Here is a 57,671-nt window from a genome sequence, read left to right on the forward strand (position 1 = left end):
ATGGTTCTGCTGATAAGACCTGGGAAATGATTGATGAATTACATAAGAAAAATCCTCTGTTTCAGGGAGTTAAGCTCTCCCGAAACAGAGGCCATCAGAATGCACTTCTTGCAGGTCTTATGACTGTAAGAAGCGTTTGTGATGTTGCAATATCCATGGATGCTGACCTTCAGGACGACATAGGTGCGATAGACGAGATGCTGCAAAAATACAAGGAAGGTGCTGAGATTGTATTTGGTGTAAGAAGCAGCAGAGAGACAGACACTGCCTTTAAAAGAGGTACAGCACAGAGCTATTACAAGCTCATGAACAACATGGGAGCTGACATCGTGTATAATCACGCTGATTTCAGACTTATGAGTAGCACAGCTCTTGAGATGCTCTCAGAGTTCACTGAGGTCAATCTGTTCCTCAGAGGAATTGTTCCGATGATAGGCTTAAAAACAGATATAGTTTTTTATGAGAGATCAGAGCGCTTTGCGGGTGAGAGTAAGTATCCTCTTATGAAGATGTTATCCTTTGCATTTGAGGGGATCACGTCACTTAGCGTTAAGCCCATTCGGGTAATATCAGGTCTTGGAGTTACGATCTTTTCAGTGAGTATAATCATTTTAATCTATTCTTTGGTTCGTCATTTTACCAATAATACGATTCCCGGATGGACCACAACGGTTCTTTCCATATGGGCTATCGGAGGTCTTACGATGATCTCCCTTGGTGTAATAGGCGAATATATCGGTAAGATTTATCTTGAGACCAAGAACAGACCAAGATACATAATAAGTGAGTATCTTGGAGATAAGGATGATAAAGTAAATCTTGTTGATGTGAAGATATGCAGGACAACAGAATCCGATAAATAAAAATGTTTATGATCGAGCTTGCTCGAATAAAATATATAAATTGAGGTATTAAAATGTCAGAAGAAAAGAAAAAGAAAACACCCGCCGATTTTAAAAAGGAGAGCGAGGCAGCTTTTAAGGTAGACCTTGCAAAGGGCTCTAAGGTAAAGAAGGTTATCGGCGTAGTCAGCGGAAAGGGCGGAGTTGGTAAGAGTCTTGTAACAGGACTTTCAGCCTGCGCTATGAATAGAAAGGGCTACAGCACAGCTGTACTTGATGCAGATATAACGGGTCCTTCAATTCCGAGAATGTTCGGTGCTGAGCAGATTAAATATGCAGACGATAATGGTAATATGATTCCTTCAGAATCTGAAAATGGAATCAAGATGGTTTCCATCAATCTCTTAATGGATAACGATACTGATCCTGTTATCTGGAGAGGACCTGTTATCGCAGGTGTTGTTAAGCAGTTCTGGGGAGAGGCCTGCTGGGGCGATGTGGACTACATGTTTGTAGATATGCCTCCCGGAACAGGTGATGTTCCGCTTACAGTTTTCCAGTCACTTCCTGTTGATGGGATTATCGTTGTATCAACACCACAGGAGCTTGTTTCCATGATCGTTGAAAAGGCTGTTAATATGGCTAAGATGATGAACGTTCCTGTAATCGGTCTTGTTGAGAACATGAGCTATATGAATTGTCCTCACTGCAATAAGCCTATTTATGTATTTGGTGAGAGCAAGATTGATTCCTATGCTTCAGCTAACGGACTTGATGTTCTTGCAAGAATTCCGCTTGATCCTGAGTTTGCTGCAAAATGCGACGCAGGTAAGATAGAAGAATATGAGCCTGACTTCATGGATAGCCTTGTATATGCACTTGAGCAATTATAATATTTTCTAATTCGCTCAGGGTGTATATAATAAATATATACGTATATTATGGCATGAAAATAATATTCTTTCGGGGGATACGGTTATGAAGTGGAGACCGGGTAAAAAACAATTCAGTATAATGGTATCTGTTATCCTATGCAGTCTTGCCATCATGCTGATCTACTATGTTATCTTTAATTGGAATTCACTTGAAAAAGGTATAAACAGATTCTTAGGTATCCTTACTCCAATCATTATTGGATGTGTAATCGGTTATATTCTTACGCCCGTATTGAATTTCATCGAAAAACAATGGATTTATCCCTTATATAAGCTTGGCGGAGTAAATCTTAAAGAAAGCCAGTATTTTCAAAAAAGGAAAAAGGTGAGAAAGCTAAGTGTAGCTCTCACCATGATCCTTTTCTTTGCAGTTCTTTACGCGATGCTGATGATCCTTATTCCTCAGCTGATCAGAAGCATAAGGGACATTATTCGTAATTTCCCTTTTTATGCTACCAATCTTCAGAGGTTCATGGACAAATATCTGGATGATAATCCTTCGATCAGAAGGGTTATGGATACATTGCTTCAACAGTATTCAGACACCATAAACAATATGTTTAAGGATAATGTTGTTCCTAATCTTTCGACTATGATAACGACGATCTCGAAGAGTATGATGAGCATTATCCAGGTATTCCTGTATCTTATAGTCGGCGTAGTAGTTGCTGCTTATGTTCTGAATTCAAAGGAAACTTTTATCGGACAGGGCAAAAAGATTTGCTATGCATACTTAAAAAGAGAGTTTGCCAATGAGGTCATAGGTGCATTCAGGTATGCTCATTACACCTTTACCGGATTTGTAATGGGAAAACTGGTGGATTCCATTATTGTTGGTATCATCTGCTTTATTGTTCTTAAAATATTGAAAATACCATATCCGATAGTTCTGGCCTTTGGTGTTGGTATTACCAACATAATCCCGTTTTTTGGTCCGTACCTGGGCGGAGGCTTTGGACTTATACTTCTGATAATGATCAATCCCTTTAAGGCACTGGTATTCCTGATAGTTATCGTAATCCTTCAGCAGATAGACGGTAACATTATAGGACCGGTTATACTCGGTAATTCCACGGGTCTGTCCAGCTTCTGGGTTATTTTTGCGATCATGTTCTTTGGCGGCATCTGGGGACCTATCGGATGGCTTATAGGTGTGCCGGTATTTGCATGTCTGTATACTCTGGCAAGGCATATTACTATGAACAGACTTCGCGATAAGAGACTGCCGAGGGATACTTCAACCTATATTGATGCTGCATATATGGACGATAGTGGTATAGTTACCCTTGAAAATGCGGATAACAGCAGGTACTACGTCCACAACGATACATCTACATGGCGCAGGATCTTTAAATTTTACAGAAGCAAAAAGAAGATAATCGAGAATGTTCTTCCCAATATGGGTTCTGATAATGAAGAGACTGTGAAAAAGGAAGAGGGCAAAAAGCATTCGGAAGGCGCACAGGAGAAGACTTTGGAGCAGGTCGGAACGCAGGGACTTGATGACTATGATAAATAAGGACATTAATTTTGTAATGTATACCCTGCGGATTTAATGCTTAAATTAGCGCCTTGACACTTGATTTTATGTAATTATAATAATCTTTAAAAAGTTGGCACTTTAACGTGCTAAATCATATCGGCTTGGGCGTTACTTTATATACCTGAACTGATCAGAAAATTAGGAGGAGCATAATTATTATGAGTAAGAAAAATTTAGACTGGTCAAGTATTGGATTTAATTATCACGTAACGGATTATCGTTATGTGTCCAACTACAAGGATGGAAAATGGGATGACGGCGCCATTACAACCGATTCTAAGATTGTATTAAGTGAAGACGCAGGCGTTCTTCATTATGCACAGGAAGTATTCGAAGGCCTTAAGGCTTATGAGACAGAGGATGGACACATTGTGTGCTTCAGACCTGACCTCAACGCAGACAGAATGGAGCAGTCAGCAGGACGTCTTGAGATGCCTGCTTTCCCTGCTGATAGATTTATCAAGGCTGTTGACGAAGTTGTAAAGGCTAATGTGGACTGGGTTCCTCCTTTCGGAAGCGGAGCAACCTTATACATCAGACCTGTAATGTTTGCTACAGGTAACGTTATCGGAGTTAAGCCTGCTGATGAGTATCAGTTCAGAATCTTCGTAACTCCCGTAGGACCTTACTTCAAGGGTGGCGCTAAGCCCATCGTTGTAAAGGTAAGTGATTTTGACAGAGCAGCACCGAACGGAACAGGTAATATCAAGGCCGGCCTTAACTACGCAATGAGCCTTCATGCAATTGTAACAGCTCACGAAGAGGGCTTTGCCGAGAACGTATATCTCGATGCTCAGAGCAGAACATACATCGAGGAGACAGGCGGAGCAAATATTATATTTGTAGATGCTGACGGCAACCTTGTAGTTCCCAAGTCATTTACAGATTCAATCCTTCCTTCAATAACAAGAAGATCTATCGTTCAGGTTGCAAAGGATTACCTTGGACTTAGCGTAGAAGAGAGACCTGTAAGACTTGATGAAGTACAGAACTTTAAGGAGATGGGTCTTTGCGGAACAGCTGCAGTTATCAGCCCTGTTGGTAAGATCAATGATCACGGCAAAGAAATCTGCTTCGAGTCCGGTATGGATGAGATGGGACCTGTACTTAAGAAACTCTATGACACTCTCACAGGAATCCAGATGGGTGAGATTGAAGCTCCTGAAGGATGGGTACACGTTATCAAATAAAATCTTATATTTTGAATTTCTGCCCCGGCTTTATGTCGGGGCTTATTATATAAAAAGGAACTGCCAGCAGAATGGAAGAAAAGGCCAGGAATAAAAGATCAGTCATACTTCTTATTATAATAATCATCTTTTCGCTCACTTTATCGGTAGCAATCAATATGCTTTCGCCTAAGGGGAAGATAGCTGTTATCACTGTGAATGGAGAAACAGTAAAAGAGCTTCCACTCTCAGAGGATGCTGAATTTGTCGCTACCGGCTACGAGGGCGGCGAGAATAAAGTTATTGTTAAGGACGGCACCTGTTATGTCAGCTATGCGGACTGTCCTGATAAGCTTTGCGTAAAACAGGGTAAAATAATAAAGGAAGGCGAATCCGTAATCTGCCTTCCCCACAGGGTTGTTGTCACAATAATGGGAGCTGATAAGAGTAATGAATTGGATTCGATAGCTAAATAGAAGCAAAATAATTGAGAAACATATAAAAAAAATATAAAAATACTACAATTGTTATCGGAATAGTGTAAAATGTTTTTATAAGTGATTTTTTATTTAAAAATTTAAAAATTCTAACATACTAATTATGAGGAGGGTATGCGAATGTTAAACATCACTAAAGACTTGAAGGACAAAAATCTGGTAGTTGGTCTCGAAGGAAGACTTGATACAACAACAGCTCCCACACTTGAGGAAGAGCTTAAGTCTTCACTTGCTGGAGTAGAGACTCTTGAGTTTGATCTCGCTAAACTCGAGTACATTTCCAGTGCAGGTCTTCGCGTGCTTCTGTCATCTCAAAAGACAATGAATAAGCAGGGCAAGATGGTTGTTAAGAATGTTTCCGAGGAGGTTAATGAGATCTTCGAGGTAACAGGCTTTTCAGATATTCTTACAATCGAATAATACCGTTTATATAATAGCAGGATAACTATGTTTATCCTGCTATTTATGCTTTTTTTCTTAATGAGGGTATATGGATAAGTATAATATCAGGAAAATCTCCGCGCTTTTATTAGCAATAGTGATTTTTCTTGGCCTATTTTGTCCGCTTAAGATTACGTCCTTTGCTGAGAGCAGCACAAAGCTTGCTGAGACAGCGAGGCCTTCTGTTAATGGAAGACTCCATGTGGATGGGGGCAAACTAGTAGATGAGAGCGGAAAACCTGTGCAACTCAGAGGTATTAGTACGCACGGTCTTACCTGGTATCCGGACTTTATAGACGAGAAATTATTCAAGCAGCTCTCCGATGAATGGAACAGCAGCTTTATTAGGCTTGCAATGTATTCACATGTATATTGCAGCAAGGATAAAGATATCAGCATGGAATACATGAGAAAAGGTATACAGGCTGCGATAGCTGCTGATATGTATGTTCTTGTGGACTGGCATGTGCTTGAAGAACAAAATCCTAATGTAAACAAAAAAGAGGCTCTGGATTTCTTTGAGAAAATATCTTCAGAATTCTCTGATTCACCCAATCTTATTTACGAAATATGTAATGAACCTAATGGCGATACAAGTTGGGATGATATTGTTACCTATTGTAATGACGTTATACCTGTAATAAGAAAAAACGTTCCTGATTCTGTCATTGTTGTGGGAACACCTGAATATGACAGAAGACTTTTGCCTGCAATAAACAGACCGCTTCAGTTTGACAATGTAATGTATTCATTACATTTTTATGCTGCATCTCATAAGGATGATCTTATGGATGAGCTGAAAACAGCGGTAAATGAGAATGCACCTGTTTTTATAAGCGAATGCGGAATAAGTGAACATACAGGTGATGGAGACATCGATTTTGCCTGGGCAAGAAAATGGTTCAATTATCTGGATGAGCATAAGATAAGCTATACAGTCTGGAGTTTTTCAAACAAGGATGAAACTTCTGCATTTTTCAACATAAAGTATGATCCTGTAAAATATGGGCTGGATGATAAGTATCTTACCGAATATGGTAAATGGGTTAAGGAGCTTATAAAGGGCACTCCTCCAGATGATATTTATGCTCCCGCGGATGTGCTAAAAAAAACAGACATTCAAAAGCTTGAGTCCTATGTGACCAATTCACTTGGAAAACGCGGCTTTACAACTGTATATAAATATCCTGAATTTGCAGCATTGTGTGCGCTTATCATATTGGTATTTTTTACAATTCGCTTTATTTATATACAACTTACGAAAAACAGACATGCGACCTATTATGATCTGTTTACGAAAAAAGAGCTTAGGGATAATTCAAGAAAGAGCGGCGTAGCTTACTTTGTTGCAAAAGCAATAATTATCATAAGCTCATACCTGACATTGGTTTATCTGTGCTGGAGAATTTTTTATTCAGTACCGATCGAATTTGGTTTTATAGCTGTTGTGGGAAATATATTTCTTCTTTTGGTTGAAATACTAGGCTTCCTTGAATCAATTGTATTTTATGAGAGCCTTCTTGGCATGAAGAGACATCCTCTTCCAAAGATAAAGGATGAGGAATTTCCTGATGTTGATATTTTTATTGCTACATATAATGAACCCTGTGAACTTCTTAAGAAAACAATCAATGGATGTGTACATTTAAGCTATCCTGATAAGAATAAAGTTCATGTTTATGTATGCGATGATAACAGGCGCTCAGAAATGCGAAAGCTTGCAGAAGATATGGGCGTTGGTTACTTTGACAGACCTGATAATAAGGGTGCAAAGGCAGGAAACCTCAATAATGCACTTATACAGACCTCGTCTCCCTATGTTGTCACCCTTGATGCGGACATGATAGTAAAGAGCGATTTTCTGTTAAAGACCATACCGTACTTTGTGGAGGCAGAAAAGAAAAGCTTATTGCTGGAGGATGGAAAAAAGGTTCGCCTTGGTGTTCTTCAGACTCCGCAGTGCTTCTATGATCCGGATGTATTCCAGCATGCATTGTATTCTGAAAGAAGAGCTCCCAATGAGCAGGATTTCTTCTATAGAACCATTGAGGTTGCCAAGACCTCCACAAACAGTGTTATATATGGTGGTTCAAATACGATACTCAGCAGAAAGGCTCTTGAAGATATCGGAGGCTTCTATACAGAATCCATTACAGAGGATTTTGCAACCGGACTGCTTATAGAGTCAAAGGGATATGTCAGTCTGGCTATTTCCGAACCTCTTGCAAGTGGACAGACGCCTCATACCTTTAAAGAGCATATACAGCAAAGAACACGCTGGGGAAGAGGTGTTATCGTAACTGCCAGAAAACTGAAGTTCTGGAGAATGAAGGGATTATCACTCAGACAGAAGATCAGCTATTGGAGCTGCGTAGTCTACTGGCTTTCACCCTTAAAGAACTTTATTTATATGCTTTCACCGATCCTGTTTGCAACCTTTGCAGTTCCGGTTCTAAAGTGTAACTGGATGGATCTTATAGTTTACTGGCTTCCGATGTTTGCTTTGCAGGATATAACTCTTAGAGTTTTAAGTCAGAACGCCATGTCTATAAAATGGAGCGGAATATATGAGACAAGTGTCATGCCTCATCTTTTCATTCCGATTTTAAAAGAGACATTTGGAATTACTCTTTCGACCTTTAAGGTTACGGATAAATCGAAAAAGGTTGCAAAGAGAAAAACCGATCTAAGGACCATGGCACCGTTTATCATTCTCTCGATATGCTCGGTAATTGGTATCACGAGAGTATTGATGATGCTTAACTGGATGAATTTCCTTGGACTGTCGGTACTATTGTTCTGGATGATAAGGAATTTTTACTATCTTATTATGTCGATGTTCCTTGTTGATGGAAGAGATTCCGATAACGAGGTTGTACATGTAATTGATGCAGAGCCTGTCGAGGTTGAAATTGCACACGGAGAGGGTAAAGGCTCAAAGTACTACGGCGTTACAACAAGGCTCACTGAGCATAGTGTTTCTATTTTCCTGGATGATGGGGTTAAGCTTGAATCAGGAGCTTCAGTTAAATTAAGCATAGACACTGAGAAATACAGTGCAAAGCTTGATGGTGCGGTAACCAATATTATTGAATCCAAGAACGGTGGTATTTATTCGCATACCATTGAAATTTTAGACTTTGGCGATTCCGAGATGGAATATCTTGAAATACTTTATGACCGCGTACCATCGCTTCCACAGTCACTTTCAAGAGACTTCGGAATAATCACCCACCTGTGGCAGAATATAGCCTACAGAGTTGCAAGGACAACAAGACACTGATGACCTTTTAGTATATGGAGAAGAGGTAATTATGAAAGAGGTAAATATTCAAAAGCAATCAGACGGTTTACTTATTGAACTTATAGGTAGAATTGATTCAAACAATGCGCCTCAGGTAGAGGAAAGCATGAAGGAAGCATTTGATTCTCCCGATGAAGTGGTTATTGATGCTCAGAATCTGGAATATATTTCCAGTGCCGGACTCCGTGTTCTCCTTCATTTAAGAAAAACTAAGAAGAATCTGAGAATAATAAATGTGAGCTCAGAGGTATATGAGATATTTGATATGACAGGCTTTAATCAGATGATGACTGTTGAGAAGGCTTACAAGGTTGTCAGCGTTGAAGGCTGTGAAGTTATAGGTAAGGGTGCCAATGGCATTCTGTACAGAATTGATAGCGATAATGTTGTTAAGGTTTATAAAAATGCGGATGCCCTTAATGATATTCAGCATGAACGCGAGGTTGCAAGGCTTGCACTTGTCCTTGGAATACCTACTGCAATATCCTATGATGTCGTAAAGGTTGGAGACAGCTACGGATCAGTATTTGAGCTCTTAAATGCAACATCCTTTTCAAAGATTCTGGCAACAGAGCCTGATAAGTTTGACTGGTGCGTAAATGAGTTTGCAGGTCTTCTTAAGAAAATTCATGAGACTGAGGTTCCTGAAGGGAAGCTTCCCAGCATTAAGGAAACGGCTCTTAAATGGGCTGAATTCGATAAGGATTATTTACCTGTTGAATCTTATGAAAAGCTTAAGTCACTTATCGAAAAGGTGCCTGAATCCAATCATATGATCCATGGTGATTATCATACCAACAATATTGAGCTTCAGGACGGTGAGGTTCTCCTCATCGATATGGATACTCTGGCAGTTGGACATCCTATTTTCGAGCTTGCATCCATTTACAATGCATTTATTGGTTTCTATGAAGTCAATAAAGAAGGATGTAAGGATTTTCTTAAGATCAGCAGTGATGAAGCTATTAAGTTCTTTAACAAGGCAATGTCTGTTTATCTTGGCACGGAAGATGAGGACAGAATAAAAGAGGTTGTAGATAAAGCCAGAATTGTAGGCTATACAAGAATTATCAGAAGAAATATCAGACGCGGTGCACTTGAAAATGAAACCGGTAAGCAGGAAATAGAGCTTTGGACAAAGGAGCTCATAGAACTCCTTGACAGAATTGATACGTTGGAATTCTAAGCTTTTCAAAATATTCGAAACTATTAGTTTGAAGCACCAAAAAGGATGGGGGTTATGAAAGAACTAAAGATTGATGCAATAGTTGAAAACCTTCCCAAGGTTTTGGAATTTATTGACAGCGAGCTTGAAAATGACGGCTGTGATATGAAAAATCAGATGAAGATTGATATGGCTGTTGAAGAGCTGTTTGTCAATATCGCTCATTATGCATATAGGGACAAGGTTGGAGATGCTGTGATCCGTTATGAAATTGAAGGAAACAGCGCGGCAATTACCCTTATAGATAGCGGAAGACATTATGATCCTCTTGCCAAGGATGATCCTGATGTTACACTTTCAGCTGAAGAGAGGCAGATTGGCGGTCTTGGTATTTATATGGTTAAGAACAGCATGGATGATGTTCGCTATGAATACAAGGACAATAAAAATATTACTACGATAGTAAAATCTATTAACTGACCGGATGGACCTATAGAATGGAGTTTATAACTAAGAAACAGAAGAACAGGGCGTATATAGTCTCTGTAGTTTACTTTTTGATGGTTTTTGTTTGTGCCCAGATGATCTTTATAAGAGGCATAAATAATCTTAAACCAATTTATGTTTTTAATATTAGTGGGGATATTTTTGGAATGTTGATGGGGGCAGTACTTTTTATATGCTGTCTCATTGACGTCCAGAAAACAGGATCAAACCTTAAGTGGTTACTATACTTGCTTAATGCGGCATACATAGCACTTTTTACAGATGCAATAGCATGGCTGGTAGATGGAGTTCCAAAGCTTGCGCTTATAAATTACGTGGACAATTTTTTCTATTATTTATGTGCACCCTTGGAACTATTCTGTTTTTGGAAATATACAGAATCATACTTAGAAACTGACAGAAGAATAGTAAAGCTTATTGATAAATTTCAGGTTGCAGGCCTTTTTATATCTTTATTCATGAGGATTAGCAACATATTTACAGGAATTTACTATTACGTGTCACCAGATGGGTTATACCATAGAAGTCCTTTATATCTGATCTCTATGATATATGTTTTCTCATCAACGGTAGCCACGCTTTTGGTAGTTGTGTGGGAGAGGAAAAATCTTCAAAGATATCAGATTATAACTTTTTTTATGTATGCAATTGCACCCTTAATAGTATCAATATTGACTATAAGAGTGTATGGGCTTTCTATCATAAGCGGTGTACTGATGCTGGTAATACTGCTAATGTATTGCATGCTCAATGTCCTTCAGGGAAGGGATAAGGCTATTGCTGACAGGGATCTTATGCTTGCTTCTTCTATTCAGGAGCATGTGCTTCCAAGAATTTTCCCGCCTTTTCCTGACAGAAATGAATTTGATTTATATGCTTCAATGACTCCTGCCAAGGAGGTCGGCGGAGACTTTTATGATTTCTTTATGATAGATGATAACCATCTGGCTGTTGTAATAGCTGATGTTTCGGGTAAAGGTGTACCGGCAGCGCTGTTTATGATGGTATCAAGAACGATCATTAAGAATCAGGGATTGTATTCAAGAAAAATGAATCCCTGTACTATTTTGCAGAAGGTAAATAACCAGCTATGTGAGGGAAATGAGCTTGAGCTGTTTGTAACTGCATGGCTTGGAATTATTGATATATCTACAGGAATAATGGATTACGCTAATGCGGGACATGAATATCCCTGCATCAGAACCGGTGGAGGGAATTTCACTTTATTAAAGGAAAAGCATTCACCGCCTCTTGCAACAATGGAAGGACTTTCCTTCAGAGGAGGCCAGCTAAAGCTTCAGCCCGGTGATGCTTTGTACATCTATACAGATGGAGTTACCGAGGCTACCAATTCCAAGAATCTGCTCTTTGGTAACGACAGAATGCTAAGCGCACTTAATGAGGATCCGGATGCAGATCCTATTACTCTTGATAAACATGTAAGGAATCGTATCACGGAATTCGTTAAGGATGCACCACAGTTTGATGATATCACAATGCTATGCCTTAAGTACTATGGGGCTGATGCGGGCGCTGAGGTGGTATAACTTATAAAAAAATAATTTTGAGTGAGGTGGAGTTTATGGAAAAAATGTACAAGGAAATTGAGAAGGAGCCTATTTGCAGATCAAAGAGAATTATCATAACCTGCAAGGACAATAATCTTGAGGCTGATTTTGGTAAGGCCAGAGATAATCTTCAGGAATGCCAGCTTCTTCCTAAGGATAACCTTCATATGGAGCTCCTTTTTGAAGAGACTGCCTTAATGCTTGAGCAGATCACAAAGGATTTCTCGGCAATGCTTTGGTTTGAAAAGTTTGAGCATTACTGCTGCCTTAAGCTCACAGCAAAAACCGACATGTCCTTTGAAAAGAAGGAAGAGCTTCTTGGTATGGCTACAGATGGTAAAAATGCCATGGCTAAGGGTTTTATGGCAAAGATTGCTGATATCATTGAGACCGGACTTCTTGACTTTGACTATGTTGGAAGACTTCAGCAGGAATATGGTGGAGTAAGTGTTGGATTTGGAAGTATGGGTATTTATGATGGCATGGGCGGAATTGCAGATCTTGGATCTGCCTGGTCATTATCTGACTATAAGCTTTCACTTTCCGATGCCATTGAGGAAGATGAGCAGGATGACGCTACTCAGGAAGCCTGGGATGAGCTGGAGAAATCAATCGTTGCCAATATTGCAACTGATGTAATCGTAGGAACAAAGAGTAACACAATAGAGATGACAATTATTAAAGAACTAAAAAATGAATAAGACCCTAAATATCAAACAAATTTCTACTCTTGGACTTTTACTTGCTTATGCAATGATATTGTCTTATATTGAATCTCTTTTTCCATTTTTGGGCGGAGTCCCGGGCATGAAGCTCGGTCTCCCCAATATGGTTATAGTGCTTCTTCTCTATAGCTTTGGATGGGAATCAGGGATAGTAATAAATATACTTAGGATTATTCTTACAGGATTATTGTTTGGAACCATGTTTGGAATAATGTTTTCTGCGGCAGGCGCTGTGGTGAGCTTTCTTGTAATGATCCTGGTAAAGAAAACGAATATTTTTGATATCAGAGGAGTAAGTATCTGCGGTGGCATAGCCCATAATGTGGCACAGCTTCTGATTGCCGCATTTGTTGTTAAGACCTCAGGCATAGTTTTTTATCTGCCGCTTCTGATGATATCGGGAGCTTTGACCGGCTTTTTAAATGGAATCATAGCCGGGATAATGCTCAGATATGTTAAATATTTGTAGCTGCTTTAACGCCTTTGCGGAGGTATTTTAGTGAACAAGAAAAAGCAGGCAGCTGGCGTAATTATCATCGTACTTATAGCTCTTATAATCGTTAACAGTCTTAATCTGGTGCTTGTATTTAAGACAACAGCTGATGAAACCATCAATGCAGGAAAATATCAGCTTGAAAGTATCGGCGCTGAGCTTGAAAACGGTATTAATAACGCCAAAAATTTAACAGCAGAATATTCTTATAAAGCACAAGCCATTTCTTCTGATCATGAGGCTCTTGAGTCTTTTATTTACGAGGCTAAAGAAGAGGTTAAGATCAAAACAGATGGCGTGGGCTTTAATGTTTATGCGGCCGGAACTGATTGGGAAATCATTCCGGAGCTTGATGATGAAAATTACTCCGCAACTGACCGCTCATGGTATACAGGTGCGGTTAGAAATAGCGGAAATGTTTATATTACAGCTCCCTACATAGATGCTGTGTCCGGTAATATATGTTATTCCGTATCTAAAGCTATTGATAATAATGGTTCAGTCTTGGCGATTGACTATACTCTTGCAAAAATTCAGGAAGAGATTCAAAAGATTTCTATAACTGATAACAACCTCTCTGTTATTGTGACAGAGGAAGGTGTTATTGCGGGCTGCAGCGATGATCGCTATGTAGGAACTTTTCTTGCAGATTCATATCCGGACTACGTTGGAATATTTAACGTTGCCAAGGGCTCCACTGAAACAGTTTCCATTAAGATAAGAAAGGGACTGGTAAATGATAATCTGTTTGCCACAGGAACCAACTCCGGATGGTATCTTATTGTTTGTATAAATGACTGGGAGCTCTATCGCAATTCTTATGTCTGGCTCGTTGGAGCCATGATTCTTAATGTCATTTTGTTTTCAGTAGTATTTGCGCTTTATTTCATCAGTAAGTCAAATGAGATCAAGGCACAGGAAGCACTTGAGGAAAAAGAAGATTTCCTTAAGACTGTTTCCGGCAATCTGAAAACTCCCCTTAATCAGATCTTAAATAATGCGGATTCAACAGTCTTTGATGAGGACATGAACTACGAGGCAAGGTTTAAGACCATACAGGAGGCCTCGATTCAGCTATCTGAATATATTCATCAGATCATCAGTTACTCAAATTATGTTAAAGGTGAAAACCAGAAGCATGCCAGACTGAATGTAAAAAAGTATGCAAGGGTAAGCTCCAGGTTCAGGAATATTATCATTATTCTCATGTGCATTACTATGCTTATAAGTGTTTTCTCGATCAGCTGGATGACATCCAGATGGTGCAGAGCCAGAATGCAGGAAGCGGTGGGCGAATATGAGAGCCAGGTATCCGAGTGGACTGTATCTCAAAAGAGCATACTTGATATGTTCTGTAATGACATTGCAACGAATCCAGGCATTTTGAATGATTATAATGAGACCATTACGTATCTTGACCGCGTTACAGCCTGCTATGATCAGATTTCAGCTACTTACATTGCAAATAAGGAATTTTCACCTACGGTTTTCATGAATAATGGCTGGAAGCCTGGAACTGATTTTAGAATTGAAGACAGACAGTGGTATATGGATACCATAAATTCTGAGTCCGGCTTTAATATTTCAAGTCCGTATATTGATGCTCAGACAGGTCTTTACTGTATAACTTTTTCGCAGGAGGTATTTGATAAGAATACAGGAGATTTCCTGGGCGTATTTGGTATAGATTTTTATATTGATAAGCTTGTGGAAATCCTTGGAAATTCATATTCTAATGAGAGCTATGCGTTCCTTACCGATGCCAGAGGAGTAATAATCAATCACCCCTATGGCACCTATCAGATGACAAAGGACAGATCCACCAATATAGCATCACTTCCCTATAAGGATGCTTATAAGAATCAGGAAACAGTAGATATTATCAAGGATTACGACAGCGTCTATAAAGTAATTATCGCTGAAAAGAGTAGTGTTTCAGATTTTACTGTTTTTGTTGTGTTTAACTTCCTTGCAATTTATGGTAGGACAATCCTTTATGGATCGATAGCATTCTTTGTATCACTTATCTGCGTGATTATTATTTACAGGCTCCTTGGAGGCCTTATCACATGGCAGGATGAGATGAATACAAAGCTGCAGGAATCTGCTGATGCGGCAATTGCAGCAGGTAAGGCTAAGAGTGATTTCCTTGCTATGATGTCCCATGAGATCAGAACGCCTATAAATGCGATCATCGGTATGAATGAGATGATCATAAGAGAGTGCTCTTCCGATGATATTAAGGGATATGCTGCGAATATTCAGAGTGCCTCAAAGACGCTGCTTACTCTTATTAACAGTATCCTTGACTTCTCTAAGATTGAAGAAGGTAAGCTTGAAATTGTTAATGTTAATTATGAGACGAAATCCCTTCTTGCAGATGTCATTAACATGATAAATGCAAGGATTAAGAAGACTAATCTGGAGTTTAAGCTGGATATTGATCCCAAGCTTCCTATGGGAATGTACGGCGATGATTTCAGAATAAAGCAGGTAATCCTTAATCTTTTGACAAACGCTGTTAAATATACAGAAAAGGGTAGCGTTACTTTATCCATCGTCGGAACGGAAATAGGAAAAGAACATATCATGCTTGATGTAAAGATTTCTGATACGGGTATTGGTATCCGTGACGCAGATATCGATAAGCTCAATATGTCCTTCCAGAGATTCGATCAAAGAAGAAATAAAAATATCGAAGGTACAGGACTTGGAATAGCTATTGTTACAAGTCTTCTTGAGATGATGGGAAGTAACCTCAAGGTAAAGAGTGTTTATGGTGAAGGTTCAGAGTTTTCATTTGAATTAAAGCAGAAGGTAATTGACTGGAGACATATAGGTGAGTTTGATATCAACAATATCATCATGGAAGCTGAGCAGGATGAGGATAAATATCTTGTTGCTGAATACGCTGAAATTCTCGTTGTTGATGATAACGATATGAACCTTGCGGTAATGAAGAGTCTTCTTAAGAGAAACAGGATTAAGCCTGATTTTGCATCGAGTGGTCAGGAGTGTATTGATAAGGTAAGTACCAAGCACTATGACATTATCATGCTCGATCACATGATGCCTGAGATGGATGGTATTGAGACACTTATCAAGATAAGAGAAAAGAAGCTCTTAAGAAAGGATACCACTGTAATTGCTCTTACGGCTAACGCTGTTCTGGGAGCAAAGGAAGAGTATATTGCAGCAGGCTTTGATGACTATCTCTCCAAGCCTGTTGATCCCAAGAGTCTTGAAAAACTCCTTTCCAAGTATCTGCCTTCCTTCAAGGTTTCTTATGTTCAAAATGAAGAAGAGGAAGCTAAGGAAGAGAAGAAGGCTGTTAAGGGGCCTGATCTTGATGAGGATATCATTGAGTTTGTACCTACAGGTGAAGTGGGCGCAATAGTGGCTGAAGATAATGATGCAATTGATGACCTCAGAGACCTTGAATATCTGAAGGTTGACGAAGCAGTGGGCCTTTGCGGAACAGAGGATGCTTATATAACAATTCTGCAGATGTTTATCAGAAGTGCTGATGCCAAGGAAAAGCGCATCAGGGAGCTCTATGAAGCTAAGGATATAAAGAACTATATTATTGAGATGCATGCGCTTAAGAGTTCAGCCAGACTTATTGGTGCTGATGAATTTAGCGAGCTTGCAAGAGAGCTTGAATTTGCAGGAAAAGATAACAAAATTGAGACAATTGACGAAAAAACTGGAGCAATTTTCGAATGGTATGATAGAATTAAAGATGATATAAGTTATATTTTAGAGTAAAACTTATATGGAGGAAGATTGACAATGGCTGGGTGGGTTTTTGTTGTTGACGATGACATGACCAATCTTCTTGCTGCGGGGAATATTTTAAGCAAGAACAATATACGTGTTACCGCTATAAAATCAGGTAAAAAGCTTCTTGAGCATCTGAAAAATAATAAGCCGGATCTTATACTTCTCGATATTCTCATGCCCGAAATGGACGGTTTTGAAGCGTATGAAAAGCTTAGAGCACAGGAGAAGGAAAGCGGGGAGGATGAGATTCCTGTCATTTTTCTTACTGCAGACGAGGATAAGGAGGCAGAGAACAAGGCTCTGAACCTCGGAGCAGTCGATTTTATTCATAAACCCTTAAATGAGGATGTCCTTTTAAAGAGAATTCTCAATGTTCTTGAAAATCGCTCACGAATCCGCGAGCTTATTAATGATGCTACCATTGATGGGCTGACAGGATTTTTGAATAAATCAGCTGTTAATGAGAAGCTTAAGGAAAAGTGCCTGAATGAAAAGGGTGCTTTGGTTATTCTTGATATTGATAACTTCAAAAAGGTAAATGATCTGTACGGTCACGATAAAGGTGATGAGGTACTTAAAGCCTTTGCTGATATTATTACAAAGAGTACCCGTGAAAGGGATGTTATCGGCAGAATCGGCGGTGATGAGTTTATTATCTTCCTTAAGAATTTTAAGGGCGAGACAGGTATAAGCTCTCTGAATGAACGTGTTAATGCTGAGCTTAAGGAACGCATGAAGGAGATGGTGGGCGACCTTATTCCATTTAATGTTGGTGTTTCCATAGGCGTTTCCTTCATTCCTGACGATGGAAGAGATTACGATATCCTTTTCAGAAAGGCTGATACTGCGCTTTATCAGGTTAAGCAGCATGGTAAGCATGGCTATAACATCTTTTCTGATAACATGGATCAGATCATTACTTATGATGTTGCCTCCAAGGATGAGATTGACAGAATAAGTAATGTCCTTAAAGAAAATGAGACCTATAACAGTGCTATGTGGGTTGGCCAGGATGCCTTCAGTCATATTTACAGATATATGATGAGGTATATCAAGAGCTATCACAGTACTGCATATAAAGTTCTTTTTAATGCCACACCTGCATCTGATGATATTAGTGAGGTTGAATTTACTGAGTATATGAAAAAGCTCGGAACCTTCCTTACAAATTCTCTTAGAAAAAGTGATGTCATGATGCAGAACGGTATAAATCAGTTTTTCTTATTCCTCCCGGACATTGATGAAAAGCATATCGACAATGTTATTGGAAGAATTATAACCTCCTGGAAGCAGCTTGATTTTTCATCCAAGATCAATGTGACATACGAGTTTGAGCTTATTACTGTCGAGGATAAGGGCAGTGCTCGTAGACGTTCGGGAGATTTCTCCGGAAATTAAAAAAATGAATTGGAGCTCTTTAAATGATTGCTTTTGTAAACGGAATACTTGAAGAAAAAAGAGATCTGCTGGCAGTTATCGATGTTGGAGGTATTGGCTATAATGTCAATATCTCTGCTTATACTGCGGACAGATTGCCTTCTAAGGGTGAAGCTGTTAAGCTTCATACATATATGAGTGTGCGTGAGGATGCCATGAATCTCTATGGCTTTCTTACAAGGGATGAGCTTGAGTTTTTCAAGCTCCTTATCAGCGTAAGCGGAATAGGGCCTAAGGGCGGCCAGGCGATTTTATCGGTAATGACGCCCGATGATCTGAGATTCGCCATTATTTCAGGCGATTCAAAGGCTATAAGTAAAGCTCCCGGCGTCGGTAAAAAGACTGCTGAGAGGCTTGTTCTTGAGCTTAAGGATAAGATATCCAATGATGATATTCTTGCAGGTAAGGCCGGCGGCTCAGTTGAGGGACTTACTGTACCGGGTGGTGATGAAACTCCTTCTAATGAGGCAGTAGAGGCACTTGTAAGTCTTGGCTATGGTCTCACAGAAGCATCAAAGGCAGTAAGAACTGTAATTGCTTCGGGAAATGCCGATGCTGAGGACACAGAGGCGATACTTAAACTCGCTTTAAAGGAATTAATCTGATATTGAGTTGGTGATTGTATGGAAAAAAGATCGATAAAAACTTCCGCTGACAGAGGGAATGGTGCAGTCAGCGCTGGCTTTTTGGATGAGGATAGAAAAATAGAGGGGTCACTAAGACCCAAGAAATTAAAGGATTATATTGGGCAGTCCAAGATAAAGGACAACCTGAATATATCTATAGAGGCTGCAAAGAAGAGAGGTCAGAGCCTTGACCATATCTTATTGTATGGCCCGCCCGGACTTGGTAAGACTACCCTGGCAGAGATCATTGCAGCTGAGATGGGCGTTCACTGCAAGGTTACAAGCGGACCTGCAATTGAAAAGCCCGGTGATATCGCAGCTATTCTAAATAATCTTAAAGAAGGGGATGTTCTTTTCATCGATGAGATACATCGCCTTAACAGACAGGTCGAAGAGGTTTTGTATCCTGCAATGGAGGATTACAAGATTGACATTATGATCGGCAAGGGACCGACTGCCAGATCAATAAGACTTGACCTTCCGCACTTTACACTTATAGGTGCTACAACAAGAGCAGGTATGCTTTCAGCACCCCTTCGTGACAGATTCGGAATGCTTTACAAAATGGAATTTTATGAGACCGAGGAGCTGATGCAGATCATTATGCAGTCAGCGAAGGTTCTTGGAGTTGAAGCAGAGGACCTTGGCGCAAAGGAGATGGCAAGAAGAAGCCGCGGAACGCCGAGAATCGCCAACAGAATCCTTAAGAGAGTAAGGGATTATGCACAGGTAAGATATGACGGTGTTATAACCGAGGAGGTTGCAAGAACAGCCCTTGACCTTATGGATGTTGACAAGCTTGGACTTGATCATAACGACAGGACGCTTCTTCTTACTCTTATTGAGAAATTCGGAGGAGGACCTGCAGGACTTGATACCCTGGCTGCTTCAATAGGCGAGGATCCAGGTACCATCGAAGATGTTTATGAGCCATATCTTTTGAAAAACGGACTGATCAACAGAACTCCCCGGGGAAGAGTTGTGACAGACCTTGCATATACACATCTTGGGTTACAGCCAATGACAAATACATGATATTGTGGTAATATTATCTCTATAAAATAACATTCAATACTATTGAAATCTCACTCTTTGAAAGTATAAAATATAAAAAATAACTTTCGAGTTTGAGGTGGGGAGGAAAAATTTATGGCATCTAAGACAGATACTGAGGTAATCATTGGAGGTAAAGTCTTTACTTTAAGTGGTTATGAGAGTGAGGAATATCTTCAGAAGGTTGCTTCTTACATAAATAATAAGATAGCTGATTACAACAAAATGGACGGTTTTAAGAGACAGCCTCTTGATACTCAGAACGTACTTCTTCAGCTGAATATTGCAGATGATTACTTTAAGGCTAAAAAACAGGTTGAGATGCTTGAAGGACAGCTTAGTGATAAGGAGAAGGAGCTCTATGATATAAAGCATGAGCTCATTGCTACTCAGATTAAGCTTGAGAATACAGAGAAAAATGTGAAGAACCTTCAGTCAGATATCACTGAGGATTCAAGAAAAATAATCCAGATGGAAACAGAGCTTAAAACTCTTAAAAAGTGATAATGAGGCTGCCGCAGGGCAGCCTTTTTAGCTAGAGGTGTTATATAATGATTAAGAAAGTTGAACTTCTTGCGCCGGCAGGTAATTACGAGACAATGCTCGGTGCCTTTAATGCAGGAGCAGACGCCGTTTATTTGGGCGGACAGGGCTTTGGAGCCAGGGCATTTGCCGACAATTTTACAAATGAAGAAGTTATAAAGGCTATAAGGTATGCTCATCTTCATGGCAAGAAGATTTATCTTACTGTTAATACACTTTTGAAGGAAAATGAGATACCTGCGTTTAAGGAATTCTTTGCACCCTTTGCCTATGCGGGCCTTGACGGAGCTATTATTCAGGATTTCGGAATCTTCAAAATGATAAGAGAAGCCTATCCCTGGGTTGAGCTTCATGTCAGCACGCAGATGACAATTACGGGTGAAAAGGGAGCAAAGCTTTTAATGGATCTTGGGGCATCAAGAGTGGTTCCTGCAAGGGAGCTCTCACTGTCTGAGATCAGAAGTATCCATGAAAACTGCAGGTTCGATGATGGGAAGAGTATTGAGATAGAGGCATTTATTCACGGAGCTATGTGTTACTGCTACTCCGGAGCATGCCTGTTTTCAAGTATGGTCGGTGAGAGAAGCGGAAACAGAGGCCGCTGCGCTCAGCCCTGCAGACTTCCCTATAAGACAGCTAACAAGGGTGAATGCTATCCTTTGAGTTTAAAGGATATGTGCATGGTAGACAGGATACCTGAGCTTATCGAGGCTGGAATCGATTCCTTTAAGATTGAAGGAAGAATGAAAAAGCCTGAGTATGCTGCAGGTGTTACAAGCGTTTACCGCAAATATATTGATAAATATTATGAGCTCTCTGAAAAGGATCCTGATTTTAAAGAGGGCAGCATAAGACTCACAGCTTCAGATAAGGACAGGAAGATTTTGTCCTCATTATATCTTCGTTCCGAGATTGGCGAGGGATATTATTTCAGGCACAACAGTCCTGATATGATAACCCTTGATAATCCTGCATATAATGGATCCGATGATAAGGTTCTTGAGAATGTAAGGAATCGCTTTATCACTGGTGAAAAGAAAATTGATGTGGAACTGTCCTGCAGATTAAGAGTTGATGAGCCTGCTGAGCTATCGATTAAGACAATAGGAAACGCAAAAGGTAACGAAGTGTCTGCCTCTGTTAAGGGAGATGTGGTTCAGGAAGCTCTTAAGAGATCCATGACAAAGGAGGATATTGAAAAGCAGTTATCAAAGTTTGGAAATACTGCGTTTATGCTTACTTCGTTGTCTGTAGATATGGATACAAAGGGGATTTTTATGCCCAATAAGGCACTTAACGAGCTTAGAAGAAGTGCCTGCACAGCTCTTGAAAATGAGATAATAAAGAGTCTTGGCTATAAAATTCCTGAAGAAACTGCAAATAGTGAGTCGTTTGGATTAGATGATGATGCAAAGGCTCCTACAAAGGAAGCGCCGCATAAGTCTGGTAAAGAGTCATGCATTGCCGTATCAGTAATGAACCAGTCCCAGCTACAGGCTACTGCCGATTTCTTTAGTAAGGGCAAAGCTTTTGGAAGAATATATGTTGATAGCAGAATTGTTCTTTTAGAAAATAGACTTCCGGAAATTTCGGGCTGTGATTACTATATTTCACTTCCTTATGTTTTGAGAAATGAAGACTTCTTTAATGGACATAAAGAGGTGGAGGATATTCTTAAAAAGGCTGATGAACTTAAGGTTAAAGGCGTTCTTGTAAGAAGCACAGAGGAGCTAAAGCTTGTAAAGGATGCAGGATACAAGGGAGAAGTAGTTCTTGATTACGGCCTTTATATCTGGAATCATGAGGCATTTTCACTGTACAAGGAGGCTGTGGGAGAACTCGATTTAAAGGGCTTTAATCTGCCCCTTGAGCTTAACTCGTATGAGATGTCTGATTTACTTAAAGCGTCTTATATGAATGATCCTGATAGTGCTCCGGAGCCTGCAGGTATCCAGGTATATGGCAGAGTTCCCATGATGCTCACTGCGAACTGCTTAAAGAATACATTGGATAAGTGTTCGGGAAAACGTGGAACATTGTGCGATTATGAGAATACAGGAATAACTGACAGAACAGGAAGAAGACTCCCTGTTTCTTATGACTGCATGCATTGCAATAATATTATATGGAACAGTGTTCCTGTGTCACTTTTTAAAAAGACCAAAAAGCTTAAGAGCATGGCAGATAAATATAACCTGATTTACAGGATTGATTTTACTATTGAGAAGCCTTCAGAGGTCTCTGATATTCTGGATGCTTATGTGAAGGTTTTATATAGCGATAACAAGGATGGATCAAAGGACGCGGATAAGGTGCTTTCTGCTATGGATTATACAGCTGGGCATTTTGAGAGAAGCGCGGACTAAGCTTACACGATGATTGAATTATACTTAACTGAAATATCTAAATATGTTATTACAGGAAGCATGGCGGCTTTTACTTTATTCAGCTTCCTGGTGTTTATGTACAAGGGTGAAAAAAGACGCGGGTGGATTTATGCGCTTCAGACCGTTGCTCTTTTTGCCACTCAGTTTGCATGCTTTATTCAGATTATTGCCCAAACGGGCAGTAAGCGCTATTTTTTGCTGCTGATGATCCAGACACTGGTAGTTATCAGCACCATTTCCATGTTTAAAATGGTATACCCCGACGGGAACAGGCTTTTAATAAATAATATGTGCATGTTCCTGATGGTCGGAATGATAATGATTACGAGGATTTCCTATGGCAAGGGAATAAGGCAGTTCATTATTGCCAGCGCTTCACTTGTTATTGCATTCCTTGTTCCTGAGATATTATTCAGGTGTGCTTTCCTTGAAAGGATGGGATGGATTTTTGCAGGAATAGGTCTGGCGGTACTTCTTATTCTTTTGATTTACGGCTCTGTTACCAACGGCTCCAAGATAAATTTCAGAATAGCAGGACTTTCCTTCCAACCGCAGGAAATAGTAAAGATTATATTTGCATTTTTTATAGCATCGATCCTTGCACAGAAGAAGGATTTTAAAACGGTTTGCATAGTGACGGCCATTGCTGCCGCCCATGTGCTTGTGCTGGTTCTTCTAAAGGATCTTGGAAGTGCGCTGATTTATTTTGTTGTTTATTTGTGTGTGCTCTTTGTTGCGACCAATCAGCCACTGTACTTTTTGGGAGGACTCCTTTCGGGAGCTGCGGCGAGCTTTGTTGCGTACAAGCTGTTTCCTCACGTTCAGCAAAGAGTCCTTGCCTGGAAGGATCCCTGGACTGAGATCGATTCCACAGGCTACCAGATAACCCAGTCACTTTTTGCCATAAGCGGTGGCGGTCTCTGGGGGCTTGGCTTATATGGCGGAACACCGTCCTCAATTCCCTATGTTGAAGAGGACTTTATGTTTGCGGCGATCGCAGAGGAGCTTGGAATTATCTTTGCCTCCTGTCTTATCGCTGTTTGCATATCAACATTTTTGATGATACTTTTAGAGGCCTATAAGATTAAGAATAATTTCGGAAGACTTCTGTGCGTTGGACTTGGAGTAACCTACATATTCCAGGTGTTCCTCACGGTTGGTGGAGATTCCAAATTTATTCCGCTTACCGGCGTCACACTTCCGCTTGTAAGCTATGGTGGAACATCAGTCATGGTTACTATCGTCATGCTTTCGCTTGTAGAGGGCGAATGTCTTGTAAGGAGCGACGAGAGATATCAGGCTTATTTAGAAAAAAAGAGGGAGAAGATGAATGGAAGAAAAAAATAAATCTTATCCCATTATGATAATTGGCTGTGCCACTGTTTTTCTGTTTTTGACAATGATCATCTACATCTGTTCATATGCCATAAGTAATGAGCGAGTAATGATGGACAACACCTATAATGCCCACCAGCAGCTTTTAAAGACGAAAAACAGCCGCGGTACAATCTATGCAAATGATGGACAGATACTTGCAAAAACCGTAACGGATGCAAACGGAAATGAATCGAGAGAATATCCCTTTGGTAAGGTGTTTTCACATGTGGTTGGCTTTTCGGTAAACGGAAGAAGCGGCATTGAGAACCTTGCGAATTACTACCTCATTAATTCCCACGCTACCTTAAAGAGTAAGGCCAAGGCCAAGGAAAATGAGCTGAAATTCCCCGGTGACAGCGTCTATACCACCCTTGATGTGAATCTTCAACAGACAGCCTATGAGGCTTTATCTGCAAGAGAGGGAGCAATTATTGTAACGGATGTAAAAACCGGTAAGATTCTTGCACTTGTTTCAAAGCCTGATTTTGATCCCGGTACAATCCTTGATGAGTGGGAGGATATTACCTCTGATAAGGAAAATACTCAGCTCTTAAACAGGGCAACCCAGGGGCTTTACCCTCCGGGATCAACCTTTAAGATAGTCACTTCTCTTGAATATTACAGAGAAAAGGGTGATGAATATCTAAATTACAGATATAATTGTAATGGTAAGTTTACTAGCGGTAACGACACGATAAAATGCTTCCATGGAGAGAGTCACGGAGCTCTTGATTTCACGGGGTCCTTTGCGAAATCCTGTAACTCATCCTTTGCGAATATCGCACTGCAGCTTGACAGGGCTTCCTTTGAGAAGACTCTTGCAGGACTGATGTTTAATTCCGAGCTTCCGTGGGATATGAATTATTCTGTGTCTACAGCTACCTGTAATGAGAAGCTTGCGGACGGCGATATGATGCAGCTTGGAATTGGTCAGGGTGCAACTACAGTGACACCTCTTCATATGAATCTCATTACGTCTGCGATTGCCAATGACGGAGTACTGATGAAGCCTTATCTTCTTGAAAAGGTTGAGACAGAGGACGGTAAGGTATTAGAGGAGTTTGAACCATCAAAATATAAGACCCTGATGTCTTCAGATGAAGCATATTATCTTCAGAACATGATGGAGAAGGTTGTTAAGGAAGGAACCGCTTCAAGGCTTAAGGGGCTTGAATACACAGCAGCAGGAAAAACCGGATCAGCTGAGTTTAAGGACAGCACGTCAGACTCACACGCATGGTTTACAGGCTATGCACCTGCAGAGAATCCTGAGATTGCTGTGACAATTATCGTTGAAAATGCAGGCTCCGGCGGTGAATATGCAGTGCCGATTGCCAAGAGAATTTTCGATGCTTACTTTGGGAAATAGAGGAGTCAAAGGTTTTGTCTATAAGGGGATTTTGTACTTTTGCTAAAAATCTTTATATTGGGGAATCTGTGAAAAGGCCTGCGATGGTTAAGTGGAAGCTTAAGCATGGCGCCGGACAGCTTTTTATCTATGTGATCACTTCATCTGAAATACCGGATGGGCAGATAGAGATTAAGCACTGTGCCTTATTGAAGCAGAAGTATTATCAGCGCCACCCCGCATTTATTTACGGCATTGCCGGAAGCTACAAGGAGGCTCTCGATATTGTCCTTAAGATGTTTGCTGAGGCTGATGAGAGTGGTATGACTGGCGATGTGAGAGGGTACTTAAACAGCGCGTTGGGGGATAATTAATGGGGATCTTTTTAACAGTCTTGAAAATAACAGGGCTAGTACTTTTGGGAATACTGGCGCTGTTATTACTGATAGTAATTTGTGTTCTGTTTGTTCCAATAAGATATAAGGCAGATGCAGTCATAGCGGAGACGGATCTCGAAAAGGGACCTTCGCTCATACTTGAAAATCTGACCGCAAATGCTTCATTTAGCTGGCTTTTACACCTTGTTCGGGGCGGTATAAACTACCCTGAGTCAAAAGAGTTTACCGTAAAAGTATTATGTTTTACTGTTTTTCCTCCGAAAAAGAAAAAAGATGATGATTTAGAGAACGAGGATGATAACGATTTTGAGGAGGATTCCTACGAACCCTCTGAAACCGGGTATGCGGAGGCTTTGGAGAAGGAAGAAGGTTTTGAAGCAAAGCCTGACAAGGAAGAAGATGGCGAAGAGGGAGCCGGTAAGGGCGATGCGATTCTTGAGGAGCCTGTAGAGGAAAAAGATAGCACAGAATCTGATATTAAAGAAGAAAATGCATCCTATGATGAAGACTTTGATGATGACGATGATGGCAAAGACTTCTTCGAATTCATTGGCGATATTTTTAATACAATAGGGAAAATAATAAAAATACCACAGGATGTATTCAAAAAAATACAATATACAATATCTAGAATTTATGCTAAGATAAACATGGTTAAAAATACGCTATCTAACGACATTTTTAAGCGTGCTTTCGAGGTTACCAAGAAGCAGATTTTCCGGGTTCTGAAAATGATATTGCCCAGGAAATTCAGTGCGGATTTTCTTGTGGGGACAAGCGATCCTACGATAACCGCAGATATACTGGCTGCTTACGGTGTTATGTATCCTGTACTTGTTAATAAGGTATTTCTTACTCCTGATTTTGAGAGGCAGATACTTGCAGGGAAAGTACAATTAAAGGGCAGGATAACCGTATTTACCATAGTTTGGGCTGCCGGAGTTCTCTATTTTAATAAGGACGTAAGGAAGACCTACAGACGTTTTAAGAAAATATTAGATTCATAAGTTGGGGAGTATTATATGGGAGATTCAAATTTTAATTCCGTTGTAGATTCTCTGATGGGCGGTATGAATAAGATTATGGGAGCCAAGACTGTAGTTGGAGAAGCTACTAAGGTTGGTGACACTATAATCGTTCCGCTGGTTGATGTGTCCTTTGGTGTAGGTGCAGGTGCCAGTGATGCCGACAAGAAGAATTCCGGAGCAGGCGGTTTTGCAGCCAAAATGTCGCCCAGTGCGGTTTTGGTAATCAAAAACGGTCAGACTAAGCTTGTTAATATCAAGAATCAGGATGCTGTTACGAAAGTACTCGATCTTGTTCCTGATATAGCAGATCGCTTCATGAATCGCGGTAATGACATGATGGATGATGACAGCGCGGTAGATATTGCCTTTCCTGAAGATGAGAACCTGAGTTAATTTGTAGTATAGGGGGTTCCGTATGGAAAAGTTTCTAAGTGAGGAAAGAATCGACAAGGCAACAGAGGAGGAGCTTCTCGAGATGAAGCTCTGGATCTACAAGGAGAGCCAGAGACTTGAGCAGGAGCAGCGCATTGTCGACACAAAGGTTGCTGAGATTGAGGACGAGATGAATAAGTTCCGTCAGAAATTTCAGTTTGAGAGAAGCCAGTTCGAGCATGATAAGCAGAAGTTCAAGGACGATCAGGCTCTCTTTGATCAGCAGATAGAGATTCTCAAGGATGGCTTTGATAAGCTCAATGCTGACAGAAAGAAAATCGAGCGTGAATGGAAAAAGCTCGAACAGGAGAGAGGCTTCCTTCGTGAGGATGAGTACAGCAGAGCTGAATTTTTCTTCCAGGGCGTTAATTCTCTTTTAGCGCTCAAAAAGCGTTACAGGGATCTGATGAAGATATATCATCCCGATAATATGTGCGGTGATCACAGAGTCTGCGATATGATAAACGAGGAGTATAACATACTTCTCAGACAGTTTGATTCATATATGAAGGCCTGATTACAACTTAATATCAGCTGTAAATAAATTTTGCTTGCATTTGCTCAACTTTTCTGTTATGATATCTCATGTTGCGAATATTTATTAGTGAAATTTATCTATTCGCGTGATGTATTTGATTAAAATATGGCTTATAAGGAGGTGTCAAAGTGGCTAAGTGTGAAGTATGCGGCAAGAGCGTTCATTTCGGTAACAACGTAAGCCATTCCCATAGAAAGAGCAATAGAATCTGGAATGCTAACGTACATAAGGTTGCTGTTAAGGTTAACGGTGGAACACAGAGAATGAACGTTTGCACAAGCTGTCTCAGATCAAAAAAGGTTGAGCGTGCTTAATTCATTAAGATTTGATTATTAAAGGATTCACTGAGGTGAGTCCTTTTTTACTTCTATTTTTTGCACAATTAGTTTATAATCTCTTATATGCAATTTTAATGGAGGTGTAGTATGAAGTCTACTTCAATGAATACCCATATGGGCAGTATCGCAATAGATAATGAAGTAATTGCTCAGTATGCAGGGGCTGTTGCCAATGAATGCTTTGGTATCGTCGGCATGGCTAATGTAAATGTTGCTGAGGGACTTGTTAGTCTTTTAAAGAAGGACAACATCAAAAGAGGAATTAATGTTACTGTTGGTCCTAATAGAAAGCTCACTCTTGATTTTCATGTAATTATCGCTTACGGCGTGAGCATTTCAGCTGTTACCGACAATCTGATAGATAATGTTAAGTACAAGGTTGAGGAATTCACCGGCCTTGAAATTGAGAAGATAAACATCTTCGTTGAAGGCGTTCGCGTCATCGACTAAGGTTCAAGGAGGGTAAGAATTTTGAGTAACACATTAAAAGCGTCTGATGTAAAGAAGATGTTTCTTGCGGGCGCTAGTAATTTGAATGCGAAAAAAGAATGGATCAACGAGCTTAATGTATTCCCTGTTCCCGATGGAGATACAGGTACGAATATGACAATGACCATCATGTCTGCAGCTAAGGATGTAAAGGCACTTCCTGATGATGTAGATATGGGAACACTTTCTAAGAATATCTATTCTGGTGCCATGAGAGGTGCAAGAGGTAACTCCGGTGTTATCCTTTCACAGCTCCTTAGAGGTTTTACAAAGGGCATTCGTGATTACGAAGAGCTTGATGCAGCAATTATCGCTGATTCCTTTGATAAGGCTGTTGAGACTGCGTATAAGGCAGTTATGAAGCCTAAGGAAGGTACTATTCTTACAGTTGCCAAGGGCGTGGCTGAGAGAGCTATGGAGCTCTCCAAGGAAGGTGCTGAGGAACTTGCTCCTTACTTTGAAGAAGTTATCAAATATGGTGATGAGGTTCTTGCCAAGACTCCTGAGATGCTTCCTGTATTAAAGCAGGCAGGCGTTGTTGATTCAGGCGGACAGGGACTTATGCAGGTCCTTAAGGGCGCTGTTGACGCATTCCTTGGCAAAGAGGTTGATTATACTGTTGATGAAGCTGCAGCAACACCTGTTGCAAGCAGAGCCAAGGCAGAAGCTGAGGTTGATATTAAGTTCGGTTACTGTACTGAGTTTATCGTTCTTCTTAACAAGCCTCTTAATGTTAAGCAGGAAATTGACTTCAAGGCATTCCTTGAATCGATCGGTGACAGTATCGTAATGGTTGCAGACGACGAGATCTGCAAGGTTCACGTTCATTCCAATGATCCCGGACTTGCTATTCAGAGAGCTCTTATGTATGGTCAGCTTTCCAATATGAAGATTGATAATATGCGTATGGAGCACCGTGAGAAGCTCTTCCATGAGCAGCAGAACGGCGTATACGCTGAGATTGAAACTGAGATCAACGGTGCTGCTGAGTCTACACCTACCTATAGTGCAGGTGATGACATTCCGCTTAAGGAGAGCACTACAGGTGCAGCTAAGGAAGAAGAGCATAAGTTTGTAAATTCAGAGCACAAGGAAATCGGCTTTGTTGCTGTATGTGCAGGTGATGGACTTGCTGAGATCTTCAGAGGACTTGGCGTTGACTATGTAATCGAAGGCGGTCAGACCATGAATCCCAGCACAGAGGACATTTTCGAAGCTGCTGAGAAGGTTGACGCTGATACAGTATTTGTACTTCCTAACAATAAGAACATCATTCTTGCTGCTAACCAGGCTAAGATATTGATGGAGGATAAGGGTGAGAATAAGGAAATCGTTGTTATTCCTACCAAGACTGTTCCTCAGGGTATCACAGCTGCAATCAACTTCATGCCCGGCGTTTCCGCTAAGGAAAATGAAGAAGGCATGGTAGAAGCAATAACAACTGTTAAGACAGGTGAAGTTACCTACGCTGTTCGTGACACTATGATCGATAATGTTACAATCAAGCAGGGTGACTACATGGGAATCGGCGATAGCGGAATCCTTGGTGTCGGCGGTGATATTGCTGAAGTAACTGAGATGATCGTTGATAAGATCGCAGATGATACTACTGAGCTTATCAGCTTATACTATGGTTCAGATATTAAACAGGAAGAGGCTGATGCTCTCTGCGAGAGTATTACTTCCAAGTTCCCCAACTGTGATGTTGAGGTTCAGTATGGTGGTCAGCCGATTTACTATTATATTGTGAGTGCGGAGTAAGATGACGGGTAGAAAAAATCCATCATTAATTGAACATGTATCTTCTTTAAAGGGCGTTGGCGATAAAAGCAGCGCCCTTTTTGAAAAGTGCGGAATTAAAACCGTGCAGGATCTGCTTTTGTATTTTCCAAGGGACTATGACATCTGTAAGGAAATAAGGAATGTCTCTGATCTTGTTCCGGGAGAAATAAGTGCTGTAAGAGTTACGCCTTCATCCAATATTGCTGTGAAGAAGGTTAGAAACTTAAGTATTCTCACCTTTAAGGCATCCGATACGACAGGCGAAATACAGATCACTTATTTCAACATGCCTTTCATGAGAAATAATATTAAACCCGGGCATTATTATGTCTTTAGAGGACCTATTCAGAGAAAGGGCCGCGGCTATGTAATAGAGCAGCCAAAGATGTACAAGACTGAGGATTATATGGAAATAATGGGCTCAATGCAGCCCAAGTATCCTCTTGTAAAGGGACTTTCCAATCAGCTTATCATTAAGACTATGAAGCAGGCTATTCCCAGTACTCCATATTTAGAGGAAATGCTTCCTTCCTATATTCGCGACAAGATGAAGCTGATGAATTTTTCGGAAGCAGTAAGGAAGATTCATTTCCCTCTTAATATGGAGGCCTTTACAGAGGCAAGGAAGAGAATCGCCTTTAATGAAATTCTGCAGTTTATATTAAAGCTCAGATTCCTTAAAAGGGAAGAGGATGTTTCCATAAATGATTACGTCTATAATTCATCTGATTTCTCAGATGGACTTATTGAAAAGCTTCCCTATAAGCTGACCGGTAAACAGATGTCTATCTGGTATGAGATTAAAAATGACCTTGAGGGCGAGCATGTGATGAACAGGCTTATTCAGGGTGATGTTGGCTCCGGCAAGACTATTCTTGCGTTTTTATCACTTTTATTTACTGCTGAAAATGGCTATCAGGGTGCAATAATGGCGCCTACCGAGGTCCTTGCAAGGCAGCACTACGAGTCATTTGTGGAGATGGCGAAGGAGTACGGGCTTCCTCTAAAGCCGGTACTGCTTGTGGGCTCTTTAACTGCAAAGGAAAAGAGAATTGCCCAGGAGAGCATAGAGAGCGGCGAAGTTAACTGCATAGTCGGAACAAATGCTCTTATTCAGGAAAAGGTATCCTACAAGAATCTTGCCCTGGTTATAACAGACGAGCAGCACAGATTCGGTGTTAAGCAAAGAGAACAACTCTCTGAAAAAGGAAAAAATACTCATATTTTAGCAATGAGTGCAACACCCATTCCGAGAACCCTGGCTATTATCCTGTACGGAGACCTTCACATCTCTGTTCTTGATGAGATGCCTATAGGAAGAATACCTATTAAGAACTGCGTAGTTGGTACGGAGTACAGACCTACAGCTTATAAATTCATAGCTGATCAGATATCAAAGGGGCATCAGGCTTATGTAATATGTCCAATGGTTGAAGAGGGTGAGATGGACGGTGTCGAGAATGTCACCGACTATACAGATAAGCTAAAAGGCGCAATGCCATCTGATATCAGGATTGGTACGCTCCACGGAAAGATGAGGCCCTCTGAAAAAGAAAAGATAATGGCAGAGTTTGCTGCGGGTAATATAGATGTTCTTGTTTCCACGACGGTTATAGAGGTAGGTATTAACGTTCCTAATGCAACTGTAATGATGATCGAGAATTCCGAAAGATTTGGCCTTGCTCAGTTACATCAGCTTCGCGGAAGAGTCGGAAGAGGAAAAGCTCAGTCATACTGCATTTTCATTAATACCTCAGGACGCGAGGAGGCAAAGGAGCGCCTTGATATCATGAATCATTCAAATGACGGTTTTAAGATTGCAGAGGAGGACTTAAAACAGAGAGGTCCCGGTGACCTTTTTGGTATAAGACAAAGCGGAGAGATGTCCTTCCATGTGGCAGATATTTATCAGGATGCTGCTCTTATAAGAGAGGCGGCAAGCCTTGCAGATACGCTGCTTTCAGAGGATCCGGACCTCATAATGGAAGAAAATGCACCGCTTAAGGAGTGGCTTTCCTCAAATTTATTTGACTTTACGGCTTTATAAAAGTAAAATTTAGTAGAGTATGTGTTCGACTAATACAATATATAGTGTACTTACGTGGAGGAAAACATGTCAAAAGTTGCAATCATAACTGATACAAACAGCGGAATTATGCCTGCTGAGGGAGAGGCTTTAGGTATCAAGGTAATACCTACGCCCTTTATGATTGATGGTGTTGAATATTTAGAAGGCATTAATCTTACTCAGGAGGACTTCTTTAAGAAGCTTGCTGAGGGAGCTGATGTTTCAACAAGTCAGCCCAGCCCGGGATCCACTCTTGAGCTGTGGGATGAGATGCTTAAGGAATATGATGAGATAGTTTATATACCGCTCAGTAGTGGTCTTTCAAGCTCTTGCCAGACTGCTACGATGCTCGCTGCCGATGATTACGAGAATAAGGTTTTCGTAGTTAATAATCAGCGTATCTCCGTAACTATGAGACAGTCTGTTCTTGATGCTGTAGAGATGCGTGACAAGGGCATGTACGGTAAAGAGATAAAGGAAAAGCTCGAAGAGGTTAAGTTTGAATCAAGTATTTACATTATGCTTGATACACTTTATTACCTAAAAAAGGGCGGAAGAATAACACCGGCTGCTGCAGCCCTTGGTACACTGCTTAAGCTTAAGCCTGTTCTTCAGATTCAGGGGGAGAAGCTTGATGCGTTTGCGAAGGCAAGAACTGCAACACAGGGTAAGAATATTATGATAAACGCCATGCTCGCTGATTTTGAAAACAGATTCGGCGGAATTGATGCACATGATGTTCACCTTTGCGGTGCTTATTCATACGATCTTGAAAAAGCAAATGAATTTAAGAGCGAGGTAGAGGCTGCATTCCCCGGCTATCAGATGCATATGGATCCCCTTTCACTGGTGGTTTCATGTCACATCGGACCCGGAGCACTTGCAATAGCTGCCTCCAGAAAAGTTCATGTTTGAGGATAAGAAAAAGTTTTAGTAAGGTTGGGGAGTTTTATGTCAACAAATAATAACTATGATGCGTCGAGCATTACAGTTTTAGAGGGTCTCGAAGCTGTAAGAATGAGACCCGGTATGTATATCGGAAGTGTTTCAACAAGGGGACTTAATCACCTTGTCTACGAGATTGTAGACAATGCAGTTGATGAACATCTTGCCGGTCACTGTTCTCAGATAACGGTTACACTTAATCCTGACGGAAGTGCGACCATTGAGGATAATGGACGAGGCATTCCTGTTGGTATGCACGCTAAGGGAATTACCGCTGAGCGAGTAGTTCTCACTATGCTTCATGCCGGAGGTAAGTTCGATAATAATGCATATAAGACCAGTGGTGGTCTTCACGGTGTTGGTTCATCTGTTGTTAACGCTTTGTCTACCTGGCTTAAGGTTCAGATAAGGACTGACGGTCAGATCTATGAAGATGCCTACGAGAGAGGCGTTCCCACAGTAGAGCTTAAAAACGGGCTGCTTGAGCCTGTAGGTAAGACGAGAGATCATGGTACAACCATTTCTTTCCTTCCTGATCCTACTATATTTGAGAAGACACGCTTCAGAGAGGAGGATATAAAATCCAGACTCCATGAGACTGCCTATCTTAATCCCGAGCTTACTATCATCTATATAGATGACAGACCGGGCACTGAGGAATATATCGAGTTCCACGAGCCTGAGGGAATCACCGGATTTATCAGAGATATGAATAAATCCAAGGAAGCCGTTACAGATGTGATTTTCTACAGCGGTGAGATGGATGGCGTTTCCGTAGATGTGGCTTTTCAGTATGTTAATGAATTCCATGAAAATATACTTGGTTTTTGTAACAACATTTATAATGCCGAGGGTGGTACACACCTCACCGGCTTTAAAACCATGTTTACCAATATTATCAATCAGTACGCAAGAGAGATTGGTGTCCTGAAAGGAAAGGATAGCAACTTTAACGGAACTGATGTAAGAAACGGCATGACAGCTGTTGTCAGCATTAAGCACCCGGATCCCAGATTTGAAGGTCAGACTAAGACCAAGCTGGATAACCAGGATGCTGCCAAGATCGTGTCACAGATTACAGGTGATGAGGTTACACGTTTCTTTGACCGTAACCTTGAGATATTAAAATCAATAATCGGCTGTGCTGAGAAGGCTGCCAAGATCAGAAAAACAGAAGAGAAGGCAAAGACAAATCTTCTTACAAAGCAGAAGTATTCATTCGATTCAAATGGTAAGCTTGCCAACTGTATAAGTAAGGATGCTTCCAAATGCGAGATCTTTATCGTAGAGGGAGATTCTGCGGGTGGTAGTGCCAAGATGGCAAGAAACAGAGAGTTTCAGGCTATTCTTCCTATCAGAGGTAAGATCCTTAACGTTGAGAAGGCCAGCATAGATAAGATTCTTGCAAATGCCGAGATCAAGACAATGATCAACGCCTTTGGCTGTGGCTTCTCAGAGGGCTATGGTAATGACTTCGACATCTCCAAGCTTCGCTATGACAAGATAGTAATCATGGCCGATGCCGATGTCGATGGTGCGCATATTGCGACACTTCTTCTTACTCTGTTCTATAGATTCATGCCCGAACTTATTTTTGAGGGCCATGTTTATATAGCTATGCCGCCTCTTTACAAGGCAATGCCCAGCAGAGGTAAGGAAGAATATCTCTACGATGATGCAGCTCTTGAGAGATATCGTAAGAATCACAAGGGACCCTTCACACTTCAGAGATATAAGGGTCTTGGTGAGATGGATCCTCAGCAGCTTTGGGAGACAACACTTGATCCCGAAAACAGAATGATGAGACTTGTTGAGATCGAGGATGCCAAGATGGCTTCACATATGACGGAGCTCCTCATGGGTAATGAGGTTCCGCCGAGACGAGACTTTATACACCAGCACGCTACAGACGCTGAACTGGATATTTAAATCAAGGAGAAGGCGTCAGCGAGGCTGACGGATGAGGTAATATGGAAGAGAAATTAATTCGCTCCGAGTACTCGGAGATAATGCAAAAATCATATATTGATTATGCCATGAGCGTTATAGTTGCTCGTGCGCTTCCCGATATCAGGGACGGCTTAAAGCCCGTTCAGCGCAGAACCTTATATGATATGTATGAGCTCGGCATAAGATACGACAGACCTTATCGTAAGAGTGCTCGTATTGTCGGTGATACCATGGGTAAATATCACCCCCACGGTGACAGCTCAATTTACGACTCACTCGTTGTTATGACTCAGGAATTCAAGAAGGCAGTGCCTCTTGTTGACGGTCATGGTAACTTTGGCAATATCGAGGGTGACGGCGCCGCTGCTATGCGTTATACAGAGGCCAGACTTGCTCAGATAACACAGGAGAATTTCCTGGCTGATCTCGATAAGGATGTTGTGGATTTCATCCCTAACTTTGATGAGACAGAGCGTGAACCTACTGTTTTACCTGTAAAAATCCCTAACTTTTTAATTAATGGATCTGAGGGTATCGCCGTAGGTATGGCTACCAGTACACCTCCTCACAATCTTGCTGAGGTTATTGACGCTGAGATCGCCTATATGCAAAATCCTGAGCTTAACACAAAGCAGCTCATGAAATATATCAAGGGACCTGATTTCCCTACAGGCGGAATCGTAATCAATAAGGACGAACTTCGCTCCATCTATGAGACAGGACAGGGTAAGGTTCGTGTCAGAGGTAAGGTTGAGGTCGAGAAGGGAAAGGCAGGTCATATTAACCTGGTAATTACTGAGATTCCCTACACCATGATCGGTGCAGGTATCGGTAAGTTCCTTTCTGATGTTGCTGACCTTGCTGAAAAGAAGATCACTAACGATATTATTGATATTTCTAACCAGTCATCAAAGGAAGGAATCCGTATCGTAATCGAGCTTAAGAAGGATACTGATGTAGAGAACTTCACCAATCTTCTCTACAAGAAGACAAAGCTTGAGGATACCTTCGGTGTAAACATGCTTGCTATCTGTGATGGCAGACCTGAGACCATGAGTCTTCAGTCCATCATGAAGGCTGTAGTTGAATTCCAGTTTGAGACTGCAAGAAGAAAATATACAACACTCCTTCATAAGGAGCAGGATAAAAAGGAAATACAGGAAGGTCTCATCAAGGCCTGCAATGTAATTGATATAGTTATTGAGATCCTCAGAGGTTCAAAGGACAGACCTATGGCTAAGGACTGCCTTGTTAACGGTAATACTGAGGGTATCAGATTTAAGAGCGAGGCTTCAAAGGCCATGGCAGCTCAGCTTCTTTTCACAGAGAGACAGGCAGAAGCAATCCTTGAGATGAGACTGTATAAGCTCATCGGACTAGAGCTTGATGCCCTTGTTAAGGAGCATGAGGATACAATTGCCAAGATCTATCGCTATGAGGATATACTTGAGGATCATGAGTCCATGTCCCTTGTTATCCAGAATGAGCTCAGCGAGATCAGAAAGCGCTACGGCTCAAAGAGAAAGACAGTTATCGATAACCTTGAGGATGCTGTTTATGAGGAGAAGCCGGTTGAAGAGATCGACGTAGCGTTTATAATGGACCGCTTTGGCTATGCCAAGACCATTGATGTTACTACCTATGAGAAGAATCTCGAGACCATCAAGGCTGATTTCAGATATTCATTTATCATGAAGAATACCGGTAAGGTATGTATTTTCACTGCCAGCGGTAATCTCCATACAATTAAGGCTATGGATCTTCCTGCTGGAAGAATGCGTGACAAGGGTGTTCCCATTGATAATGTCAGCGATTTCGATACCACAAGTGATCGTATTATCTATGTGGCAAGTCAGAGCAGCCTTAACCTTTACAGAATCATGTTTGTAACAAAGCAGGCCAACACCAAGATTGTTGATGGCGGTGAGTTCGATGTTTCCAGAAGAACAGTTGCTGCAACAAAGCTTGCTGAGGGTGATGAGGTTGTAAGTGTTCATGAGGTCCATGAGATAAGCACAGTTGTATTCCAGTCTGAGGCAGGATTCTTCTTAAGATTTAATGTTACAGATATTCCTGAGAAGAAAAAGAGCGCTGTGGGTGTTCGAGGAATGAGACTTGGTGCCAAGGACTTCATCAGAGAGGTTTATTATCTTGGTGAAGCCGAGGAGAAGACAATAGAGCACAACAACAAGAAGCTTCAGCTTGATCACCTGAAAATCACAAGTAGGGATACCAAAGGAACCAAAGTTCGTTTATAATAACTTGTTGCGTTTTTATAGATTAAAATTTGGAGATATTTATGAGAGTTATTGCCGGTGAAGCAAGAAGACTAAGATTAGTAACACCTGAGGGAAATGAAACAAGACCTACTCAGGACAGAATCAAAGAGACTCTTTTTAATATGCTGCAAAATGATGTACCGGGAGCTGTATTTGTCGATGTTTTCGCGGGTAGCGGAGGCATTGGCATAGAGGCTCTGTCAAGAGGCGCAAAGAAGGCATATTTTATTGAGAATAATATTAAAGCAGTTAAGTGTATCAATCAGAACCTGCAAACTACAAAATTTGAAGACAGAGCCACTGTATTAAAGCAGGACGTTCTTGTTGGATTAAAGAATGTTAAGGAGACGGAAGTCGATATTATATTCTGCGATCCGCCGTATGAATCAGGCCTTTATGAGAGAACCTTCGCGCTTCTTTCAAAGATGCCTTATGTGACAGAAAATACGATGCTTATTGCTGAGTGTAGTCTGGATATGGATTTATCAGTTTTTGAAGATAATGGTTTTGAAATCGTCAAGGAGAAAAGATATAAGACTAATCAGCACGTATTCATGAAGAAAAGTGTTTAATTAACTGATTTCGTGCTTGGTTATATATTTATTCTGTGAGAGGGGTATACACAGAAAGGAAGAGAGATTTTGAGAAAAGAAATTTGGGGAAAGCGCAAATTAGCGCTGGTATTAAGTGCGCTCTTATTTGCGGAAAGCGGTGCTTCCATGGAGGTTCTTGCTGCAGGAACAGAGGAAACTCCTGCAATCGTATCAGAGTTTGAGGATTCTATTGATGCAGACCAGGCTGTAAGTGACGGAGATGCTGATCTTACAGAAGAGAACATTGATGATTCCCAAGATAAGGAAGAGGGAACAAAAGAAGAGACAGTTACTGAAGAAGGCAATGACAAAAAGGACGAAGAGGTTACTGAGGATAAGGCAGATTCATCAGATGATGAATTCGAGGAAGCTGTATCAGACGGTAACGCTGAGACAGAGGACACAGAAGATAAGGACGAGGCAGTATCAGATGGTAATGCTGAGGTTCCCTATTCTGAAGAGTTTAACTTCGAAACAGTTGTAGACGGTTATACAATTAAGCTTTATGCTGAAGCAGGCGTTGTTCCTACAGGCACAGAGGTATCAGTAGAAAAGGTAAATAAGGTTTGCGGAGAAAAAACTGATGACCTTGTAAATGAGGTACTTCCCGAGGATTCAGTTGTTTATGAATCAGCATCCTTTAATATCACACTTATTAAGGATGGTCAGGAATTTGAGCCCGATGACAAGGTTTCTGTAGAGATTACTCTTAATGATAAGCTCGCTGACTTAAATAATGAGAATGACTCTGTATCTGTTCAGGTATTCCATATCGATGACAATGCAGTAACTACTGAGGTTCCTGCAGATGTTAATGATGATGCTACAGATGTTTATGACGGTAATGAAGAAACTGTTGTAAGCTATGATGCTGAAAGCTTCTCTGTATATGATGTATCTGCAGTTCTTAACTTCACAACTACAGAGGTTACTGCAGAGGTTAACCCTGTATATGAGAACCTCATTGATGTAAGCGATGAAGAGCTTCAGGCTCTTGGTGCAGGTGTTGATTCTGCATCAAACGTTAAGGCACTTATGGCTTCAAACGGTAATTGCACATCAATGCAGGAGATGGGTGAAGCATGTAAGAGAGGAGTTATGGCAAGACAGGCTCCTATCACAATTAACTTTAAGCTTCCCGGAATCTACAACGAGACAAAAATCCTCAACAGCATGATTCCGATCGCGTTTGAGCATACAGGTGTACCGAATGAGGGTGACTATGTACAGTGGGCTTCAATCATGAGAGCTTATCAGTCATCAGTTGCTTATGTTGATGGTATTACCTATGGTTCAATCCAGGTTAAGTATGTATATACACATAACTATGCACAGGAGGTTGCTACAACCAACGCTATAAATCAGCTTGTAAAGAAACTTGGTCTTACAAGCGCTCCTTCTGATTATGAGAAGGCAAGACGTGCTTATAACTGGATCGTTCAGAATGTTTCTTATGATCACAGCTTCGAGCTTAAAAAGGCAAGAGGTGATTATTTACCCTGGTCATGCTATTCAGCTGTAGTTACAAGAAATACTGTCTGCGAGGGATATGCTCTGTTATTCTATAGAATGATGCTTATCGCCGGAGTTGACTGCCGAATGATCGCAGGTGATGGTGGACAGTTTGGAAACAGTGGCGGCCATGGCTGGAATATAGTAAAGATTGGTAATTATTATTACAACGTTGACAGTACCTGGGGTGCAGAATCACCTGCTACATGGTGGTTCCTTAAGGGTAGTAAGAACTTTGACAGAGTATCCTATACTTACAATTCAAAGTACCTTACATTTGTTCATACAAGATATGATGACTATAACACTGCAGAATTTAATTACGTATATCCCACAAGCACCACAGACTTTACTTCTAAGGAAAGAACAAACACTTCAGGCGTAAGCGTATCTCTTAATATGGGTAGCGCTACAGTAGGTGTTGGAAGCTCAGTTATGCTTAAGGCAACAGTTAAGGGAAGCACTAACCAGTCTGTAATGTGGAGCTCTTCAGATTCTACAGTTGCAAGAGTTAATACTCTTGGTATCGTATACGGTGTTGGAAACGGTGAGTGTGAGATCTTTGCTACATCTGTAGTAGGTGGTAAGAAGGCTCGCTGCCGTGTTCTTGTAACAGACGGACATGTTAAGACTATTGATGCAGATACAAGAAGCATTACTGTATATGCAGGTAGCAAGGCTACTATCAATGCTTATGTATTCCCTACATGGGCAAGCAACAAGGGCATTAAATATAAATCCAGCAATAAGTCAGTTGCCAGCGTAAGTAAGAGCGGTGTTGTAACCGGTAAGAAGCCCGGTAAGTGCACAGTTACATGTACTTCCCGTGATGGCGGATACAAGGTTAAGATTAAGATTAAGGTTAAGAAGTCTAAGAGAGTTAAATCAATCAAGCTTACAAAGAAAAAACTTAAGCTCGCTGTAGGCGAGAGATTTACTCTTGGCGTTAAGTTTAATCCTAAGAAGGCTACAAACAAGGAAGTATCCTGGAAGAGTAATAAGCCCGGTGTTGTTTCTGTTGATGCAAACGGTAATCTTGTAGCTCTCAGCAAAGGTAAGGCTAAGATTACAGCCAAGTCTGCTGACGGTAAGCACAAGGCTACCTGTACCGTAAGGGTTAAATAAAAAAGAGGTTTTAAAAATATGAAAATAGCTGTATATCCCGGAAGCTTTGATCCTATCACTTTAGGTCATCTCGATATTATTAAGAGAGCATCCAAAATGTTTGATAAACTGGTTGTTGTCGTGAGCGTTAACACCGCCAAGAGTCCGTTGTTTTCGCCTGATGAACGTGTTAAGATGATAAGAGAAGCTACTGCAGATCTCAGCAATATTGAGGTTGATTCCTATGAAGGTCTCATCATCGATTATTGTAAAGAGAATAATATTAAAATTCTGCTCAGAGGACTTCGTGCTATTACGGATTTTGAATATGAACTTCAGATTTCGCAGACTAACAGAGCGTTTTCACATAATGAGGTTGATACGGTTTTCCTTACCACAAGTCTTGAGTACGCATATCTTAGCAGTTCAACTGTTAGAGAATTCGCAAGCTTCCACGGGGATATAAGCCGATGCGTAACACCTGAGGTTGCACAAATGGTTTATAAAAAATACGGGTATGAGAATAAAGCGTAAAGGGGGATTTATAGTATGAGCAGTAGAATTGAACAATGTATTGATGAAATAGAAACATTTATTGAAAGCTGTAAGCACCAGCCTCTTTCTCACACAAATATCATTGTCAATAAGGAAGAAATTGACGAGCTTCTTCGAGAGCTTAGAAGTAAGACTCCTGAGGAAATTCGCAGATATCAGACTATTATCAGCAATAAAGAGGCTATACTTGAGGATGCCCGCAAAAAGGCAAAGGACTTGATCGATAAGGCTACAGAGCAGACTCATACCATGATAAATGAGCATGAGATCATGCAGCAGGCTTATGCACAGGCTAATGAGGTTATAGCTCATGCGGCTAAGCAGGCTGAGGAGATTTTAACAAAGTCTACCAATGAAGCTAATCAGATGAAGGCTGCTGCCGTAAGCTATACAGATTCTCTTTTAGCTGATGTAGAGGAGATTGTTAATAAGGCAATTGATACTACAAGCGCTGCTAATAACGCCTTACTTAAGGATTTAACCAATTACAGTGAGACCATTAAGTCGAACAGAGCTGATCTGGTTCCGCCCAGCGTTACTCCCGCTAGTGTTAAGGAATCTGTAAGACCATCAGCTAATATGACAGAGATAAGCCCTTCACTGGATGATTATAAGGAAGATGATGGCCTTAATCTTGATATGCTTTGATATTGTTAAATCAATTTTGGCTTATTCAATGAATGATTACATGGCTGCCGCAGAGATAATCATGCGGCAGCTATTTTAATACAAAATCTAATGAGGTCACTATGAGATTAGATAAGTTTCTTGGCTCCTGCGGACTTGGAACCAGAAAACAGATAAAAGAATTTGTAAAAAACGGAATGGTTTCTGTCGATGGCGAAATCGCCAAGAAGCCGGAAATGGCTATCGACCCTACAGTAAATGAGATACTGTTTTCAGGGGAGAGCCTTACTGCAAACTATAAGGAATTCAGATATTATTTGCTTAATAAGCCCCAGGGCGTGGTCTCAGCAACAAGAGATAACCATGACACCACAGTCCTTGACCTTATTGATACAGGCTATGATAATAATCTTGCTCCTGTAGGAAGGCTTGATAAGGATACCGAAGGGCTCCTTATTATAACCAATGACGGACAGCTTTCTCACAGGCTTCTTTCTCCCAAAAAGCATGTGGAGAAGGAATATGAGGTTCATACCAAGAACCCTGTGTCTGATGCTGATCTTGAAAAGCTTGAAGCAGGTGTTGATATAGGTGATGATGAGCCTACACTTCCGGCAAAGGCATTTATGGAGGGTGATATTCTCCATCTCATCATTCATGAAGGAAGATTCCACCAGGTAAAGCGAATGCTTGAAGCTGTTGGTAATGAGGTTGTTTTCCTAAAGAGAATCAGAATGGGCGGCCTTGTTCTTGATCCTGAACTTGAGCCTGGAGATTACAGAGAGCTTACGGATGATGAGCTTAATTTACTAAAATAAATCACTTTGAGGTTGTTATGAAAAGAGTAGCTAAGGGAAGCTTTGGATATATAGAGTATAATCGCAAATTTGCAGCAATAAGAACGATAATAGCGCTTGCTATATGCTTAATAATATTTTTCACTGGACTTATAATCAATAAATCAAACAAAAGCGTATTTAGTATAATCGCTGCTGTTGGATGCCTTCCGACAGGTCTTAGCGCAGTTAACTTCATCATGTATTTAAAGGCGCATCCCTGTTCTGAAAAGGCTCACGAGATAATTGAGAGTCACAGAAATGGTCTTCTTATAAGATATGACCTTGAGATGACTAGCTATGAAGAGAACTACAGCATCGCTGCAGCAACAGTTCTTGATAAGAACGTAGTTTGCTTTACCGAGAATAAAGAGCTTGATATTCAAAACTGTGAGAAGCATATAAGAAATCAGATAGCACAGAGTGGCTATAGCAGCTACACGGTGAAGGTATTCAAGGACATAAACGCCTTCTGCACTAGACTTGATCAGCTCGAACAGATTCGCGCAGCCAAGAACATCGATCCTGTGGCAATAGAGAATGCATGGGTTCCCGGAACTGTCGAAACCTGCGCACTGGTACTTTTATCTATTTCACTGTAAACAGGCTTGTAGCTGTAATTTGTAATAGGTAAATATATGAGAGAAATAAAGATAGATAATAATTCAGCAGGTAAAAGGCTGGATAAATTCCTTGGAAGTTATTTTTCAGAATGCTCAATGGGCTTTTTGTTTAAGATGCTAAGGAAGAAAAATATAACCCTTAACGGTAAAAAGGCTGACGGAAAGGAAAAGCTTAATGTGGGTGACACCATAGCTGTTTTCTTTTCAGATGAGACCTTTGATAAATTCGTAAATAAGCATGCAAAGTCAGGCTCTAACGGTGACGCAGACCAGACGGGAGAGTTTGTAAAAGCATACAAAAAATATCAAAATATTGATATTATATATGAGGATGAGCATATCATTTTATTAAATAAGCCTGCCGGAATTTTATCCCAGAAGGCAGAATGGAACGACGTTAGCGTTAACGAGTGGCTCATCGGATATCTTCTTGATAAAAAGGTCGTTTCAGCTCAGTCGCTTTCGACCTTCAGGCCTTCTGTCTGTAACAGACTGGACAGGAACACCTCCGGAATGATGATATGCTCCAAGAGCCTTATAGGTGCTCAGAAGATGGCTGAGATACTTAAGGACAGGTCAATTCACAAATACTACAAGACTATTGTTGTAGGTGACGTTAAAGAGGATTCAAGTATTTCAGGGTTCCTGTATAAGGACGAGAAGACCAACAGAGTAAAGCTCTATGACGAGATTCCAAAGGGCGGAAAGCTTAAGGAGAGCGATTTTTCTGAGATAAAGACCTCATATAAGGTATTAAGGAGAGGTACTTTAACTGATAACGATAGTGAGAAGAAGCTTACTGAGCTTCAGGTTCTTCTTCACACAGGTAAGACTCACCAGATAAGGGCGCACCTTTCATCAATCGGGCATCCTATAATCGGTGATTCAAAATATGGCAGCAATAAAATAAATCAGCTTATAAAAAAGGAATATGGACTTAAATATCAGCTCCTTCATTCATACAAGCTGGAATTCCCTGAGATTGAAGGGGAACTTTCATATCTGTCAGGTAAAAACTTTGAGGCAGATATACCGCAATTATATAAAAAAATATCTGATAATCTATTTTAATGATCTAAAAACAGGGGAGTTAGTATGGCCACATGGAATTCAAGGGGGCTTCGTGGACAGGCCTTGGAGGAACTGATAAATCGAACAAACGAAAGATATCAGGAAGAGGAACTGGCTCTGATCCAGAAAATCCCTACTCCCATAACTCCCATCAAAATTGAAAAAGAGACAAGACACATAACCCTTGCTTACTTCGATCAGAAAAGTACGGTCGATTATATCGGTGCAGTACAGGGAATTCCTGTATGCTTTGATGCCAAGGAGTGCAGCAAGGATACATTTGCTCTTGAGAACATCCATCCTCACCAGGTGGCCTTTATGGAGAGCTTTGAGAAGCAGGATGGAGTTGCATTTTTTCTTATACATTTCACAACAAGGGGAGAATTCTATTATTTGCCCTTCAGACATCTTAAAAAATTCTGGGACAGAGCCCTTGCCGGAGGCAGAAAGAGCTTTCGGTATGATGAGCTTGATCCTGATTATGTTATTTCCAATGATTTAGAAGTATTTATTCCATATTTGAACCTATTACAGAAGGATCTTGAGCAAAGAGATTGACAAATAAATTGTATTCCTATAAACTGAAATAAATTTAATGTAGTAACAAGGTAGCACGTTAACACACTAAAGTATATTTTGGAGAGATATTTATGAATCGTAGGCTTTTACACACACCAGAAGGAGTACGTGATTTATACGGATCACAGTGCAGTGACAGAACCTGGGTAAAGAATGCTATCTGCAATCAGATGAAGTTATTCGGTTTTGATGAGATCGATACACCTACATTTGAGTTTTTTGATGTTTTTGAGGAAGAGATTTCTGATAACAGCGCAAAAGAACTTTATAAGTTCTTTGATCAGGATGGAGAGACAATGGTCCTTAGACCTGACTTCACTCCCTCGGTTGCAAGATGCGCCAGCAAGTATTTTCTTGAGGATGATGAACCTGTAAGATTTTGCTACAGCGGTAAGACCTTTGTTAATACCCATAATCTTCAGGGAAAGCTTAAGGAATCTACAGAAATCGGTGCTGAGCTCATGAACGATGGCTCAATCTATGCGGACGCTGAGATGATAGCACTTCTTGTTGAAACTATATCTTCAACAGGACTTAAGGATTTTAAGGTAAGCATAGGCGATGCAGATTATTACTATGGTATCTGTGAAGAAGCCGGAATCGATTTTGATACAGAAGAGATGATCCGTGAGCAGCTTGTTAACCGTAATGCCTTTGCAGCTGACACCATAATGGAGGAGGCTGAGGTTGACCCCAAGTACAGAGAGCTGATAAAAAGCGTCTCCACATGCATTGGCAGCGTTGGCATTTTGAAGGAGGCAGGTGAGCTCGTTAATAACAAGAGATCAATTGCGGCATTAAATCATTTGCAGGAGCTTCACAAGGTTCTGTGTGACTACGGTATTGAACAGTACATTTCCTTTGACCTTGGAATGCTCAGTAAATTCAACTATTACACCGGCGTAATGTTTGGTGCTTATACCTACGGCGTTGGTGATGCCATTGCCAAGGGCGGAAGATACGATAATCTTCTTGAGAGATTTGGAAAAAGCGCTCCTTCTATTGGCTTCATGATCAATCTTGATGATCTTATGAATGCGCTTTACAGACAGGATATCAGCCTGCCTGGACGTAAGGAGCCTATAGTAATCGAATATACAGCTGACAACTTCGGAGAAGCACTTTCAAAGGCCAAGGCTTACAGAGCAGAGGGCAAGCGCGCAATACTTAAGGGGGCAAATTAATATGAATAATACAGACAGATATCTTACATTTGCTCTTGGAAAAGGGCGCCTTGTTGATTCTACAATGGAGCTTCTTGAAAAGTGCGGAATCCACTGTCAGGAGGTTACCGATAAAAAGACAAGAAAGCTTATATTTACAAACGAAGAGCTCAAGCTTAAATTTTTCCTGGCAAAAGGACCTGATGTTCCAACATACGTTGAATATGGCGCTGCTGACATCGGTATAGTCGGTAAGGACACCATCATGGAGGAGAACCGCAGCGTATATGAGGTTCTTGATCTTGGCTTTGGAAAATGCAGAATGTGCGTATGCGGTCCTGAATCCGCAAGAGAGCTTTTGAATCATCACGAAATGATAAAGGTTGCAAGTAAATATCCCAGAATCGCAAGGGATTATTTCTATAACAGAAAGCAGCAGACCGTTGATATTATCAAGCTTAACGGATCTGTAGAGTTGGGACCTATAGTTAAATTATCAGATGTAATTGTTGATATCGTTGAAACAGGAAGTACTCTTAGAGAAAACGGACTTACCGTTCTTGAAGAGATATGTCCATTATCTGCAAGGGTAATTGTCAACCAGGTCAGCATGCAGATGGAATCTGATAGAATACACAAATTGATTAGTGACATGAAGGAGAATCTGTAATGCGCATACTTGAATTAAATGAAAATACAAAGGGAGAGCTTCTTGATAAGCTTCTTAAGAGAAGCCCCTCCAACTACGGTGAATATGAAAAAATCGTAGCAGATATCATAAATAACGTAAGGGAGAATAAGGATAAAGCCTTATTCGAATACACTTCAAAATTCGACCATTTTGACCTTACATCTGATAAAATTAAGGTTACAAGAAAAGAGATAGAGGAAGCTTACAGCGCACTGGATGACAAGTTCATCGAGGTTATCAAAAAGAGTGCTGAGAACATTCGTGTTTTCCATGAAAAACAGCAGAGAAATACATGGATTGATACTAAGGCTGATGGTTCAATTCTCGGACAGCGAATAATTCCTATCGAGATATCCGGTGTATATGTTCCCGGCGGAAAGGCTGCATATCCTTCAAGCGTTCTTATGAATGTAGTACCTGCCAAGGTTGCAGGCGTTGAGAAAATCGTAATGTGCACACCTCCTTCAAAGGACGGAAAGGTAAATCCCGGAACTCTGGTGGCTGCTGACATCGCAGGCGTTACAGAGGTTTACAAGGTAGGTGGAGCTCAGGCTATCGCAGCTATGGCTTTTGGAACGGAGTCAGTACCGAAGGTTGATAAGATCACAGGCCCCGGCAATATTTTCGTAGCGCTTGCAAAGAAGGCATGCTTTGGTTATGTTTCAATCGATTCCATCGCAGGACCTTCAGAGATCCTTGTAATTGCTGATGAGACAGCCAATCCCAAATTTGTAGCGGCTGACCTTTTATCACAGGCTGAGCACGACGAGATGGCAAGTGCGATTCTTATCACAACAAGTAAGAAGCTTGCTGAGGATGTATCCGTAGAAATCGATAAGTTCACAGCAAAGCTTGAGAGAGCTGAGATTATCAATAAGTCTCTTGATAATTACGGATACGTTTTTGTTGCTGATAGCATGGAGGATGCTATTGAAGCAGCTAACGCTATCGCATCAGAGCACCTGGAGATAATCACAGCTAATCCCTTCGAGGTTATGCCTAAGATCAAGCACGCTGGTGCAATTTTCCTTGGTGCATATTCCTCAGAGCCTCTTGGTGATTATTTTGCAGGACCAAATCACATATTACCTACAAACCAGACTGCAAGATTTTTCTCACCTCTTTCAGTTGATGACTTTGTTAAAAAGACAAGCATCATCGCTTACTCCGAAGAGGGACTTAAGAAGGTTCACGAGGATATCGAATTGTTCGCTAAGAATGAGGGCTTAACAGCTCACGCTAACTCTATTGCGGTTCGATTTGAGGAGGACTGATATGGCTAGAAAAGCTGAAGTTACCAGAAAAACAGGGGAAACGGATATTACCATTGAGATTGATCTTGATGGAACCGGAAAATCAGAAATAAATACAGGCATTGGCTTTTTTGACCACATGCTTTCTGCCTTTGCAAGACATGGCTTCTTTGATCTTAAGGTCGATGCAAAGGGTGATATAAACGTTGATGGTCACCACACAGTTGAGGACACAGGAATCGTTCTTGGGCAGGCCATAGCTAAGGCTCTTGGTGATAAGAAGGGCATTAAAAGATATGGAAACTTCCTTCTTCCTATGGATGAGTCGCTGGTACTTTGTGCGATCGATCTTTGCGGAAGACCATATTTTGAGATGGATGCTGAGTTTACAGCACCTATGGTTGGAGAGTTCGATACACAGCTTGTCAGGGAATTTTTCTATTCCGTATCCTATGGTGCCATGATGAACCTTCACCTCAGAGTGCTCACTGGTATAAACGACCACCACAAAATTGAAGCTGCCTTCAAGGCATTTGCCAAGGCTCTTGATGAAGCGACAATGCTTGATGAGAGAGTTAGCGGAGTCTTAAGTACAAAGGGCAGTTTATAAATAGCAAGTAATATTAAATACATTTAAACCGGGAGATAAGGATCTATATGCTTAAAAAATTTGTGCCGTGCATTTTTTTACTTCATGGAAAGGCAGTAAGCTCACTTCAGAATGCAGATGTTATCGATGAGTCACCTGCAGGTCTTGCAGAGAAGTTTGATAATGATGACTGCGATGCGATCATAATATATGATATGTCAAATGGTGACGCTGAGCATGAAGAATCACTTGATATTATAAAGGATATATGCGGAAAGGTTTCATGTGACATCTATGGAGCAGGAAACGTAAAGCGTATGGAGGATATTAAAAAGCTTTTATACGCAGGCTGCAAAAAGGCATGTCTCAATTTTTCCAAGCAGGGCAATATAGATATTCTCCAGGAGGTTTCCGAGAAGTTCGGAAAGGATAAGATCTGCATCTGCTATACGGAAACAGACAGAATTGCAGAGTATGATGAAAGTATCAGGAAATATGCTGATGAGCTTATTTTGCTCAACAGCTCTGAGATCAAGAAGGCATCTGATATTAACCTTCCTACTATCTTAAGCCTTCCGCATCTTTCTCTTGATAAGATGCTTGACCTTATGGCAATACCTAATGTCAGCGGCTTATCCGGAACTGCCATAAACAGGAACTCTTCTGAAATTAGAAACATGAAGAGTATCTGTGCTGAAAATGATCTTGCCGTAAACAGAATGCTTCCACAGTATAAATGGGAGGATTTAAAGAAGAATAACGACGGCATGGTACCTGTTGTAGTTCAGGATTACCGTACAGACGCTGTACTTATGGTTGCTTATTTTAATGAGGAGTCATATTACAAGACAATTGAAACAGGCAGAATGACCTACTTTAGCAGAAGCCGCAACGAGCTTTGGCTTAAGGGCGAGACCAGCGGACATTTCCAGTATGTTAAAAAGCTTACCGCTGACTGCGATATGGATACAATCCTTGCAAAGGTTAAGCAGGTAGGAGCTGCATGCCACACAGGCAGCTATTCATGCTTCTTCAACGACATTACTTCCAAGAAGTACACTGAAAAGAATCCTCAAAAGGTTCTGGACAGCGTTTTTGCAGTAATCAACGACCGTAAGCTCAATCCCAGAGAGGGCTCCTACACCAATTACCTCTTCGACAAGGGCCTTGATAAGATTCTCAAGAAGGTCGGTGAAGAGAGCACAGAGATGGTTATTGCAGCAAAAAATGAAAATTCAAATGAACTCATTTACGAAATGGCAGATTTCCTGTATCATATGATGGTACTTATGTCAGAAAAAGGAATTGGCTGGGAAGAGATTACAGATGAGCTTGCCAGAAGATAAAAAATCACCTTTTTCGAGATTGAAAATATTTGAGGTGTAATTTGAACGACAAATTAGCGTTATCAGATGAGATCCTTCTTAGCATTAGTAAGCCCGAGAGATATATCGGAGGCGAGGTTAATAGTGCTGTGAAGGATTTATCTGACATAAAAATCAGATTTGCTTTTTGTTTCCCTGATGTATACGAGATAGGAATGTCACATCTGGGGATACAGATACTCTATGGTCTTTTTAATGAATATGAGGATGTATGGTGTGAGCGGGTATTTTCTCCATGGGCTGATATGGACAGCGTAATGAGAGAGAAAAATATACCGCTTTTTGCGTTGGAGTCTCAGGATCCCGTAAAGAACTTTGATTTCCTTGGCTTCACATTGCAGTACGAGATGTGCTATACAAACATTCTTCAGGTTCTTGATCTTTCAGGAATCCCTATTTATACAAAGGACAGAACCTGGGATGATCCAATTGTTATAGGTGGCGGCCCCTGTTCTTATAATCCGGAGCCTATCGCGGATTTCTTCGACCTTTTCTATATTGGTGAAGGCGAGACAAAATATCGCGAGATCTTCGATCTCTATGAGGAGTGCAAGGAAAATGGCACAAGCAGGGAAGAGTTTTTATATAAATGCTCACAGATTCACGGAATTTATGTGCCTTCACTTTATGACATCAGCTACAACGAGGACGGAACAATCAAGGCAATAGAGCCCTTGAAGGAAAATGTTCCCAAGGTCGTTGAGAAGGAAATATGCCTTGACCTCACTGAGAGCTATTATCCTATGAAGCCTGTAATGCCCTTTATCAGAGTTACTCAGGACAGAGTTGTTCTTGAGGTTATGAGAGGATGTATCCGAGGCTGCAGATTCTGTCAGGCAGGTCAGCTTTACAGACCTTTAAGAGAGAGGGATGTTAATAAGCTCAAAGAGTACGCTATGACTCTTATTAAAAACACAGGCTATGAGGAAATCTCCTTAAGCTCACTTAGTACCAGTGATTATACAGGCCTTAACGAGCTTCTTGATTTCCTTATCGATTACTGCAATCAGCACAAGGTTAATATTTCACTTCCTTCTCTTAGAATTGACGCCTTCTCATTAGACGTTATGAGTAAGGTTCAGGATGTTAAAAAGTCATCACTTACCTTTGCGCCTGAGGCCGGCTCTCAGAGAATGAGAAACGTAATAAACAAGGGACTTACTGAAGAGGATATTCTTAAAGGTGCACACGAAGCCTTTGAGGGCGGCTGGAACAAGGTTAAGCTCTACTTCATGCTTGGTCTTCCCGGAGAAACCATTGAGGACATTGAAGGAATCGGTGATATCGCCAATAAGATAGCGGTAGAGTATTTTGAGACCGTTCCCAAGGAAAAGAGAAACGGCAGAACTATTGAGATTACTGCCAGCACCTCATTTTTTGTACCGAAGCCCTTCACACCCTTCCAGTGGGCATCCATGAATACAAAGGAAGAGTTCCTTGATAAGGCAAGCATCACCCGTAAGGGCATTATGTCTCAGCTTAACCAGAAGCACATCAAGTACAACTGGCACGAGGCTGACGCCAGCATGCTTGAGGGAATCCTTGCCAGAGGTGACAGAAGACTTTCAGAGGTCATCTATAACGTTTATAAGCGCGGCTGCATCTTCGATGCATGGAGCGAGTATTTCAAAAATGACATCTGGATGGAAGAGATGGAGAAGGCCGGACTTGATCCCATGTTCTACGTAAAGCGTGAAAGAACAAAGGATGAAATACTTCCCTGGGATATGCTCCATTGCGGCGTGTCCAAGGAATTCCTCTGGAGAGAATGGCAGACCTCCAAGGAAGCCAAGGTTTCACCTAATTGCAGACAGTCCTGCATGGGCTGTGGCGGAGCCGGCTACGGCGTAGGAATCTGCTTCCAGCCTAAAACAGGTGTTTAATAATATTATTAAGCCTTCTCCCAGAGGGAGAAGGTGGCACGCAGTGCCGGATGAGGTCATATGAATAAATTACGATTAAAATTTTCAAAGCACGGTCCAATCCGCTTTCTTGGCCATCTCGACGTAATGCGATATGTTCAGAAGGCAATCAGACGCGCTGAAATAGACATAAAATATAGTGAAGGCTACAGTCCGCATCAGATTTTGTCATTTGCACAGCCCCTTAGCGTAGGTTCAACAACTGATGGTGACTATATGGACATGACTGTAATGAGCATGGAAAACGTAGCTTCAGTAATGGATGCTTTAAACGGCGCCATGAACGAAGGCTTCGTAATCACAGCTATTACAGAGCTTCCCGAAAAAAGCGTAAATGCCATGACCAGCGTAGCCGCAGCAGAATACATTATTTCCTTTAGAGAAGGAAAAGAGCCTTCCTTTGATCTTGAAAAGACCTTTAGTGACTTCATGGATCAGAAGGAGATTCCTGCTGTTAAGAAGACTAAAAATGGTGAGAAGACAATAGATATAAAGCCGCTTATTTATAAGTGGGAGATTTTACCTGATAACAGAATCCATGTGCTGTTATCAGCAGGAAGCAGCTCAAACCTTAAGGCTGCGCTTCTGACAGAGAGCCTTTTTAGCTTTGCCGGCGAAGAGATGAAGGAATTTGCAGCTGTTTTCCATAGGCTTGAGACCTACCTTTCAGGTACTGATGATAAGGGAGATTACATTCAGCCCATGATACCTGAGAGCATGTCTGAGTTGTCCTTTACTTCTGATAAGAATCTGACACAGGGAAAGATTTATGTTTGAAGTAGTTATAACAAACTGGCATGAACACCTGACTGCAATCGGTTTTTATGAAAACAAGGTAGAGCTGATTGATGTTCTTGATTCCAGAGACAGAACAGGTAATATTTATGTCGGAAGAGTTGAGAATATAGTTTCCAATCTTAATGCCGCCTTTGTCAGATTTGAAAAGGATGGCGGAAAGCACGGAATAGGATTTCTTCCTATAAAAGCGATTCCTGTGAAGAATATTCTTAACAGAAGCGTAGATTCTTCAAAAGAGATAAGGCCGGGAGATATTGTTCTGGTTCAGATAAACGTCGAGGAGATGAAGCTTAAGCAGGCAAGGCTAACCGGTAAAATTGATCTTGCCAAAGCCGATTATAATGGTGATATGGATCAGCTTCTTGCAATTGCCAGAACAAGAAAAGAGTATCAGCAGATAAGTAATGAGATTTCAGGCATCGCAGATGACATAAAAAATGTATGCGACACTATGGAGAAAATCACAGGCGATACTGAATATAAGCTTGTGACGGATGTAGCTGATATACATCAGGAACTACTCGAAGACAGAGATGTTTTTTCTGAAAATGCAGTTATAGAATTCTATGACGAAGAGGAAAAGAGACTTGCGCTAATAGTTCATTACAGCCTTACAAGTAAAACAGATGACCTTTTTAAAAAGAAGGTCTGGCTTGATTCGGGAGCTTTTCTTATAATAGAGCAGACGGAGACACTTAATCTCATTGATGTAAACTCCGGCAAGGATTTAAAGAAAAGCGAGGAGTTCTTCCTTAATCTTAATAAGGAAGCAGCAAAGGAAGCCTACAGACAGATAAGACTAAGGAATTTGTCAGGAATGATCCTTATAGATTTTGTTTCACTTAAAAACAGCGAAACAAAGGATGAGCTTATCGGATATATAAAAGAGCTTATAAAGGATGATCCAATGAATCTGACCTTTATAGATATGACAAAATTAGGTATCATTGAGTTTACGAGAGAGAAAAGAAAGAAATCTCTAAGAGAAACTATTGACATTAAAAAAATGTGATGTTATTATTCAATGGTATGCCGCTTAACGAGGTATAAGTGGATTAATTTTTATCCCACCACAGTTAGCGAGATTTGGAAGAAGGAGGTGCCTTATGTACGCAATTATTGTTACTGGTGGTAAGCAGTACAAGGTTTCCGAGGGCGACGTTATTCGTGTTGAGAAGCTTGACGTAGAAGCCGGAAAAGAAGTTACATTTGATAATGTTATTGCAGTAAATGATGACAAGACTCTTAAGGTTGCTGGTGATGTAGCAAGCGCAAAGGTTAGCGCAACTGTTATGGAACAGGGCAAGGGCAAGAAGGTTATCGTTTATAAGTACAAGAGTAAGACCGGTTATCACAAGAAGAACGGTCACAGACAGTGCTTCACAGCTGTGAAGATCGATAAGATTTCACTGTAATCTTGTAGATGAGTGTTTGCAGATATGACAAATATCATTATTCGTAAAAACAAAGATGGCGAGTACATGGGCTTTAAGCTCGAAGGACATGCCGGTTCCGGAGAATATGGAAAAGACATTGTTTGTGCTGCGATTTCGATTCTAAGCATAAACACAGTTAATTCTTTGGAAAAATTTACAGATGATAATTTTACCTGTGATGCAGATCCTGGAAAAGGATATATAGAGGTTACTTCTGAAGATGGTTTTTCAGAAGAGGGAGATCTTTTAATGAGGTCATTCGAACTTGGCATTACCGGAGTCTACAAACAATATGGAAATGAGTTTTTGAACATTAAATTCGAGGAGGTATAAGTCATGTTGAATATGGACCTTCAATTTTTTGCTCATAAGAAGGGAGTCGGATCCACAAAGAATGGTCGTGATTCCGAGTCTAAGCGCCTTGGAGCAAAGAGAGCTGACGGACAATTCGTAAAGGCTGGAAATATTTTATACAGACAGCGTGGCACTCATATTCATCCTGGTGTAAATGTTGGTATCGGTAAAGATGATACTCTTTTTGCACTTGTTGATGGTGTGCTTCGTTTCGAACGCAAGGGCCGCGATAAGAAGCAGGCTAGCGTTTATGCTGTAGAGAAGTAATCAGTATCGTTATGTATTGGGCTCCAAACATATTATTGTTTGGAGTCCTTTTTTAGCTAGTGTCTATTTTGAGATTAACAGGAGAATAATATGCCCGCATTTGTTGATAGAGCGAGAATATTTGTTAAAAGTGGAAAAGGTGGAGACGGTCACGTTTCTTTCAGAAGAGAAAAGTTTGTTGCCAATGGAGGACCTGACGGCGGAGACGGCGGAAAAGGCGGAGACGTTGTGATCAAGGTTGATCTTGGTATTAATACTCTTTCTGATTTTCACTACGGCGGAAAGTACAAGGCTGAGAATGGTGAAGATGGCGGAAAGAGACGTTGTCATGGTAAATCAGGCTCTGACATAATTATAAAGGTACCTCAGGGTACTGTCATAAAGGAAGCTTCCAGCGGAAGAGTTATCGTAGATATGTCAGGTGATACTACAGAGTTTGTACTTCTTAAGGGCGGCAAAGGCGGAAACGGAAACATGCATTATGCTACAAGTACAATGCAGGCTCCCAGATATGCACAGCCCGGTCAACCCGCTAAGGAACTGGAGATATTACTCGAGCTTAAGATGATTGCGGATGTAGGACTGGTTGGTTTCCCTAACGTTGGTAAATCAACATTCCTCACAAAGGTTAGTAATGCAAAGCCTAAGGTTGCAAACTATCACTTTACAACCCTTACTCCAATTCTTGGAGTTGTAAGTTTGAATGATGCAAAAGGATTTGTTGTTGCGGATATTCCGGGACTTATTGAGGGCGCTGCAGACGGAGCAGGTCTTGGTCACGAGTTCTTAAGACATATTGAGCGTACCAGAATCATGATCCACGTTGTAGACGCTGCCGGAACCGAAGGAAGAGATCCTTTTGAAGATATAGAAGCTATTAATAATGAGCTTTCCAAGTACAACGCTGATATTACCAAAAAGCCTCAGGTTATTGCTGCAAATAAGATTGATATGCTTCCTGACGGAGAGGATTCCGAGATCATACAGAAGCTTAGAGATAAATTTGAGCCCCAGGGAGTTAAAGTATTTGCTACTTCAACCCTTACTGGCAAAGGAATTAATGAACTGTTATACTATATTAGCAGGGAGCTTGATAATCTCGGCGAAGAGACCTTTGTATTTGAAAGCGAATATGATCCTGAGGTTGAGCTTAAGGTTGAGAATGAATCATTCACTGTAGAGTATGATTCTGATGCTAAGGAATACGTTATCGAAGGACCTAAGATCGAGAAAATGCTTGGTTATACAAACCTTGATTCTGAAAAGGGATTCGCATTTTTCCAGAACTTCCTTGTTGAGAACGGTATTCTTGACCAGCTTGAGGCCCTTGGCATTCAGGAAGGCGACACAGTTCGCATGTATGGTAACAGTTTTGATTATTACAGAAATGCTGATACAGAAGAGGCTTCAGGTTCTGATGAGGCTGATTTTGCAGAGAGCGATGATATAGATTTTGATTCGGAGGACAATGATGAATTTAACCAGTAAACAGCGTTCTTATTTAAAAGGTCTTGCAATGAACCTTGATCCGGTTTTCCAGATCGGTAAGGCTGCAGTTACTCCCGAAGTAACTGAGAGCGTTTTGGAGTGCTTTAATAATAAGGAGCTCATCAAGGGTTCAATTTTGAAAAACTGCACCGATGATGTTAATGAAGTTGCTAACACCATCGCAGAGAGAACAAGATCAACTCTTGTTCAGGTAATAGGAAGAAAATTCGTGCTTTACAAGCCCTTCCATGAAAATCCGGAGATTAAGCTTCCTAAGTAATAAAATATAGCGGTCAATATTTTCACGACAAATACAGCATAAAAGAGGTGACGGAATATTATGGCAAGTAGAAAAATCGGCATTTTAGGCGGTACATTTGATCCAATACATAATGCTCATCTTATTTTAGGTGAGGCAGCAAGAGAGCAGTTCGGACTGGACAGAATAGTTTTCATGCCCACAGGTAAGCCCTACATGAAGGACCAGGGGGGCAGTCTGACTTCCGGAGAGCTGCGCTATCAGATGGTTAAGCTTGCAATAGACAGTAATCCCTATTTTACATGCTCGCGTCTTGAAATTGACCGTGAGGGTAATACCTATACTATTGATACACTTTATGAGCTTGAAAAAATGTATCCCGGAGATGAGATATATCTGATTCTCGGTGGTGATACCTTTAAGCAGATCGAAACCTGGTATAAGAGCGAGGAGATTTTCAAGAACTGCGTTATTCTGGCTGCAATCAGAAATAATATGTCTATTGCCGAAATGGATGAGCAGAGAAGATACCTTCACGATAAATACGGTGCTGATGTAAGGATTCTTCAATATAAG

Annotated in this window: 53 protein-coding genes (2 of these 53 only partly in view); all 53 read left to right on the forward strand. The window is 40.9% G+C overall.

Going from position 1 to position 57,671, the window contains the following annotated elements:
* Positions 1-863 carry the 3' portion of a glycosyltransferase family 2 protein gene (locus tag G601_RS23595; protein ID WP_051205901.1) on the forward strand. Its footprint begins 151 nt before the window's first position, so only the last 863 of its 1,014 coding nucleotides appear in the window; its start codon lies off the left edge, out of view; it ends in the stop codon at positions 861-863.
* 53 nt (positions 864-916) lie between these two features.
* Positions 917-1,735: an Mrp/NBP35 family ATP-binding protein gene (locus G601_RS0115225; protein ID WP_026490630.1), complete on the forward strand. Its 819-nt coding sequence runs from the start codon at positions 917-919 to the stop codon at positions 1,733-1,735.
* Between the two features lie 85 nt (positions 1,736-1,820).
* Positions 1,821-3,296, forward strand: a complete 1,476-nt coding sequence (locus G601_RS23600) for an AI-2E family transporter (RefSeq protein WP_051205902.1) — start codon at positions 1,821-1,823, stop codon at positions 3,294-3,296.
* Positions 3,297-3,478: 182 nt separating this feature from the next.
* Entirely contained in the window at positions 3,479-4,510 is a 1,032-nt protein-coding gene (locus G601_RS0115235; protein WP_026490632.1) for a branched-chain amino acid aminotransferase, read from the forward strand.
* A 71-nt stretch (positions 4,511-4,581) separates the two neighbouring features.
* Entirely contained in the window at positions 4,582-4,965 is a 384-nt protein-coding gene (locus G601_RS0115240; protein WP_026665875.1) for a NusG domain II-containing protein, read from the forward strand.
* 141 nt (positions 4,966-5,106) lie between these two features.
* Positions 5,107-5,406 carry an STAS domain-containing protein gene (locus tag G601_RS0115245; RefSeq protein ID WP_026490634.1) on the forward strand — a complete coding sequence of 100 codons (300 nt, stop codon included), beginning with the start codon at positions 5,107-5,109 and terminating at the stop codon, positions 5,404-5,406.
* 70 nt (positions 5,407-5,476) lie between these two features.
* The gene (locus G601_RS23605; protein WP_081673553.1) at positions 5,477-8,710 is read left to right on the forward strand and encodes a cellulase family glycosylhydrolase; all 3,234 of its coding nucleotides are present in this window, start codon (positions 5,477-5,479) and stop codon (positions 8,708-8,710) included.
* A 31-nt stretch (positions 8,711-8,741) separates the two neighbouring features.
* Positions 8,742-9,917: an anti-sigma factor antagonist gene (locus G601_RS25255; RefSeq protein WP_051205904.1), complete on the forward strand. Its 1,176-nt coding sequence runs from the start codon at positions 8,742-8,744 to the stop codon at positions 9,915-9,917.
* Positions 9,918-9,971: 54 nt separating this feature from the next.
* The gene (locus G601_RS0115260) at positions 9,972-10,376 is read left to right on the forward strand and encodes an ATP-binding protein (protein ID WP_026665876.1); all 405 of its coding nucleotides are present in this window, start codon (positions 9,972-9,974) and stop codon (positions 10,374-10,376) included.
* Between the two features lie 179 nt (positions 10,377-10,555).
* Positions 10,556-11,950 (forward strand): PP2C family protein-serine/threonine phosphatase, encoded by a 1,395-nt coding sequence (locus tag G601_RS25260; RefSeq protein ID WP_207638062.1) that lies wholly within the window; start codon positions 10,556-10,558, stop codon positions 11,948-11,950.
* A 35-nt stretch (positions 11,951-11,985) separates the two neighbouring features.
* Positions 11,986-12,672 carry a hypothetical protein gene (locus G601_RS0115270; protein ID WP_026490636.1) on the forward strand — a complete coding sequence of 229 codons (687 nt, stop codon included), beginning with the start codon at positions 11,986-11,988 and terminating at the stop codon, positions 12,670-12,672.
* The gene (locus G601_RS0115275) at positions 12,665-13,165 is read left to right on the forward strand and encodes a Gx transporter family protein (RefSeq protein ID WP_035790827.1); all 501 of its coding nucleotides are present in this window, start codon (positions 12,665-12,667) and stop codon (positions 13,163-13,165) included. Before G601_RS0115270 ends, G601_RS0115275 begins: the two co-directional genes overlap by 8 nt.
* A 30-nt stretch (positions 13,166-13,195) precedes the next feature.
* A complete protein-coding gene (locus G601_RS23620; RefSeq protein WP_051205908.1) occupies positions 13,196-16,957 on the forward strand; it encodes a response regulator in 3,762 nt (1,253 codons plus the stop codon).
* A gap of 24 nt (positions 16,958-16,981) precedes the next feature.
* On the forward strand, positions 16,982-18,370 hold the full coding sequence (locus G601_RS0115285; protein WP_026665878.1) for a GGDEF domain-containing response regulator: 1,389 nt from the start codon (positions 16,982-16,984) through the stop codon (positions 18,368-18,370).
* Between the two features lie 23 nt (positions 18,371-18,393).
* Positions 18,394-19,014 carry a Holliday junction branch migration protein RuvA gene (gene ruvA / locus G601_RS0115290; RefSeq protein WP_026665879.1) on the forward strand — a complete coding sequence of 207 codons (621 nt, stop codon included), beginning with the start codon at positions 18,394-18,396 and terminating at the stop codon, positions 19,012-19,014.
* 18 nt (positions 19,015-19,032) lie between these two features.
* A complete protein-coding gene (gene ruvB, locus G601_RS0115295) occupies positions 19,033-20,070 on the forward strand; it encodes a Holliday junction branch migration DNA helicase RuvB (protein WP_026490640.1) in 1,038 nt (345 codons plus the stop codon).
* A gap of 114 nt (positions 20,071-20,184) precedes the next feature.
* Positions 20,185-20,592, forward strand: a complete 408-nt coding sequence (gene zapA, locus G601_RS0115300) for a cell division protein ZapA (protein ID WP_026490641.1) — start codon at positions 20,185-20,187, stop codon at positions 20,590-20,592.
* A gap of 47 nt (positions 20,593-20,639) precedes the next feature.
* On the forward strand, positions 20,640-22,997 hold the full coding sequence (locus G601_RS0115305; RefSeq protein ID WP_026665880.1) for a peptidase U32 family protein: 2,358 nt from the start codon (positions 20,640-20,642) through the stop codon (positions 22,995-22,997).
* A 96-nt stretch (positions 22,998-23,093) separates the two neighbouring features.
* On the forward strand, positions 23,094-24,365 hold the full coding sequence (locus G601_RS23625; protein ID WP_242834432.1) for an FtsW/RodA/SpoVE family cell cycle protein: 1,272 nt from the start codon (positions 23,094-23,096) through the stop codon (positions 24,363-24,365).
* Positions 24,349-25,764 (forward strand): peptidoglycan D,D-transpeptidase FtsI family protein, encoded by a 1,416-nt coding sequence (locus G601_RS23630; RefSeq protein ID WP_051205910.1) that lies wholly within the window; start codon positions 24,349-24,351, stop codon positions 25,762-25,764. Before G601_RS23625 ends, G601_RS23630 begins: the two co-directional genes overlap by 17 nt.
* Positions 25,765-25,847: 83 nt before the next feature.
* Positions 25,848-26,117, forward strand: a complete 270-nt coding sequence (locus G601_RS0115320) for a hypothetical protein (RefSeq protein WP_081673554.1) — start codon at positions 25,848-25,850, stop codon at positions 26,115-26,117.
* The gene (locus G601_RS0115325) at positions 26,117-27,148 is read left to right on the forward strand and encodes a hypothetical protein (protein WP_026665882.1); all 1,032 of its coding nucleotides are present in this window, start codon (positions 26,117-26,119) and stop codon (positions 27,146-27,148) included. The genes G601_RS0115320 and G601_RS0115325 overlap by 1 nt, the downstream gene beginning before the upstream one ends.
* Before the next feature lie 15 nt (positions 27,149-27,163).
* Positions 27,164-27,562, forward strand: a complete 399-nt coding sequence (locus G601_RS0115330; protein WP_026490645.1) for a GerW family sporulation protein — start codon at positions 27,164-27,166, stop codon at positions 27,560-27,562.
* A gap of 22 nt (positions 27,563-27,584) precedes the next feature.
* Entirely contained in the window at positions 27,585-28,118 is a 534-nt protein-coding gene (locus G601_RS0115335; RefSeq protein WP_026665883.1) for a hypothetical protein, read from the forward strand.
* A 149-nt stretch (positions 28,119-28,267) separates the two neighbouring features.
* Complete coding sequence (gene rpmB / locus G601_RS0115340) at positions 28,268-28,453, forward strand: 50S ribosomal protein L28 (RefSeq protein ID WP_026509265.1); 186 nt, start codon at positions 28,268-28,270, stop codon at positions 28,451-28,453.
* Between the two features lie 111 nt (positions 28,454-28,564).
* Positions 28,565-28,927, forward strand: coding sequence for an Asp23/Gls24 family envelope stress response protein (locus G601_RS0115345; protein WP_026490647.1), 363 nt, complete (start codon positions 28,565-28,567; stop codon positions 28,925-28,927).
* Positions 28,928-28,984: 57 nt separating this feature from the next.
* On the forward strand, positions 28,985-30,727 hold the full coding sequence (locus G601_RS0115350) for a DAK2 domain-containing protein (RefSeq protein WP_051206006.1): 1,743 nt from the start codon (positions 28,985-28,987) through the stop codon (positions 30,725-30,727).
* Position 30,728: 1 nt separating this feature from the next.
* On the forward strand, positions 30,729-32,795 hold the full coding sequence (gene recG / locus G601_RS0115355) for an ATP-dependent DNA helicase RecG (RefSeq protein ID WP_051205911.1): 2,067 nt from the start codon (positions 30,729-30,731) through the stop codon (positions 32,793-32,795).
* Positions 32,796-32,861: 66 nt separating this feature from the next.
* Positions 32,862-33,731 carry a DegV family protein gene (locus G601_RS0115360; RefSeq protein ID WP_026665886.1) on the forward strand — a complete coding sequence of 290 codons (870 nt, stop codon included), beginning with the start codon at positions 32,862-32,864 and terminating at the stop codon, positions 33,729-33,731.
* 36 nt (positions 33,732-33,767) lie between these two features.
* The gene (locus tag G601_RS0115365) at positions 33,768-35,690 is read left to right on the forward strand and encodes a DNA gyrase/topoisomerase IV subunit B (protein ID WP_026490651.1); all 1,923 of its coding nucleotides are present in this window, start codon (positions 33,768-33,770) and stop codon (positions 35,688-35,690) included.
* Between the two features lie 41 nt (positions 35,691-35,731).
* Complete coding sequence (locus G601_RS0115370; RefSeq protein WP_026665887.1) at positions 35,732-37,969, forward strand: DNA gyrase/topoisomerase IV subunit A; 2,238 nt, start codon at positions 35,732-35,734, stop codon at positions 37,967-37,969.
* Between the two features lie 41 nt (positions 37,970-38,010).
* A complete protein-coding gene (gene rsmD, locus G601_RS0115375) occupies positions 38,011-38,562 on the forward strand; it encodes a 16S rRNA (guanine(966)-N(2))-methyltransferase RsmD (RefSeq protein ID WP_026665888.1) in 552 nt (183 codons plus the stop codon).
* A gap of 69 nt (positions 38,563-38,631) precedes the next feature.
* Entirely contained in the window at positions 38,632-41,220 is a 2,589-nt protein-coding gene (locus G601_RS25265) for an Ig-like domain-containing protein (RefSeq protein ID WP_051205913.1), read from the forward strand.
* Positions 41,221-41,238: 18 nt separating this feature from the next.
* A complete protein-coding gene (gene coaD, locus G601_RS0115385) occupies positions 41,239-41,733 on the forward strand; it encodes a pantetheine-phosphate adenylyltransferase (RefSeq protein ID WP_026490654.1) in 495 nt (164 codons plus the stop codon).
* A gap of 15 nt (positions 41,734-41,748) precedes the next feature.
* Positions 41,749-42,402, forward strand: coding sequence for an HrpE/YscL family type III secretion apparatus protein (locus G601_RS0115390; protein WP_026665889.1), 654 nt, complete (start codon positions 41,749-41,751; stop codon positions 42,400-42,402).
* A gap of 101 nt (positions 42,403-42,503) precedes the next feature.
* Entirely contained in the window at positions 42,504-43,199 is a 696-nt protein-coding gene (locus G601_RS0115395) for a pseudouridine synthase (protein ID WP_026665890.1), read from the forward strand.
* A 17-nt stretch (positions 43,200-43,216) separates the two neighbouring features.
* A complete protein-coding gene (locus G601_RS0115400) occupies positions 43,217-43,819 on the forward strand; it encodes a hypothetical protein (protein ID WP_026490657.1) in 603 nt (200 codons plus the stop codon).
* Between the two features lie 36 nt (positions 43,820-43,855).
* Positions 43,856-44,911: an RluA family pseudouridine synthase gene (locus tag G601_RS0115405; RefSeq protein ID WP_026490658.1), complete on the forward strand. Its 1,056-nt coding sequence runs from the start codon at positions 43,856-43,858 to the stop codon at positions 44,909-44,911.
* A 24-nt stretch (positions 44,912-44,935) separates the two neighbouring features.
* Positions 44,936-45,469, forward strand: a complete 534-nt coding sequence (locus G601_RS0115410) for a Holliday junction resolvase RecU (RefSeq protein ID WP_026665891.1) — start codon at positions 44,936-44,938, stop codon at positions 45,467-45,469.
* Positions 45,470-45,561: 92 nt separating this feature from the next.
* Positions 45,562-46,674: an ATP phosphoribosyltransferase regulatory subunit gene (gene hisZ, locus G601_RS23640; RefSeq protein ID WP_035790831.1), complete on the forward strand. Its 1,113-nt coding sequence runs from the start codon at positions 45,562-45,564 to the stop codon at positions 46,672-46,674.
* A gap of 1 nt (position 46,675) precedes the next feature.
* Positions 46,676-47,323, forward strand: a complete 648-nt coding sequence (gene hisG, locus G601_RS0115420) for an ATP phosphoribosyltransferase (RefSeq protein ID WP_026490660.1) — start codon at positions 46,676-46,678, stop codon at positions 47,321-47,323.
* Entirely contained in the window at positions 47,323-48,618 is a 1,296-nt protein-coding gene (hisD, locus tag G601_RS0115425; protein WP_026665892.1) for a histidinol dehydrogenase, read from the forward strand. The genes hisG and hisD overlap by 1 nt, the downstream gene beginning before the upstream one ends.
* 1 nt (position 48,619) lies before the next feature.
* Complete coding sequence (gene hisB, locus G601_RS0115430; protein WP_026665893.1) at positions 48,620-49,207, forward strand: imidazoleglycerol-phosphate dehydratase HisB; 588 nt, start codon at positions 48,620-48,622, stop codon at positions 49,205-49,207.
* Between the two features lie 47 nt (positions 49,208-49,254).
* Positions 49,255-50,532: a bifunctional phosphoribosyl-AMP cyclohydrolase/phosphoribosyl-ATP diphosphatase HisIE gene (hisIE, locus tag G601_RS25825; protein ID WP_035785249.1), complete on the forward strand. Its 1,278-nt coding sequence runs from the start codon at positions 49,255-49,257 to the stop codon at positions 50,530-50,532.
* 41 nt (positions 50,533-50,573) lie between these two features.
* On the forward strand, positions 50,574-52,454 hold the full coding sequence (locus tag G601_RS0115440; protein ID WP_026665894.1) for a TIGR03960 family B12-binding radical SAM protein: 1,881 nt from the start codon (positions 50,574-50,576) through the stop codon (positions 52,452-52,454).
* A gap of 60 nt (positions 52,455-52,514) precedes the next feature.
* Entirely contained in the window at positions 52,515-53,270 is a 756-nt protein-coding gene (locus G601_RS23645) for a TIGR03936 family radical SAM-associated protein (protein WP_051205915.1), read from the forward strand.
* On the forward strand, positions 53,263-54,303 hold the full coding sequence (locus G601_RS25275; protein ID WP_026665895.1) for a ribonuclease E/G: 1,041 nt from the start codon (positions 53,263-53,265) through the stop codon (positions 54,301-54,303). The genes G601_RS23645 and G601_RS25275 overlap by 8 nt, the downstream gene beginning before the upstream one ends.
* Before the next feature lie 94 nt (positions 54,304-54,397).
* The gene (rplU, locus tag G601_RS0115455) at positions 54,398-54,706 is read left to right on the forward strand and encodes a 50S ribosomal protein L21 (RefSeq protein ID WP_026490666.1); all 309 of its coding nucleotides are present in this window, start codon (positions 54,398-54,400) and stop codon (positions 54,704-54,706) included.
* Positions 54,707-54,730: 24 nt separating this feature from the next.
* Positions 54,731-55,060, forward strand: a complete 330-nt coding sequence (locus G601_RS0115460; protein WP_026490667.1) for a ribosomal-processing cysteine protease Prp — start codon at positions 54,731-54,733, stop codon at positions 55,058-55,060.
* Positions 55,061-55,063: 3 nt separating this feature from the next.
* Positions 55,064-55,348: a 50S ribosomal protein L27 gene (gene rpmA, locus G601_RS0115465; protein ID WP_026490668.1), complete on the forward strand. Its 285-nt coding sequence runs from the start codon at positions 55,064-55,066 to the stop codon at positions 55,346-55,348.
* A 90-nt stretch (positions 55,349-55,438) separates the two neighbouring features.
* Positions 55,439-56,836, forward strand: coding sequence for a GTPase ObgE (obgE, locus tag G601_RS23655; protein WP_051205916.1), 1,398 nt, complete (start codon positions 55,439-55,441; stop codon positions 56,834-56,836).
* Positions 56,820-57,116: a ribosome assembly RNA-binding protein YhbY gene (yhbY, locus tag G601_RS0115475; protein ID WP_026490669.1), complete on the forward strand. Its 297-nt coding sequence runs from the start codon at positions 56,820-56,822 to the stop codon at positions 57,114-57,116. Before obgE ends, yhbY begins: the two co-directional genes overlap by 17 nt.
* A gap of 60 nt (positions 57,117-57,176) precedes the next feature.
* Positions 57,177-57,671: the 5' portion of a nicotinate-nucleotide adenylyltransferase gene (nadD, locus tag G601_RS23660; RefSeq protein ID WP_051200476.1), read on the forward strand. The gene runs 165 nt beyond the window's last position; the window shows 495 of its 660 coding nt (coding positions 1-495); it begins with the start codon at positions 57,177-57,179; the stop codon falls past the right edge of the window.

This window comes from Butyrivibrio sp. FC2001 (assembly GCF_000424125.1).
In the GTDB taxonomy this organism is placed as follows: Bacteria; Bacillota; Clostridia; order Lachnospirales; family Lachnospiraceae; genus Butyrivibrio.

Coding starts and splice junctions, on each gene's coding strand:
- G601_RS0115225 (WP_026490630.1), top strand. CDS start 917: ATGTCAGAAGAAAAGAAAAAGAAAACACCCGCCGATTTTAAAAAGGAG.
- G601_RS23600 (WP_051205902.1), top strand. CDS start 1,821: ATGAAGTGGAGACCGGGTAAAAAACAATTCAGTATAATGGTATCTGTT.
- G601_RS0115235 (WP_026490632.1), top strand. CDS start 3,479: ATGAGTAAGAAAAATTTAGACTGGTCAAGTATTGGATTTAATTATCAC.
- G601_RS0115240 (WP_026665875.1), top strand. CDS start 4,582: ATGGAAGAAAAGGCCAGGAATAAAAGATCAGTCATACTTCTTATTATA.
- G601_RS0115245 (WP_026490634.1), top strand. CDS start 5,107: ATGTTAAACATCACTAAAGACTTGAAGGACAAAAATCTGGTAGTTGGT.
- G601_RS23605 (WP_081673553.1), top strand. CDS start 5,477: ATGGATAAGTATAATATCAGGAAAATCTCCGCGCTTTTATTAGCAATA.
- G601_RS25255 (WP_051205904.1), top strand. CDS start 8,742: ATGAAAGAGGTAAATATTCAAAAGCAATCAGACGGTTTACTTATTGAA.
- G601_RS0115260 (WP_026665876.1), top strand. CDS start 9,972: ATGAAAGAACTAAAGATTGATGCAATAGTTGAAAACCTTCCCAAGGTT.
- G601_RS25260 (WP_207638062.1), top strand. CDS start 10,556: ATGGGGGCAGTACTTTTTATATGCTGTCTCATTGACGTCCAGAAAACA.
- G601_RS0115270 (WP_026490636.1), top strand. CDS start 11,986: ATGGAAAAAATGTACAAGGAAATTGAGAAGGAGCCTATTTGCAGATCA.
- G601_RS0115275 (WP_035790827.1), top strand. CDS start 12,665: ATGAATAAGACCCTAAATATCAAACAAATTTCTACTCTTGGACTTTTA.
- G601_RS0115285 (WP_026665878.1), top strand. CDS start 16,982: ATGGCTGGGTGGGTTTTTGTTGTTGACGATGACATGACCAATCTTCTT.
- ruvA (WP_026665879.1), top strand. CDS start 18,394: ATGATTGCTTTTGTAAACGGAATACTTGAAGAAAAAAGAGATCTGCTG.
- ruvB (WP_026490640.1), top strand. CDS start 19,033: ATGGAAAAAAGATCGATAAAAACTTCCGCTGACAGAGGGAATGGTGCA.
- zapA (WP_026490641.1), top strand. CDS start 20,185: ATGGCATCTAAGACAGATACTGAGGTAATCATTGGAGGTAAAGTCTTT.
- G601_RS0115305 (WP_026665880.1), top strand. CDS start 20,640: ATGATTAAGAAAGTTGAACTTCTTGCGCCGGCAGGTAATTACGAGACA.
- G601_RS23625 (WP_242834432.1), top strand. CDS start 23,094: ATGTACAAGGGTGAAAAAAGACGCGGGTGGATTTATGCGCTTCAGACC.
- G601_RS23630 (WP_051205910.1), top strand. CDS start 24,349: ATGGAAGAAAAAAATAAATCTTATCCCATTATGATAATTGGCTGTGCC.
- G601_RS0115320 (WP_081673554.1), top strand. CDS start 25,848: ATGGTTAAGTGGAAGCTTAAGCATGGCGCCGGACAGCTTTTTATCTAT.
- G601_RS0115325 (WP_026665882.1), top strand. CDS start 26,117: ATGGGGATCTTTTTAACAGTCTTGAAAATAACAGGGCTAGTACTTTTG.
- G601_RS0115330 (WP_026490645.1), top strand. CDS start 27,164: ATGGGAGATTCAAATTTTAATTCCGTTGTAGATTCTCTGATGGGCGGT.
- G601_RS0115335 (WP_026665883.1), top strand. CDS start 27,585: ATGGAAAAGTTTCTAAGTGAGGAAAGAATCGACAAGGCAACAGAGGAG.
- G601_RS0115345 (WP_026490647.1), top strand. CDS start 28,565: ATGAAGTCTACTTCAATGAATACCCATATGGGCAGTATCGCAATAGAT.
- G601_RS0115350 (WP_051206006.1), top strand. CDS start 28,985: ATGTTTCTTGCGGGCGCTAGTAATTTGAATGCGAAAAAAGAATGGATC.
- recG (WP_051205911.1), top strand. CDS start 30,729: ATGACGGGTAGAAAAAATCCATCATTAATTGAACATGTATCTTCTTTA.
- G601_RS0115360 (WP_026665886.1), top strand. CDS start 32,862: ATGTCAAAAGTTGCAATCATAACTGATACAAACAGCGGAATTATGCCT.
- G601_RS0115365 (WP_026490651.1), top strand. CDS start 33,768: ATGTCAACAAATAATAACTATGATGCGTCGAGCATTACAGTTTTAGAG.
- G601_RS0115370 (WP_026665887.1), top strand. CDS start 35,732: ATGGAAGAGAAATTAATTCGCTCCGAGTACTCGGAGATAATGCAAAAA.
- rsmD (WP_026665888.1), top strand. CDS start 38,011: ATGAGAGTTATTGCCGGTGAAGCAAGAAGACTAAGATTAGTAACACCT.
- coaD (WP_026490654.1), top strand. CDS start 41,239: ATGAAAATAGCTGTATATCCCGGAAGCTTTGATCCTATCACTTTAGGT.
- G601_RS0115390 (WP_026665889.1), top strand. CDS start 41,749: ATGAGCAGTAGAATTGAACAATGTATTGATGAAATAGAAACATTTATT.
- G601_RS0115395 (WP_026665890.1), top strand. CDS start 42,504: ATGAGATTAGATAAGTTTCTTGGCTCCTGCGGACTTGGAACCAGAAAA.
- G601_RS0115400 (WP_026490657.1), top strand. CDS start 43,217: ATGAAAAGAGTAGCTAAGGGAAGCTTTGGATATATAGAGTATAATCGC.
- G601_RS0115405 (WP_026490658.1), top strand. CDS start 43,856: ATGAGAGAAATAAAGATAGATAATAATTCAGCAGGTAAAAGGCTGGAT.
- G601_RS0115410 (WP_026665891.1), top strand. CDS start 44,936: ATGGCCACATGGAATTCAAGGGGGCTTCGTGGACAGGCCTTGGAGGAA.
- hisZ (WP_035790831.1), top strand. CDS start 45,562: ATGAATCGTAGGCTTTTACACACACCAGAAGGAGTACGTGATTTATAC.
- hisG (WP_026490660.1), top strand. CDS start 46,676: ATGAATAATACAGACAGATATCTTACATTTGCTCTTGGAAAAGGGCGC.
- hisD (WP_026665892.1), top strand. CDS start 47,323: ATGCGCATACTTGAATTAAATGAAAATACAAAGGGAGAGCTTCTTGAT.
- hisB (WP_026665893.1), top strand. CDS start 48,620: ATGGCTAGAAAAGCTGAAGTTACCAGAAAAACAGGGGAAACGGATATT.
- hisIE (WP_035785249.1), top strand. CDS start 49,255: ATGCTTAAAAAATTTGTGCCGTGCATTTTTTTACTTCATGGAAAGGCA.
- G601_RS23645 (WP_051205915.1), top strand. CDS start 52,515: ATGAATAAATTACGATTAAAATTTTCAAAGCACGGTCCAATCCGCTTT.
- G601_RS25275 (WP_026665895.1), top strand. CDS start 53,263: ATGTTTGAAGTAGTTATAACAAACTGGCATGAACACCTGACTGCAATC.
- rplU (WP_026490666.1), top strand. CDS start 54,398: ATGTACGCAATTATTGTTACTGGTGGTAAGCAGTACAAGGTTTCCGAG.
- G601_RS0115460 (WP_026490667.1), top strand. CDS start 54,731: ATGACAAATATCATTATTCGTAAAAACAAAGATGGCGAGTACATGGGC.
- rpmA (WP_026490668.1), top strand. CDS start 55,064: ATGTTGAATATGGACCTTCAATTTTTTGCTCATAAGAAGGGAGTCGGA.
- obgE (WP_051205916.1), top strand. CDS start 55,439: ATGCCCGCATTTGTTGATAGAGCGAGAATATTTGTTAAAAGTGGAAAA.
- yhbY (WP_026490669.1), top strand. CDS start 56,820: ATGAATTTAACCAGTAAACAGCGTTCTTATTTAAAAGGTCTTGCAATG.